Raw genomic sequence first — 56,478 nt, forward strand, 5'->3', positions numbered from 1 at the left:
GCCGGGTCGGTGACGTGCTGGTCCACCGCCCCGCCGACGGCGCGCCCCGGTTCTTCGTCGTGCTGCGCGGGGGGCTTCAGGAGGTGCCCGGCGTGGTGGCGGAACTGCTGCGCGTCGCGGCCGGGGAACGGGAGGCCGCGGCCGTCGGCGCCGACGTGGTCGGCTCGGCCACCTACGTCGACGACCTGCCGGTGGCGGGCTGGCCCACCGGGTCGCCACGGATGCGGGAGCCCACCGACGCACCGGTCGCGTGCTGGACGTGGACGCCCGGCGGCCCGCCGTCCGGCGGGGTCTGGCTCGGGTCGGCGTTGCCCCTGGCACCCGGGACCACACCCGTCGCCCTCGCCCGGGCCGACGGCGGTGGCGAGCGCCTCGACGCCGTGGCAGTCGGGCCGGGCGGCGCCGTCCGGGCGGCCGCCGCGGGCCGGGCGTCCGGCACCGGGCCGCTGTGGCTGCTGTCGGGCAGCGGCGTCGGCTACGGCGTGGCCGACGACGCCACGGCCGCCGCGCTCGGGATCACCGGCGCCGCCTCCGCGCCGGAGGCGGCCCTGCGGCTGCTGCCCACCGGCCCGGCGCTGGACCTGGCCCAGGCCGGGCGGGTGGTGGACGTTCTCCCCGAGGGGTGAGCCCGTCGCGGTCGAGGCGCTCGTGGTCGCCGTTCCGGAGCAGTTCGCCGACGTCGACCTGGCCCTGGCCGCGATGGCGCACGCCGAGGGCCTGCCGGCGGACGCGGGGAGGCGGCGTTCGCGCCGGCCCGCATCGTGGGCTGGGTCGTGCACGCCCTGGAGGAGTACCGGGAGCCCACGTTGCGGTTCCGGGGCGTCTACGCCGGGAAGCGGCCTTCCCGAGGGCCCCGGGCGGGCCGGCGGCGCAGCACCCACACCGTCGCCCCGCACGCGGTGAGCAGCGTGGTTGCCGCGAGCAGGTCGACGGGCCCGTCGTCCGGGGCCGCGACGGGCATCCCGACCGGTAGCTCGGCCGTGGGTGCCGGTGCCCCCGGCCGGTCGGGCGCCACGAGGACGGGCACAGCGGTGAGCGCGGCCACGGGGTCGACGACGCCGCGGCCCACCGCGTTGCCGCCCGGCGCCCGTCGGGCCGTGGCGAGGATGCGGTCCACCACCTGTGCGGCCGTCAGGTCCGGGTAGCGCTCGCGCACCAGTGCGGCCAGCCCGGCCACCCACGGCGCCGCGAAGCTCGTGCCCACGACACCCGTGCCCGTGGTGCCTCCCGCGACGGCGAGCGAGCGCAGACCCGTGCCCGGTGCGGCGAGGTCCACCCACGCGCCCGGGACCGTGAAGGAGGCCGGGGTGTCGTCGGGCCCGACGGCGCCGACGGCCAGGACGTCGTCGCCGTACCAGCCCGGCAACGAGACCTGGTCGGGCGGCTCGCGGCCCGGGACCGCGCACGAGCCCACCCCGGCGTTGCCGGCCGCCACGACGACCACGACGTCGGCCCGGGCGGCGTAGCGCAGGGCGGCCTGGATCGAGCGCCCCTGCCCGGCGGCCTGCGCGGCCGGCAGGCACACGGCCTCCGAGATGTTGATCACCCTGGCGCCCTCGCGGACCGCCAGCACGATCGCGTCGGCGAGCGTGGCGACATCGCCGGCGGGACGCAGGACGCCGTCCGGGCCGGGGACCTGGAACGACGGGCTGGACTGGCGGATCGCGACCAGCTGGGCGTCGGGCGCCATGCCGACGAACCCGGCGCGGCCACCCGGGGCCGCCGCGGCCGCGAGGATGCCGGCGACGGCGGTGCCGTGCCCGTCGCAGTCGTCGAGGCCGTCGCCGCCGGTGAGGTAGTCGCCGCCACCGCGCAGGCGGGTGCCGAACCGGGGGTCGGGATGGACCCCGGTGTCGATCACGGCGACGACCTGGCCGGACCCGGTGGCCAGGCGGTGCACGGCGGACAGCTGCATCCTCGCGGCACCGGTGTCGGCCGCGGCCGATCCGTCCGGGGGCGGTGGGGTGCAGGCCTGTGGCCGGCGCAGGCCCGGTGCGGCGGCGTCCGGGCGCAGGCCCGGCGGGGGAGCGGTGACCAGCGGGGGTGGCGCGGGCGGGGTGACGCCGGTGGCCGGGTGGTCGGTGGCCGGGTGGTCGGCGGCCGGGCTTGCCGCGACGGCTGCCTCAGCGGGGGTCGCGGTGGCCGGGTACGCGCCGGCGCCCAGGGCCAGCACGACGGCGAGGGCCAGCGCCGGAGCCGCGGTGCGGCACCCCCGGCCCGTCACAGCCCGCGGACCAGCCGGTAGAGGTCCATGGCGCCCAGGGCCAGCGGCACCGTGGCGGCGACGAGCAGCCCCTCGAGCAGGTCGACCGCGCGTCTCGAGACCGGCGACCCGAGCGGCTCGGTGCGGCCGAGGCCGGCGAGACCGACCCCGACGGCGAGCAGGAGCGCGCCCGCGGCGCCGAGCCGGGCGGCGTCGCCGTACCCGGCGGCCGACGCGGCCAGGACGACGCCCGCCCCGATCGCGGCGACCAGCGTGGTGCGCGCCGGCACGGCGTCGGCGTAACCGCGGGCCCGCAGCCCCAGCACCACGACGGTGACCGCCGCGAACGCCGGCCCCGCCCAGCCCCCGGCCGTGGTCGCGACCACCGCGCCGCCGGCCGCCGTCACGGCGCAGGCCCCGGCGAGCCCGGCGAGATGGCCGCGGGCGAGGTCGGCCCGCTCGGCGAGCTCCCCGGGCGACAGCCCGTCGGGGTCGGCGTCGGCGAGCTCGTCACCGTCGGCGGGGACGACCGGCCGGGGCAGCCCGGCCAGCCGGATCGCGACCCGGGGCAGCAACGGCCCGGCCACGACCGCCGCGGCCCCGACCGCCGCGGCGGCCGCCGTGCCCGTGAGCCCGAACCGCACACCGAGCAGCGCGACGGTCCCGAACACGGCGGTGACGACGGCGCCCACGAGCGCCGGGGTGACGACGCGCAGCAGCAGCTGGGCGACCGCGGCCACCGTGCCCGCCGCCGCCACCCCCACGAGCGCGGCCCCCGCGCCGCCCGGCACCGCCGCCCACCCCGCGGCGGCCGCGAGCGGAACGGCGGCCAGCGCCGCGACCCGGGGCAGGACCAGCCCGGAGTCGTCCGCGATCCCGTGCACCGCCCGGGAGACGACGACGAGCGCACCGATCGCACCCAGCCCGGCGAGCACGGCCGCGGCGGGCGCGCCCGGCCCGGCCCCGGCAAGCACCGTGGCCGCCCCGACGGCGGCGGTGAGCACCGCGCCGGCGCCGAGGAGCCGGTGGCCCGGGCTCACGGCTCCGGTGCCCGCCGCCAGCGCGTCGACCGGATCGTCGAAGACGGGAGCGGGGGGCGGCGGTGCGTCCCGGGCGATCCGCAGCAGCTCGCCGTCGAGCACCCCGAGCTGGTCCAGGGTGGCCGCGCCCGGCAGCGGGCCGCCGCCCACTCCGCTCAGCCGCCACGGTTCGGGCCGCCACTGGCTGTCCGGCTCTCCCACCAGCTCCAGCACCATCGGCACGAGCTCGGAGACCGGCACGTCCGCGGGCAGCGCGACGTCGACTCTGCGTCGTGGGGCCAGCACCGTGAGCCGGCAGTACGACTGGTGGTTCACGGTGCAACCTCCTGCGCAACCGACTGTGGACAACTGCTCGTGAGTTCTCCCGAATCGCCACGAACCGACCGGGGTGCTGCCTAGCATCGCAACGCCGGTGGGTCCGGCGGGGGCGTTTGGAGAAACCCGTCCCGGTGGCGGAAGGGGTACGGAGATGGCCACGGTCGGAGTGGTGCGGCAGCGGCGGATCCCGCCGCGCACGCCCGGCGGTGAGCTCGCGCTCGAGCCGCCGCCCGAGCCGGAACGCCTCGTACCACCCGGCGTCCTCGCCCGCCTGCTGCCCGGCGTGATGCTGCTGGGTTCGGTCGGCTTCATCGCCGTGCTCGGGCCGGAGAACCCCACGTCCTGGCTGTTCGGGGGCATGTTCGCGCTCTCCACGCTCGGCATGGTCATGACGAGCGGTGGCCGCGGCGGGGGCAGCCGGGCGGCCACCCTCGACGAGAACCGGCGCGACTACCTGCGCTATCTCGCCCAGCTGCGCCACCGCGTGCGGGGTGTCGCGGCCGAGCAGCGCGCGGCGGCCGAGTCGGCCCACCCCGATCCGGCCGCCTGGCCCACCGTGATCGCGCACGGTCGGCTGTGGGAGCGGCGGGCGGCGGATCCGGACTTCGCCCACGTCCGCATCGGCCGGGGCGCCCAGCGGCTGGCCGTGCGGCTCGTGGCGCCGCAGACCGGGCCGGTGGAGGGCATCGAACCGGTCACGGCGCTGGCCCTGCCCGGTTCCTGACCGGCCACGCGGTCGTCCCCGACCTCCCGGTCGCGCTGTCGCTGCGCGCGAGTTCCACGGTGTGGCTGGAACCGGACGGGACGGCCGGCGATCCGGGGCCGGTCCGGGCGCTCGCTCGGGCGCTCGTCGCGCAGTACGCGATGTGGCACAGCCCGGCCGACGCGCTGCTCGCGGTGGTCGCCGCACCGTCCACGGTGGCGGAGTGGGAGTGGGTGAAGTGGCTGCCGCACGCGGCGCACCCGCGCCGGCGGGACGCGGTCGGGCCCCTGCGCATGATCACCCACGACGCCGACGACGTGCGCCGCTGGTGGCTCGTGGAGCTGGCCGGGCGGCCGTCCGGCCCGGGGGTCGGTGAGCCGCACCTGCTCGTCGTGGTCGACGGGGTCGTGGACGGGCCGGGGCCCTGGGCGGGTGTCGCGGGCGTCACCGTGGTGCGGGTCGGGGCCCCACCAGGACGGCGGCCCGCCCCGTCGGTCGTGCGGCTGCAGGTGGGGCCCGACGGTCTGCACCGCAGCGGCGGTGAGGAGGCCCCGGCCCGGATCGGGCACCCCGACGTCCTCGGCCGGGCCGAGGCCACGGCACTCGCCCGGCGGCTCGCGCGTTACCGGCCCGGCGGTTCCGGTTTGGCCGACGAGGAGGGGCCGCGGGCCGCTCCGGGGCTGCCCGCGTTGCTCGCGCTGGGTCCCGGCCCGTCGGGCATCGCGGCCCTGCGGGCCCGGTGGGCGGCCGCCGAGAGCGACCGGTTGCGGGTGCCCATCGGCGTCGACGAGCGGGGCCACCCCGTCACGCTCGACCTCAAGGAGTCGGCGCTGGGCGGCAGCGGTCCGCACGGCCTGTGCATCGGTGCCACCGGTTCGGGCAAGAGCGAGCTGCTGCGCACGCTCGTGCTCGGGCTGGCCGCCGCGCACTCGCCGGAGGAGCTCAACGTCGTGCTCGTCGACTTCAAGGGCGGCGCCACGTTCCTCGGGCTCGCCACGCTGCCCCACGTGTCGGCGGTCATCACCAACCTGGTCGACGAGCTGAGCCTGGTGGACCGCATGGCCGACGCGCTGGCCGGCGAGATCACCCGCCGCCAGGAGATGCTGCGGGCCGCGGGCAACCTCGTCGGCGTCACCGACTACGCCGCGGCCCGCCGGGCGGGAGCGCCGCTGCCGCCCCTGCCGGCCCTGTTCGTCGTGGTCGACGAGTTCTCCGAGCTGCTCGCCCAGCGTCCCGAGCTCATCGACCTGCTGGTCACCATCGGCCGCCTCGGGCGCTCGCTCGGGCTGCACCTGCTGCTGGCCTCCCAGCGCCTCGACGAGGGCCGCCTGCGGGGCCTGGAGTCGCACCTGTCCTACCGCATCGCGCTGCGCACGTTCTCGTCGTCGGAGTCGCGGGCCGTGCTCGGGGTGCCCGACGCCCACCAGCTGCCGTCCGCCCCCGGCTCGGCGTTCCTCGCCACCGGCACCGACGAGCTGGTGCGGTTCCGGGCCGCCTACGTGTCGGGGCCCCAGGTCACCGACACCGGTCCACCCGTGCCGTCCCCGGTACGGCCGCGGGCGCACGCGTTCGGGATCCGGCCGGTGCCCGTCGCCGGTGAGCCGGAGGCGCCGCTCCCCGAGGCCGACGAGGGCGACGCACCCACCGTGCTGGAGACGGTGATCGCGGCGCTCGCCGGGCCGGGGCCGGTCGCCCACCGGGTCTGGCTGCCGCCGCTCGACGTCCCGCCCGCGCTCGACGAGGTGCTGGGGCCGGTCGTCCCGGTCGCCGGCCGTGGGCTGGTGGCCACCACCGGTGCCGCGGGCACCCTGCAGACGTCGATCGGGCTGGTGGACCGGCCCTACCAGCAGCGCCGCGACCCTCTGGTGATCGACCTGGCGGGGTCGTCCGGGCACCTGGCGGTGGTCGGCGGGCCGCGGGCGGGGAAGTCCACGGCCCTGGCCACGGTGGTGCTCGGTCTCGCGCTCACCCACACCCCCGAGCAGCTCGGCGTCCACGTGCTCGACTTCGGCGGCGGGACGCTCGCGGTGCTCGCCGGGCTGCCGCACGTGGGCTCCGTCGCCGACCGGCAGCAGGCCGATCTCGTGCGGCGCACGGTCGCGGAGCTGTCGGCGGTGCTGGCCCGCCGCGAGCGGCTGTTCCGCGAGGCCGGGCTGGCGTCGGTGGAGGCGTTCCGGGCCCGGCGGGCGGCGGGCGACTTCGAGCAGGAGCCCGCCACCGACCTCCTGCTCGTCGTCGACGGGTACCTGACGCTGCGGGGGGAGTTCGACGATCTCGAGGCGCGGCTGCTGCCGCTGGCCGCGCAGGGGCTGTCCTACGGGCTGCACCTGGCGATGTCGGCCACCCGCTGGAGCGAGCTGCGGCCGGCGGTGAAGGACCTGATGGGCGGGCGGATCGAGCTGCGGCTGGGCGAGCCGTCGGAGTCGGAGGTCGACCGGCGGCGCGCGGCCGAGGTGCCCACGCGCCCGGGCCACGGCCTGTCGCCCGACGGTGCGGCCACGGTGATCGCCGAGCCCCGGTTGGCCTCCGGCCCGTCCGACGCGGCGGCGCTCGTCGCGGCCGTCGCCGCGGCGGCACCGGGGCCGGGCATCCCACCCGTGCGGCTGCTGCCCGACCGTATCGAGCTCACCGCGCTTCCCCCGGCCGCACCGGGTGAGAACGGCATCCCGATCGGGGTGGACGAGGAGCGTCTCGCCCGGGTGTCGGTCGATCTGGCCGCGGAGCCCCACCTGGTGTGCTTCGCCGACGCGGAGAGCGGCAAGACCACCCTGCTGCGGCTGGTGGGCCGGGGCATCACCGACCGGTTCACCCCGGAGCAGGCCCGTGTCGTGGTCGTCGACCACCGCCGGGGGCTGCTCGGGTTCGTCCCGCCCTCGCACCTGCTCGTCCACTCCAGCACGCCGGAGACCACGGCCGCGGCGGCCCGCACGGTCGCCGACTCGCTGCGGCGCAGGCTGCCCGGCCCCGAGGTCACGCCGCGGGCGCTGCGCGAACGGAGCTGGTGGAGCGGGCCGGAGGTCTACGTGCTGGTCGACGACTACGACCTGGTGGCGCCCGGTGGCGGCGTCACCCACCCGTTGCTGCCGCTCGTCGAGTTCCTGCCGCAGGCCAAGGACGTGGGCCTGCACGTGGTGGTCACCCGGCGCAGCGGCGGGGCGGGCCGGGCCCTGTTCGACCCCCTGCTGGGCCGGCTGCGCGAGCTCGCGACGCCCGGGCTGGTCATGAACGGCACCGCCGACGAGGGGGCGCTGATCGAGAACGTGAAGCCGTCCACCCAGCCACCCGGCCGCGGCACGTTCGTCGACCGCAGGCGCGGCGCCCGGCGGCTGCAGCTGGCGTGGCTGCCGCCGGAGGACGAGCCGTGACGAGGCCGCGGTGACCGGGGCCAGGCGGGTCGCCGTCCAGGTCGGGGCGGGTGCACTGCGGGTGGCGGTGGCCGGGGACGGCCCGCCGACGGTCGTGGAGCTGCCGCCCGCTCGCGGCCCGCTCGACCTGCCGGAGCTGGTGGCGCGGGTCGCCGGGCCGGGGCCGGCCGAGATCGTGCTCGTGCATCCCGCGGGGTGGACGCCACAGCGGATCGCGGCCTGGGCGCGCCGGCCGGTGCGGCCGGTCCCGGCCCCGGTCGCGGTGGCCGGGCCGGGGCGGCGGCTCGTGCTGGACGTCGGGGCGTCCGGCTCGGAGGCCACGCTGGTCGAGCGCGGACGGATGGCGGCGCGGTGGCGGAGCGACGTCGGGGGCGCCCGGCTCGACGAGGCCGTGGCCGGGCTGACCGGCAGCACCGCGGTGCGGGCCCGGCGGGTACGGGAGGCGCTGTCGCTGCTGCCCGAGGCGGGTGGGATCGACGCCGAGCAGCTGCGCGTGGCCGCGTCGCCGCTGTTCGACGAGCTGGTCGCGATGGTTCGGGGCGTCGACGCGCCCGTCCTGCTGATCGGCGGTGTGGCCCGGTCCCCGCTCGTGGCCGAGGCGCTCGACGAGGCGGGCGTCGCCGACGTCGTCGTGGCACCGCGACCCGAGACGGCGGCCCTTCTCGGGGCGCTGGCGCTACCGCTGGACCGCACGGCCGTCTCCGAGCCCGCCGACCCGGCCGACACCGCCGTCCTGCTGCCGCCGCCTGCGGCGGGGGCTCGGCGTCCGCTGCGGCGGGTCCTCGCCGGTGTCGCGGCCGTCGCGGCCGTCGCGGGTCTGCTCGCGGCCGGCCGTGCGCTCGGGCCGCCGGTCGTCGTCACCGTCCCGGTGGGCACGCTCGTGCAGTACGGCTACCGGTTCGCGGTACCGGCGGGCTGGGTGCACACCGGAGGGCTGCCCGAGCGGCGGCGCAGCCTGCTCACCCCGGCCGCGGCGCCGGCGAGCAGCGACCTCATCGCCGTCGAGCGCACCCCGCTGGGCTACGACGCCGCGGCCGAACCGGAGCGCACCCGGGCCGAGCTGCGGGCCGTCTACGACGACGCCGTCGCCGCGGGCGACCCGCTGTCGGACTACGGCGCCCGCACCGTCTCCGGCCGCCCGGTCACCACCTACCGGCAGCAGGACGACGGTGTGGTCATCGAGTGGTTCGTCGTGCTCGACGGGGACGCGCAGCTCTCGGTCGGCTGCCGCCACACCCCGGCGGGGGAGGCCACCGTGCTGGCGGCGTGTGCGGTGGTCGTGGCCTCGGTGCGGCGCGACTGAGCACAGCGGGCCCGACCACTTCGTTCGCACCTGCGAACCGTTGCCGGGAAACGCCACGGGGGACCCACCCCCGCTGTCACCGTCACCGGGACGGGTTCGACACGGCAGAGCGACGAGGGGTGAGCCGGATGGCAGGAACGGCCGACGGGTTCGGCACGACGACGGAGGAGATGGAGCGGGCGGGCCGACACGTCCTGTCCGTGAACGGTGCGGTGCAGGGCGAGCTCGCCGCACTGCGGGGCAAGCTCGGTCCGCTCGCCGGGGCCTGGAAGGGCCAGGCGTCGGTGGAGTTCGCGAAGCTCATGGCGCGGTGGGACACCGACGCCAAGGCGCTCAACGAGGCGCTGCGTTCCATCGGCGAGTCCATCCAGGGCTCCCGCATCACCTACCAGCAGCAGGAGGACGCCCAGGCCGCGAGCATGTCGTCCATCACCGCGGCGCTGGGCTGAGGAGGCCACGATGAGCGCACCGGAAATCAAGGTCACGTTCAGCGCGCTGGCCGCCGCACAGGGCGACGTCGCCACCACCGCGTCCCGCATCACGGCCCAGCTCGACGACCTGAAGCGCTACCTGGCCCCCATGGTCGCCACCTGGCAGGGCCGGGCGGCCGAGGACTACCAGGTCAAGCAGCGTCAGTGGGACTCCGCGGCCACCGACATCGCCGCGGTGCTCGCCCAGATCGGGGTCGCGCTCGGCAGCGCCAACGACAGCTACCAGCAGGTCGAGAACGCCAACGCGGCCCGGTGGAGGTAGCCTCGAACGCAGGACGGACGGGGGTGCCCGTCGGTTGCAGGGGGTGTTGTCACCGTCCTCGGAACCGGCAGGTACCCTCGTTCTTCGATAGTGCGGAGGGTGGAGAACCCCCGGATGCTGTGATTCTTGGACCGCAGCAAAGCTCGGAGTCCGGGCCCGGCGCCCACCGCACCCGCCGCACCAGAGAAACGCCTCGCGGGCGCTCGACAACGCCCGGCGAGCACACGACATTGACGAGGTAGGTCCGTGCCCACGTACAGCCCGAAGCCCGGCGACATCAACCGCGCCTGGCACGTGATCGACGCTACGGACGTGGTGCTCGGCCGCCTCGCCACCCACGCCGCCACGCTGCTGCGCGGCAAGCACAAGCCGACGTACGCCCCCCACATGGACACCGGCGACTTCGTGGTGATCATCAACGCGGAGAAGATCGCGGTGTCGGGCAACAAGCGCACCGACAAGTTCGTCTACCGCCACTCCGGCTACCCGGGCGGTCTGCGCCAGCGCTCCGTCGGCGAGATGATCGAGAAGCACCCGGACCGCCTCGTCGAGAAGGCGATCACCGGCATGCTGCCGAAGAACAAGCTGGGTCGCGCCATGAGCAAGAAGCTCAAGGTCTACGCCGGCCCGAACCACCCGCACGCCGCGCAGCAGCCGGCCGCGTTCGAGATCACCCAGGTTGCTCAGTGAGTGAGTCGACCGGCACCGAGTCTGTGGAAGAAGGACAGCCCGTGAGCACCCCCGAGCAGCCCGAGGTCGAGGCCGTCGAGGAGGCCCCCGTCGAGGCCACGGCGGACGAGACCACCGAGATCGCCGCGGAGGACACCTCCGAGGTCACCGACGAGGCGTCGGCCGACGACGTCGCGGCCGACGACGACTTCTCCGACGTCGAGGTCGACTTCGACGCCGCGCCCGCCGTTCCCGCGGTCTTCTCCGACCGGCCCATCCAGACGGTCGGCCGCCGCAAGGAGGCCGTCGTCCGCGTCCGCCTCATGCCGGGCACCGGGCAGTTCACGCTCAACGGCAAGTCGCTCGAGGTCTACTTCCCCAACAAGCTCCACCAGCAGCTCATCCGTGAGCCCCTGGTGCTGCTGGAGAAGACCGAGCGCTTCGACATCTTCGCCAACCTGCACGGCGGCGGCATCTCGGGCCAGGCCGGCGCGCTGCGCCTCGCCATCGCCCGTGCGCTGATCGAGGTCGACTCCGAGGACCGCCCGCCGCTCAAGAAGGCCGGCTTCCTCACGCGTGACCCGCGCGTCATCGAGCGCAAGAAGTACGGCCTCAAGAAGGCCCGCAAGGCGCCCCAGTACAGCAAGCGCTGATCTTGGGCGAGCGACGTCTTTTCGGCACCGACGGCGTTCGCGGACTGGCCAACGGCGAGCTCCTCACCCCGGAGCTCGCCGTTGCCTTGTCCGCGTCCGCCGCGCGGGTGCTGGCCGAGAGCGACCGGTCCCATCGACCGGTCGCCGTCGTCGGCCGTGACCCGCGGGCGAGCGGCGAGATGCTCGAGGCCGCCGTCGTCGCGGGCCTGACCTCCGCCGGTGCCGACGCGGTGCGGGTCGGGGTCCTCCCGACACCGGCGGTCGCGTACCTCGTCGGGGCGCTCGGCGCCGATCTCGGCATCATGATCTCGGCGTCGCACAACCCGATGCCCGACAACGGCATCAAGCTGTTCGCCGCGGGCGGCCACAAGCTCCCCGACGCGCTCGAGATCGCCGTCGAGAACGGCATCGACGCGGCCGCCGCGCGTCCCACCGGTGCGGGCATCGGCCGCGTCCGCGACCTGCCCGACGCCGCCGAGCGCTACGTCGGACACCTGCTCGCCGTCACCCCGGCTCCGCTCACCGGGCTCCGGGTCGTCGTCGACTGCGCCCACGGCGCCGCGTCCGTGGTCGCCCCGGAGACCTACCGCAAGGCGGGCGCGGAGGTCATCGCGCTCAACGCGTCGCCGGACGGGCTCAACATCAACGACGGGGTCGGGTCCACGCACCTGGGCCCGCTGCAGGCCGCCGTGCGCGAGCACCACGCCGACCTGGGCATCGCCCACGACGGCGACGCCGACCGCTGCCTCGCCGTCGACGCGTCGGGCGCGGTGATCGACGGCGACCAGATCATGGCCGTGCTCGCCGTCGCGATGCACGCTGCGGGCGAGCTGGTCGAGAACACGCTCGTCGCCACCGTGATGAGCAACCTCGGCCTGCACATCGCGATGCGCGAGGCCGGCATCACGCTGCGCACCACCGCCGTCGGCGACCGCTACGTGCTGGAGGAGCTGCGCTCGGGTGGCTTCAACCTGGGCGGCGAGCAGTCCGGCCACGTCGTGCTGCCCCGCCTGTCCACCACCGGCGACGGCCTGCTCACCGCGCTGCGGCTGATGGCCCGGATGGCCGCCACCGGCTCGTCGCTGGCGCAGCTCGCGTCGATCGTCACGCCGCTGCCACAGGTGCTGCTGAACGTCGTGGTGGTCGACAAGGCCGCCGTCGCCGGGTCCGCCGCCGTCGGCGAGGCCGTCGCCGCCGCGCAGGCCGAGCTCGGCGACACCGGCCGGGTCCTGCTGCGCCCGTCGGGCACCGAGCAGCTCGTCCGGGTCATGGTCGAGGCCCCCACCACGGAGCTGGCACAGGCCACCGCCGCCCGCCTCGCCGAGGTGGTCGCGGCGGCCCGGTAGGTCCACGTTGCCCACCGCCCCCGAGCCTCATGGTCACGTGTGGTGGTCCGGGAGCCGTGTTCGACCACCACACGCGACCATGAGGCGGGTCGGGTGGGCCAGCACGGAGAGGCGGTGAGTGGGAGGTTGTGCCGTTCGGGCCCGCGACCATGGCCGAGTCGGGCACCATCGGTGCATGCCATACGCCGTGCACCTGCGTCCCGATCGCCTGCGCGCCCACGCGGGCGAGGCCGATGCACTGGCGGCCGGGCTGCGGTCGGCGCTGGGTGATCGTCCGGTGGACGGCTCGCCCGACACCGACCGGCTCGTGACCACGCTCCGGCGCGCGCTGCAGGAGCTGGGCGAGCTCGGCGCGGCGCTCCTGGCCGCGGCCGAGGCGGCCGAGCGGGCCGACGCCGAGGTGGCGGGGTCGCTGCGCCGGACCGGCCGGTCGTGATCCCACCCGGTGACGACGACCCGGACGCGCGCTGGTGGGGCGGGGTGTCCGCCGCACTGGCCGGAGCGGCGGACGGGGCGGGCAGGCTGGCGCTCGCCGTCGCCGAGGACTGGCGGGACGGGCACGGGCAGGAGTGGGCCGAGCGGGTCGCGCTCCTGCACCGCGAGCTCGGCCGGGTCGCCGCGGAGTCGTCGGAGATCGTGGCCGCGATCGCGCGACGGGCGCCGGAGCCTCCGTCACCACCCGTCGCCGGCCCCCCGACCGCCGGGCCCCGGGCGTCCCTGGTGCCGCCCTCCGGGCCGCCGCTCTCCTGGCAGGAGGCGCTGGCCCCGCTGCGCGCAGCCGTGCTCGGCGCAGCCGCCGCGACACGCGATCGCGGACCTCGGCTGGGCACTGCGGCCGGCGAGCGCGTCGACGACGACCTCGGCATGCGGATCGCTGAGCTGTCCGAGCCCGACCGCGACGAGCCCGACCGCGCCGGCTCCGATCCCGGGACCGACTGAACCGGATCGGGAGCTCAGCCGCGGTGCTCCAGCGTGGTGCCGGGCACCTTGCCGTCGACGAGGGCCTCGACGCGGTCCTCGTCGCACAGTTTGTTGAGCAGGAACGCGGTGACGAGTGCCCGTGTCAGGCGACGGGTCTTCGCGTCGGGGCTGCCGGCGAGCACGAGGTCGCTCCAGTGCCGGCCCTCGAGGAACGCTGTGTGGGACGCCTTCGGCAGCGTGCGCAGCCACACCGGCCCGCCCGCGGCCGCGGCGATGGGCTCGGCGTGGCCGGCGATCGGCGCCACCATGTCCTTGCCCGCGGCGATGTGCAGCGTGGGCACCGTGATCCCGCGGGCCGCGTCGAGCGCGGACGGGCGGGTCTGCGCGGGGGCGATCGTGACGACGGCCGCGACGCGGGGGTGCCCGACGGCGGCGACGAGCGCGGCCCCGCCGCCGATGCCGTGGCCCATGATCGCGGTCTGCCGGGAGTCGACGCTGATCCGTCCGTCGCCGAGCCGGACGCCGGCGCAGACGTCCACGGTGGTGCGCAGGTCGGCCGCGAAGCCGGCGTGGCTCGGCAGGGCACCGCGGTGGTTGGACGGTGCGGCCGCGACGATGCCCCAGGACGCCAGGTGGCGCAGCAGATCGGCGTAGCGCGTGGCGGGCTGCAGCCAGTCGTGCCCGAACGCGACGGCAGGCAGGCCCAGACCCTCCTCGGGTGCGAACACGACGCCGGGGATGCCGACCATGCCGAGGTCGCCCCGCAGCACCGGGTGCGGCCCGGGCCTCGACAGCACGTCGAGGCCCTCCTTCGCGTTGCGCAGCGCAGGTGGCCGGGGGGTCGGGCTGGTCCTGGTCACGCGGTGACCGTAGTACCGCGGATGTGGTCGCGACCATTCGAGCCCGTGATCGTCACGATCGGGCGAACGCGGACCTCCGCCGTTAACGGTGCCGGGGGACACACCGATCTCGTCATCAATCGGGCCATTCCGGCCCTCCGGACACGAGGATGATCGATGACCACATTCCGCTCGCTGGGCCGCCCGGCCGCCATCGTCGCTGCCGCCGTCGCGCTGGTGCTCGGCCTCGCCGGCTGCACCTCGACGGTCACCAAGGACGACGTCGCCGCGTCGATCAAGGCGAAGCTCGACGAGCAGAAGGTCGGTGCCGGCGCCGTCACCTGCCCGGCCGATCTCACGGCGGAGGTGGGTCAGTCGGTGCGCTGTGAGTTCCAGGTCGACGGCCAGCCGGTCGACGCCGTCGCCACCGTGAAGTCCATCGACGGCAACACCGCCAACTACGACATCACCACCGAGGCGCGGCCCGTGGCCAGGGCGGTGCTGGAGAAGAAGGTGGGCGACCAGATCGGGCAGAAGGCCGGCGTCACCGTCGACTCCACGGTGTGCACCGGTGACCTCCCGCCGACGGTCGGCCAGTCCGTCACCTGCAGCCTGACGGCGGGCGCGGAGAAGGTCGACGTCAAGGTCGCGGTCACGAGCGTCGACGGCGGCCTGATCAACTACTCGATCGACACGGCCTGATCACGGCCGGCGCACTATCGTCGCGCTGTGTGAGAGGCGTCTGGACGGCCCAGCAGATCCGTGACACCGAGCAAGTGTTGCTGGACCGCACCCCGGAGGGCGCGCTGATGCGGCGCGCGGCGTTCGGGCTGGCCGTGCACGCGCGCCGCATGCTGGGCCGGGTGGCAGGCGGCCGGGTCGTGCTGCTCGTGGGGGCCGGCGACAACGGCGGCGACGCGCTGTGGGCCGGCGTCGAGCTGCGACGCCGCGGGGCCGGCGTCACGGCCGTGCTGATGACGCCCGACCGGGCGCACCCCGCCGGGCTCGCCGCGCTGCGCCGGGCCGGTGGCCGGACCGTCGACGTCGACGCGGCGCCTGCGGTGCTGGCGGAGGCCGACCTCGTCCTCGACGGCATCGTCGGCATCTCCGGACGCGGTGGGCTCCGGCCCGACGCCGCCGCGCTGGTCGATGCGGCCTCCGGAGTGCCGGTGCTCGCCGTGGACCTGCCCAGCGGCGTCGACACCGACACCGGCGCGGTCGACGGCGACGCCGTCACCGCGACGGAGACCTGCACGTTCGGTGCGCGCAAGCCCGTCCACGTCCTGGCTGCGCCGCGCTGCGGGCCGGTGCACGTCGTCGACATCGGGTTGGGGCCGCTGCTCCCGCCCCCGTACGCGCACGTCCTCACCGCGTCCGACGTGGCCGCCCGCTGGCCGCTGCCCGGGCCGGCCGACGACAAGTACACACAGGGGGTGGTCGGGATCGCGGCAGGCTCGGCCGTCTACCCGGGGGCCGCGGTGCTGGCCACCGGTGCCGCCGTCCTCGCCACGAGCGGCATGGTGCGGTTCGCCGGCAGCGCCGCGGCGGGCGTCCGCGACCACTGGTGGGAGGTGATCGCCACCGACTCCATCGACGACGCCGGCCGCACCCAGGCCTGGACCGTCGGGCCCGGCATCGGCACCGACGACGCCGGTTACACGGTGCTGGCCACGGCCATCGGGAAGGACGTGCCACTGTGCGTCGACGCCGACGCGATCACGCTGCTGAGCAGGCACGCCGACCTCCGCGAGGCGGTTCGGGGGAAGCCGGTGGTGCTCACGCCGCACGCCGGGGAGTTCGCGCGGATCGCGGGCGAGGTCGGCCCGGACCGGATCGCGGCCGCCCGCCGCGCGGCCGCCGAGCTGGGCGTGACGGTGCTGCTCAAGGGCAACGCCACCGTCGTCGCCGACCCGGACGGGCGGACGCTCGTGCATCCGGCCACGAGTTCGTGGGCGGCGACGGCCGGCTCGGGGGACGTGCTGTCGGGGATCATCGGCGCGCTGCTCGCGGCCGGGCTGGAGCCGTGGTGGGCGGCGGGGTGCGGGGCGTTCCTGCACGCCCGGGCGGCGGAGATCGCGGCCGACGGCGCCCCGGCCCCGGCCTCGGCGCTGCAGGCGGCGATTCCCGAGGCCATCCGCTCGTTGCGAGCCGACTAGGTCCTGGACTCGGGCGGCCCGCTCGGTGCATGGCCGAGTTCGGGGTTGCGCCAGGCGCAGGTGGAGGGCATCCCGATCGTCACGGCCGACAGCTCGTTCGCGCGCCACGACGTCGAGGTCATTGCCGCACGGTGACGCTCGGCGCTCCGATCTCCTTGATCGGTACCGCCGGATGCGATGATGGAGGGCGTGGACCATCCTGCCGGGCTCCCGCGCGCAGAGGCTGTGGTGGATCTCGCGGCGGTCGCCCACAACGTCGGCGTGCTGCGCGCCTCCGCCCCCGACGCGGCCCTGATGGCGGTGGTCAAGGCCGACGGCTACGGCCACGGGGCCGTCACTGTGGGCCGTGCGGCGCTGGCCGCCGGGGCGTCCTGGCTCGGCGTCTGCACGCTGCAGGAGGCCCTCGACCTGCGGGAGGCCGGTATCACGGCACCGCTGCTGTCGTGGCTGCACCTGCCCGGAGAGGACTTCGCGCCCGCCGTCGCAGCCGGCGTCGACCTGTCGGTGGCGTCACGGGCGCACCTCGCGTCCGTCGTGGACGGCGCCCGACGCGCCGGGCGGCCCGCGCGTCTGCACCTGAAGGTCGACACGGGCCTGTCGCGTGGCGGGGCCCAGCCCGCCGAATGGCCCGACCTGCTCGACGACGCGGCCATGGCCGTCGCCGACGGGGTGGCCGAGGTCGCCGCGGTCTGGTCGCACCTCGCCCACGCCGACACCCCCGACCACCCGATGCTCGACCGGCAGGCCGCCCGCCTCACCGACGCCTGGCTCGCCGCCCGCGCCCATGGCTTCGACCCGATCCGCCATCTCGCCAACTCGGCGGCCACCCTCACCCGGCCCGACCTGCAGCTGGATCTCGTCCGGGCCGGCGTCGCCGTCTACGGGCTGGATCCGCTGGACCGTCCCGTGCCGGAGAGCCCGCTGCGCCCGGCGATGACGCTGCGGGCGCGCGTCGCGCTGGTGAAACGCGTCCCCGCCGGTGAGGGCGTCGCGTACGGGCACGAATGGGTCACACCGCGGGAGACGACGCTTGCGCTGGTCCCGCTGGGGTACGCCGACGGTGTGACACGGGCGCTCAACCGCCGTGGCCGCATGACGGTGCTGCTCGGGGGCGAGCGCAGGCCCGTCGTCGGGCGGGTGTCGATGGACCAGATCGTGGTGGACTGCGGCGACAGCCGCGTCCGGGAAGGGGATCACGCGGTGCTGTTCGGGCCGGGGGACCACGGGGAGCCGTCCGCCCAGGACTGGGCGGACGAGCTGGGCACCATCCACTACGAGGTGGTGACCGGGATCCACGGACGCCGGGTCACCCGCACCACCGTCGGAGGTCCGTCGTGGTGAGGCCACAGGTGTGGGGCGCGGTCGCCGGCGCGGCGGGCGCGGTCGCGGCCACCGGGGTGGCCGTCGGGGTGGCGGCCCGCAAGCGCAGCCAGATCGCCACGGACCGCAGGCGCCTGGCCAAGGAGCTCTCCGACGGCGACGAGGCGCCCGGCCTGTTCCCGCCCGGCGAGCCCTCGTCCGTCACGGCCGACGACGGCATCCGGCTGTCGTGCGAGGAGATCGAGCCCGCGTCCGGCCAGGCGACGATGACCGTGGTGCTCGTGCACGGATTCGCGCTGGACCGGCGCACCTGGCACTTCCAGCGCCGCATGCTCGCCGAGCTGACCGAGCCCGCCGTGCGCGTGGTGCTCTACGACCAGCGCAGCCACGGCCGCTCCGAGCGGGCCCCGCGGGAGAGCTGCACGATCGAGCAGCTGGCCCGTGACCTCGACGCCGTGATCCGCGCGCTCGCGCCCGAGGGGCCGCTCGTGCTCGTCGGGCACTCCATGGGCGGCATGACGCTCATGGCGCTGGCCGAGCAGCGTCCCGAGCTGTTCGCCGAGCGGGTGGTGGGCGTGGCGCTCGTGTCCACGTCGGCGGGGGAGATGGCCGGGGCCGGCCTGCCCGGGGCGCTCCTCTCCCGTGACAACCCGCTGCTGCGGGGCGTGGGTCTGATCGCCCGCCTGCAGCCGAAGCTCGAGAAGGGCGTCCGGCGGGTGGCGGGCGACCTCATCTGGTCGATCACGCGCAGCTACGCCTACGGCGACCGCGGCGTCTCGCCGTGGCTGGTGGACCTCGTCGACACCATGATCAGCACCAACGCGGTGGACGCGCTCATCGACTTCGTCGACACCGTGGGCAGCCACAACCGCCTCGCCGCGCTCCCGGCGTTCGCCACGTGCGAGGTGCTGGTGGCGGCGGGCGAGGCCGACCGCGTGATCCCGTTCGAGCACGCCGAGCGCATCGCCGCCGAGCTGCCGGACGCCACGCTCGTGCGGTTCCCCGGGGTGGGTCACCTCCCGATGCTGGAGCAGCCCGCGACGATGGACGAGGCGCTGCTGGATCTGCTGGGTCGTTGCGCCGCCCGTCGCCGGGGTGGGCTGCGCCGGTTGAGGAGGCGGGCATGACGATCGACCCCATGACGATCGATACCGAGCTCGAGCTCCCCGACGCCGCCGACACCGAGGCGCTGGGCGAGCGGATCGCCGCCGACCTCGGCGCCGGGGACCTGGTCGTGCTGGCCGGCCCGCTGGGGGCGGGCAAGACCGTGTTCGTACGCGGCCTCGCCCGCGGACTGGGTGTGCAGGGCCCGATCACCTCCCCGACGTTCGTGATCGCCCGCGAGCACCGGTCGTTGCCCGGCGGCGCCGGGGTGTCGCTGGTGCACGTGGACGCCTACCGGCTCGGCGGCGTCGCCGAGCTCGACGACCTGGATCTCGACACCGACCTCGCGGAGGCCGTGGTGGCCGTGGAGTGGGGCGAGGGCGTGGCGGAGCGCCTCGCCGAGCGGCACCTCCTCGTGCGGTTGGACCGGCGGCCGGACGACGTCCGGGTGGCCACCGTGAGCTGGGTCGAGCGAGCGCCTGACCGGCCCGGCATGATCGACCCGACATGATCGACCCGGCATGATCGACCCGACATGATCGACCCGGCATGATCGACCCGACATGATCGACCCGGCATGATCGACACCGTCATCTTCGACTGGGGCGGCACGCTCGTGCCCTGGATGTCGCTGCACGCCGGCGAGGGCTGGCGCGCCTACGCCGAGGCCGCCCACGCCGACGACCCGGACCGGGCCGCGGAGGCGGCCGCCGCGTTGCTCTCGGCCGACGACGCCCGCTGGGCCCGCGTCCGCGACGCGCACGACGCGTTCACGGTGGCCCACGTGCTGGCCGACGCCGCCGCCGAGGAGCACCCCGAGGCGATGCGGGCCTACCGCGCGTTCTGGGAGCAGGCGACGATCACCGATCCCGAGGCGGCGCCGATGCTGGCCGAGCTGCGGGAGCGACGGCTGCGCCTCGGCGTGCTCTCCTCCACCTCCTGGCCCGGCTCCTGGCACGAGGACTGGCTGCGCCGCGACGGCGTGCTCGATCTCTTCGACGCCTGCGTGTGGAGCAGCGACCTGCCCTTCACCAAGCCGCACCCCACCGCGTTCCGGGCCGCGATGGACGCCGTGGGCGCCACCGACCCGGCCCGCTGCGTGTACGTGGGCGACCGCCCCTACGACGACATCAGCGGCGCCCAGGGCGCCGGCATGCGGGCGGTGCTCGTGCCCCACTCCGACATCCCCGCGGTGCAGCAGGTGCCGGTGGACGTGCACCCCGACGGCGTGATCCAGCGTCTCGCCGAGCTCCCGGAGCTGCTCGCGGGCTGGTGATCACTCGTACGCCCCGGGATCGGGATCGATCAGCCCCACCGAGCCGTACCCGTCGAGCTCGCCGAAGAGGTCGGCTCCGTCGTCGCCGGAGGGTCGCCGACGGGGGGCCGGATCCCGGCCGGCGGCGCGGCGCAGCACGTCGAGCGGATCCTCGCCGGACCACTCGCAGCCCCGCACGATCTCGCCCAGCAGCTCCACCGTCTCGCGGTAGGGCAGGAAGCACTCGCACTCGATCTGGCGCTCGGCGCCGGACGGCATCCGACGCCCGTCCTGGTCGAGCCAGCCGTAGCAGGCCAGCGGTTTGCGCAGTTCGGCCACCGGATCGCTGCCCGGATCCATCCGGCCGGTGGCGTGCAGGAAATCCAGCCACTCCCACATGTCCTCGCACAGCGTCTCCGGCCAGAGCGTGTGCCGCATCGAACACCAGTTGGGGATGCCGCAGCGCACCGTGCCGTGGACCCCTTCCCTGGTCCAGCGGGTGGGGGTGACGGTCGCGTAGCGGAAGCGGTCCTCGGCCGCCGCGCAGATGAGGGCGAAGTGGTCGGGATCGGTGCGCCGCTCGCGCCCGGCCTGCCAGGCGACGGCGGCGTCGATCAGGTCGCGGTGGCGCTCCCGGATCGGGGCGACGGCGTCGGAGAGCTCGGTGAGCGGGTACTTCCTCTGTTCTGTCATCGCCCCACGATCGGGACCGGTACCGACAGGAAACGGTGCCGCGACCGGAGTTGTCCACAGGCGGATAGGCTTCTGAGCATGCTCGTGCTGGCCCTGGACACCGCGACGCCGGCGGTCACCGCCGGCGTCGTCGAGCTGACCGACACCGGGATCGTCCAGAGGTCGGTCCACGTCACCCACGACGCCCGCAAGCACGCCGAGCTGCTCATGCCCGGCGTGCTCACCGCGTGCGCCGACGCCGGGGTCGCCCTGCGCGACCTCCACGCCGTCGTCACCGGCACCGGGCCGGGCCCGTTCACGGGGTTGCGGGTCGGGATGGTCACCGCCGCCGCGCTCGGTGACGCGCTCGGCATCGGCGTCCACGGCGTCTGCACCCACGACGCCATCGCCGCCGACGCCCGCGGGGAAGCGCTGCTCGTCGTCACCGACGCCCGCCGCCGCGAGGTGTACTGGGCCGCCTACGACGCCGACGGCCGGCGCGTCGACGGTCCGCACGTCACGGCCCCCGCCGACGTCGTCGGGCATGCCGCGGTGCGCGCCGCCGGGGGTTCGGCGGCCGTCTCGGGCCTGCCCGTCGTCGGCCCGGAGTCGCCGTCGCCCGCCGGGCTCGTCACGGTCGCGGCGGATGCGCTGCGCGCGGGCGTCGTCCCCGGCCCGCTGGAGCCGCTCTACCTGCGCCGACCCGACGCGGTGGAGCCCGGGGCCCGCAAGCGGGTGACAGGTTCTTCCGCGCCGGCCGGCACCACGGCTCCCGCCCCGACCGCGTCACCGGTCGGGGAGCGCTCGGCATGACCGCGACCGTCTCCATCGAGCCGCTCACCGTCGCCGACGCCGCGCGCTGCGCCGAGCTGGAACGGACGCTGTTCCCCGGCGACGACCCGTGGAGCGCGCAGGCCTTCCGCGACGAGATCCGCGTCGGCCACCACTACCTCGCCGCCCGCGTGGACGAGCAGCTCGTCGGCTACGCGGGGCTGGCGTTCGTCGCGTCCCCGCCGCACGCGGAGGCCGAGGTGCACACGATCGGCGTCGATCCGGCCCACCAGCACCGCGGCATCGGACGATCCCTGCTGCACGGCCTGCTCGCCGCGGCCGACGCGGTGTCGGCCACCGTGTACCTGGAGGTCCGCACCGACAACGACGCAGCCAAGGCGCTGTACGAGTCGGAGGGTTTCACGGTGGTCGGGCTGCGGCGCCGCTACTACCGCCCCAGTGGCGCCGACGCCCACACCATGCGGAGGGACGCTCGATGATCGTTCTGGGTATCGAGACCTCCTGCGACGAGACGGGCGTCGGCGTCGTCCGCTCCGAGGACGGGGCCGTCACCCTGCTCGCCGACGAGATCGCCTCCAGCGTCGAGCAGCACGCCCGCTTCGGCGGGGTGGTGCCCGAGGTGGCGTCGCGGGCGCACCTGCAGGCCATGGTCCCGGCGGTGCACCGGGCGCTGGCCACGGCCGGGGTCACCGCGCGCGACATCGACGCCGTCGCGGTCACCGCGGGGCCCGGTCTCACCGGGGCGCTCCTGGTCGGCGTGGCCGCGGCCAAGGCTTACGCCACCGCCTGGGAGGTGCCGCTGTTCGGCGTCAACCACCTGGCGTCGCACGTCGCCGTCGACACGCTGGAGCACGGCCCGCTGCCCCCGTGCCTGGCGCTGCTGGTCTCCGGCGGCCACTCCAGCCTGCTCGACGTGCCCGACCTCGCCGGCCCCGTCACGCCGCTGGGCGCCACCATCGACGACGCCGCCGGCGAGGCGTTCGACAAGGTCGCGCGCCTGCTCGGGCTGCCGTTCCCCGGCGGGCCGCACATCGACCGGATGGCGGCCGAGGGTGATCCCCGTGCCGTCGCGTTCCCGCGCGGGCTCACCGGCCCCCGCGACGCGCCGTTCGACTTCTCCTTCTCCGGGCTCAAGACCTCCGTCGCCCGCCACGTCGAGGCGCTGGAGCGGGCCGGCACCCCGGTGCCGGTGGCGGACGTGGCCGCGAGCTTCCAGGAGGCCGTGGTCGACGTGCTGACCGCCAAGGCGATCAGGGCGACCCGCGAGCGCGGGATGGAGACCCTGGTGCTCGGCGGCGGCGTGGCCGCGAACTCCCGGCTCCGCGCGCTGGCCCAGGAACGCTGCGACGCGGCGGGCATCGCCCTGCGCGTGCCCCGGCGGGGCCTGTGCACCGACAACGGCGCGATGGTGGCGGCGCTCGGTGCTCACCTGCTGACCGGTGGCGCCACCCCGTCCCCGCTGGACCTGCCCGCGGACTCCTCCATGCCGGTCACCGAGGTGCTCGTCGGCTCGTGACCGGGTCAGGTCGTGGGGTCGATGGTCTGCCCCTTCTCGGACACCACTGCCTTCACGGTCGGAAGGCACGAAGTCCTACGGCACCGGTTAACCTTCGCCGGCGGCAGTCAGCGCAGCCAGCTCGTCGGCCGTCAGTTCCAGGTCGAGCACCGGCAGGAGTGCGTCGAGCTGCTCGGCGGTGCGGGCCGAGGCGATCGGCGCGGCCACGGTGGGCTGCTCGGCGAGCCAGGCCAGCGCGACGGCGCCCAGCGGGGCGCCGCGGTCGGCCGAGATCCGGTCGAGCACCGCCAGCACCTGCTCGCCGCGCTCGTCGAGGTAGGCGCGGGCGCCCTCGGCCCGCACGCTCTCGACCGCGTCGCCGCCCGGGCGGTACTTGCCGGTGAGGAAGCCCTTGGCCAGCCCGTAGTACGGCACGCAGGCGATGCCCCGCTCGGCCAGCAGCGGCGCGAGCGTCGACTCGAACTCCGCGCGCTCCATGAGGTTGTAGTGCGGCTGCAGCGCCACGTACGGGGTGGTCGCCAGGGCCGACGTGAGCCGTGCGGCCGAGAAGTTCGACGCGCCGAGCTCCCGCACCTTGCCCGCCGCCACGAACTCCGCGAACGCCGCCGCCGTCTCCTCCTGAGCCGTGTCCGGGTCGTCCTTGTGGGCCCAGTAGAGGTCGATCCGGTCGGTGCGCAGCCGACGCAGCGAGTCGTCGCACGCCGCGGCGATGTTCGCGGCCGAGAGCCCGGGGCGGGTGGGCAGCGAGCCGACCTTCGTGGCCACGACGAGGTCGTCGCGGTTGCCGCGGGACTCCATCCACTCACCGATGATCGTCTCGGACTCGCCGCCCGAGTTGCCCGGTGCGCGCCACATGTAGGAGTCGGCGGTGTCGAGGAAGTTCCCGCCCGCGGCGACGTAGCCGTCGAGGATCGCGAACGAGGTGTCGCGGTCCGCGGTCCAGCCGAACACGTTGGCGCCCAGGCACAGACGCGAGACGTCCAGGTTTCCGATCTTTGCCATGGCTACGAAGCTACGCCGGGCGCAGCAGGTTCACGATCGCGACGATGCCGACGATGACGATGACCGCGCGCAGCACCGGCTGCGGCAGCTTGCGCCCGATCTTCGATCCGATCAGCCCACCGACGGTCGACCCCACGGCGATCAGCCCCACCACCCGCCAGTCCACCTGGCTCGGCGCCACCACCAGGAACGTCACGGCGGCGACGGTGTTCACCGTCGTGACGAGCCCGTTCTTCAGGGCGTTGAGCCGTTGCAGCGTCTCGGTCATCAGCGTGCCGAGCACGCCGACCAGCAGGATGCCCTGCGCGCCACCGAAGTAGCCGCCGTAGACGCCGACCAGCGCCGTCGCCGTCATCGACCCCGGACCGATGTCGGCGCGCCCGGCCTGCCGCTGCGCCAGCTTCCGCGCGATCCACGGCTGGACGGCGACGAGCACGACGGCCACCCCGATCAGCACCGGCACCACCGACCGGAACGCCGACGCGGGCAGCACCAGCAGCAGCACCGCGCCGACGATCCCGCCCAGCACCGACATCGATCCGAGCACGAGCAGCCGCCGGCGCTGGTCGGCGAGCTCCCGGCGGTAGCCCCACACGCTGGCCAGGCCGCCGGGCACCAGCCCGATGTTGTTGGACACGTTCGCCGTCACCGGCGGGATCCCGAACGCCAGCAGCGTCGGGAACGTGATGAGCGACCCGGAGCCGACCGCGGCGTTGATCGTCCCCGCCGCGGTGCCGGCCACCAGGATCAGCGCAACCTCGAGCAGATCCATCCCCGCACCCTGCCCCGCAGTGGGGCGGAGCGGTCTGTGCGATGCGCCACTCGGCCCCCGGTCTCACATTGAGCCTCGCGCGGGTGCCGGGCCACCGTTGAGGAGTTGGCACTCTCATGGGTAGAGTGCCAATCGCACGGCCGACAGACCGGACGCCCGGCACCCGCGACGACGGTGCGCCCGCGAGGCCGTACGACCCCAAGAACACGGAAGACCCAAGAACACCCCAGGAAGGGGAGGTCATCAAGTGGCGAACATCAAGCCGCTCGAGGACAAGATCGTCGTCCAGGCGAGCGAGGCGGAGACCACCACCGCGTCGGGCATCGTCATCCCGGACACCGCCAAGGAGAAGCCCCAGGAGGGCAAGGTCCTGGCCGTGGGCCCGGGTCGCATCGACGACAAGGGCAACCGCGTCCCGGTCGACGTGGCCGTCGGCGACGTCGTCATCTACTCGAAGTACGGCGGCACCGAGGTGAAGTACAACGGCGAGGAGTACCTCATCCTCTCCGCCCGCGACGTGCTCGCGGTTGTCAACTGACGCGTTCCGCGTTGCTGTAAAACCGCCGCCCCGGTGGTCCCTCGACCGAGCGGGCCACCGGGGCGCGGTTGTTCCTGCATGAACCCCCTAGAGAGGCACAGATGCCGAAGCAGATCAGCTTCGACGAGGAGACTCGTCGCGCACTGGAGCGCGGGGTGAACCAGCTGGCCGACGCGGTCAAGGTGACCCTCGGCCCGCGCGGCCGCCACGTCGTGCTGGACAAGAAGTTCGGTGGACCGACCGTCACCAACGACGGCGTCACCATCGCGCGTGAGATCGACCTCGAGGACCCCTTCGAGAACCTCGGCGCGCAGCTCGCCAAGACCGTCGCCACGAAGACCAACGACGTCGCGGGCGACGGCACCACCACCGCTACCGTGCTGGCCCAGGCCATGGTCGCCGCAGGCCTGCGCAACGTCGCGGCGGGTGCCAACCCGATGGCGCTGGGCATCGGTATCTCCAAGGCCGCCGACAAGGTGGCGGAGGTGCTCAAGGAGAAGTCGATCCCGGTCGACGACAAGGAGCACATCGCCCAGGTCGGCACGATCGCCTCCCGCGAGGAGGAGATCGGCCAGCTGATCAGCGAGGCCCTCAAGGCCGTCGGCAAGGACGGCGTGATCACGATCGAGGAGGGCTCCACGCTCTCCACCGACCTGGAGATCACCGAGGGCCTGCAGTTCGACAAGGGCTACCTCTCGCCGTACTTCGTCACCGACTCCGAGTCGATGGAGGCGGTGCTCGAGAACGCCTACGTCCTGCTGCACCGCGACAAGATCGGCGCCATCGCCGACCTGCTGCCGCTGCTGGAGAAGGTGCTCGCCGACGGCAAGCCGCTCCTGATCATCGCCGAGGACCTCGAGGGCGAGGCCCTGTCCACGCTGGTGGTCAACTCGATCCGCAAGACCGTGAAGGTCGCCGCGGTCAAGTCGCCGTTCTTCGGTGACCGCCGCAAGAACTTCATGGACGACCTCGCCATCGCCACCGGCGGCACGGTCATCAACCCGGAGGTCGGGCTCAAGCTGTCCGAGGCCGGGCTGGACCTGCTGGGCACCGTCCGCCGCGCGGTGATCACCAAGGACGCCACCACCCTCGTCGAGGGCGGCGGCTCCAAGGAGGCCACCGACGCGCGCGTCGTGCAGCTGCGCGCCGAGATCGCGGCCGCCGACTCCGACTGGGACAAGGAGAAGCTCGGCGAGCGTCTGGCCAAGCTCTCCGGCGGCGTCGCGGTCATCAAGGTCGGTGCCGCCACCGAGACCGCGCTCAAGGAGCGCAAGCACCGCATCGAGGACGCGGTGTCGGCCACCCGGGCCGCGGTCGAGGAGGGCATCGTCCCCGGCGGCGGTTCGGCGCTCGTGCAGGCGGCGAAGGCGCTGGAGGACGGCCTCGGCCTCTCCGGCGACGAGGCCACCGGCGTGGCCGTCGTCCGCAAGGCGCTGTCCGCGCCGCTGTTCTGGATCGCCGCGAACGGCGGCCTCGAGGGCGCGGTCGTGGTCGGCAAGGTCGCCGAGATGGAGTGGGGCAGTGGCTTCAACGCCGCCACCCTCACCTACGGCGACCTCGTGGCCGACGGCGTCATCGACCCCGTCAAGGTCACCCGGTCCGCGGTGGTCAACGCCGCGTCGATCGCGCGCATGGTGCTCACCACCGAGAGCGCGGTCGTCGACAAGCCCGCCGACGCACCGCCCGCCCCCGCGGGTGGTCACGGCCACGGGCACGGCCACTGAGGTAGTAGTTCACGAACGGCGAAGGCGGGCCGGCCCATGTGGGGCCGGCCCGCCTTCGGTGTTCACGGGCCCTGGCCGGTGTGCTCCGCCCCGGGCCCGGTGCTTCACATCCGCGAGACGGCCTGGCTCTGGCCGTGCACCCGCAAGGTGCGGTCGCGGTCGCGGATGATGTCGTCGCGCTCGGACTCCGAGAGCCCGCCCCAGACGCCGTAGGGCTCGTGGACGGTCAGGGCGTGCCGGCGGCACTGCTCCAGGACGGGGCAGCCCCTGCACACCTGCTTGGCCCGCGTCTCGCGGCTGGCGCGGGCCGGGCCGCGCTCACCCTCCGGGTGGAAGAAGAACGCGCTGTCCATGCCTCGGCAGGCGCCCTGCATCTGCCAGTCGTAGATCTCTGTGACCGGGACCGGGAGCCTTCGCGTATCCGCCACGTTCATCACCCACCTTGTTCTCCGCTGCGTACCAGCGACGAGTTACCCCACCATAGAACCGCTTCAAACCTTGTTCAAGTAGAGAGTCGTAAAACACTTCGCCGTGGGCGTGGCAGGTTGCCGGTGACGCTCCGGGCACGCACGATGGTCCGATGCAGTCCGAACCGGTCGCGGAGCCGTCCGATCCGCATCCGACCGGGACGCCGGAGTCGACGGTGCAGCTCAGCGTGGCCGCGGCCGCGCGCCGGCTCGGCATCGCGCCGGCCACGCTGCGCACCTGGGACCGTCGCTACGGCATCGGCCCGTCCGACCACGCCCCCGGCCGGCACCGCCGCTACTCCCCCGACGACGTCGCCCGGCTGGAGCTGATGCAGCACGCGCTCGTGCGCGGGGCCGGTCCGGCCGAGGCGGCGGCGTACGCGCTCGCCGCCCGGTTGCCCCGGCCCGACACCGACCGGCCCTTCCCCGTTCCACCGGCGTCGGAGCCGGAGCCGGAACAGGGGACCGACGAGCTGGGTGACCCGGTCCTGGCCGACACGGGCGGCACCGGGGAGGTCGCCGCCCGCGTGCGGGTGGGCGGCCAGGTCCTGCGCCTGCCGGGAGTCGGGAAGCGCGCCCGCGGGCTGGGGCGTGCCGCGCTCGCGCTGGACGCGGCGGCCGCGCGTGCGGTGCTGACGGAGTCGATCGCCGCCACGGGCGTCGAGGCCACCTGGAACGACGTGGCCGTGCCGGTGCTGACCGCCGTGGGCGAGCGCTGGGCGGCCACCGGCGCCGGGGTCGAGATCGAGCACCTGCTCAGCGAGTGCGTCGTCGGTGCGTTCGGGGCGGCCACGGGCAGACCGTCGAACGCCGGCGCGCGACCGGTGCTGCTGGCGGGGATGCCGGGCGAGCAGCACACGCTGCCGATGGCGGTGCTCGCGGCCACGTTGACCGAGCGGGGGGTGCTCTGCCGTTCCCTGGGCTCGGACCTGCCCGTCGACGCGCTGGTGGCCGCGATCCGGCGGACCGCACCGGCCGCCGTCGTCCTCTGGTCGCAGCTGCGTTCCACCGCCGATGCCGAGGTGGTGCGGTCCCTTCCCCGCACCCGCCCCGCGGCCCGGACGTTCGTCGGGGGCCCGGGCTGGGCGGAGGTCGAGCTGCCGCCCCGGGTGGTCCGGCTGGGCTCGCTCGCCGAGGCCACCCGCGTGATCTGCGACGCCGCGGCGGTGTGAGCGCTCTCCGCGAGGCGGCGTTCGGCCGCCGCCCGGACCTCGGCGTACGGGTCGAACCGGGAACGGGGGCCGTCGACCGCTGGTTGGTGGCCGTGACGCTCGGCGGCCAGGGGCGCTACGCGGCGGCGGCCACCGAGCTGGGGCGCCTGCTGGCCGATCCCGCCGTCCCGCCCGCTGTGGCCGCGCACGCCGCCGTCACGCGGGCGGCCCACCGTCGCCAGCAGGGCGGGCACGCCGCGGCCCGGCCCGACGACGCCCTGGGCCTGCGGCTGGCCACGGCGGGCCCGGCCGGTGATCCCGATGCCGACGGAACGGACGCGTGGGCGGCGCGCATCGACGCGCTCGTGGGCCTGGCGGCCGACGCCGTCGGGCTCGGCGACCCGACCACCGCCGCCCGGCTGCTCGACGTCGCGGAGCGGGCGGCGGAGGGTCACCCCTCGTGGCGGCCCCGGGTGCGCCTGGGCTGGGTGCGCGCCGAGCACGCCCTGCTGACGGGGCGGGCCGCCGACGCGGTGTCGCGGGCCGGCTCGGCCGTGGCCCTCGCGGTGGCCGGTGGCTCGGTACGGCACGTTCTCAAGTCACGGATCATCCACGTGGTGGCCCGAGGCGTCGCGGGCGACGTCGGTCCGGCGGACGCGATCGCTGCGCTCGACGCGATCGGTGAGGATTGTGACGTTCTGGGGCTCTTGCCCCTCCGGTGGCCGTGCGCGCTCGCGGCGGCGGACCTCGTCACACGACTGGTGGACGATCATGAGTCGCTCGCAAACGATTCTGTCGCCCGATCGGCGCAACGATCGCCGGACGACCGGTCGGGCGGCGCGACGCGCCGACGACACGCCGCGGCGTCGGCGATGAGCGTCATCGGAAGGAGGACCGACCCCCGTGGCAAGCGCCTTTTGGGGGTGTCGGTGTGACCCCAGAGGCAGATACCGCTAGTGTAATTACTCCATTCGGAACAACGTCACCCACATGACGAGTGCCACTCGGCGCAACGGTCCCGAATGGAGGCCACAAGTTCGCCCTGATCGTGTCAAGGTGGGCCTGTCACCCGCCGATGCGGGGGGTGACACATCACCCGGCTGCAGGAAGCTGCAGGAAGGAGCCGTCGTGACGACGGTACTCATCTGCGACGATCGTCGTAGCGTCCGCGAAGGTCTCACCCGCGTGATGTCCGCGGTGCCGGGGGTACACCGGATCGATTGCGTCGCCCATGGGGACGAACTGCTGGCGCGGTTCTCACGCCAGCCGGTCGACGTCGTCCTGGTCGGCACCCAGCGCGCGGTGCCCACCGGGGTCGAGGCGACGCGTCGCCTCGTCGCCGCCCACCCCCAGGCCAACGTCATCGTCTTCGGGGCACCCGACGACGCGGGCAGCATCGCCGCGGCCATCGCGGGCGGCGCCCGCGGCTACCTCCGCTGGGACGCCTCGCGTCCCGAGTTGGTGGCCGCGCTCGCCCACACCCTGGCCAGCACCGCGGTGCCCACGCCACGGGCACCCACCGACCCCGGCGTCCAGCTCACGGAGCGCGAGCTCCAGGTGCTGCGGGGGATGAGCCAGGGCAAGAGCAACGGCCAGATCGGCCGCGAGCTCTACCTGTCCGAGGACACGGTCAAGACCCACGCCCGGCGGCTGTTCCGCAAGCTCGGCGTGCGCGACCGCGCCCAGGCCGTGGCCCACGGCTTCCGTCGCGGCCTGGTCTCCTGACCTGCCCGTAGGTACCTGACGTCAGACCCGGGCCGCGCCTTCGTGCGTGCGGCCCGGTGGATCACGCGGCGACGTGGCCCGCCCTTCCCGGCCGGCCACGCGCCCGCCGCCACGGTGTCCGCGCCCGTGGCCGTCGCTCTCCCCGCCGGTGGCGCCGCTGCGCCCGATCGGGTGGGCTCTCTCCCGGTCCGCACCGCGGGGCCCCTTCCGGACGTCATCATCTGCGGACGAGGAGTCCCTCCCGGATCGTCCGGCCGGTTCGCTACGGTGGGCGCATTGAGGACACGGCTGAACACTCTCCGTGGGCGCCCTCACGAACGGATGATGACGAACATGTTGGGTAACACCCGGACGACAGCGTGCGATGAGTGAGACGACAGACGTTCCCGACGAGCTGGTGGCCCTTGCGATGGCAGGGGACCGCGGAGCGGTAGGGCACGTGCTCGCCATCATCCGGCCCATGGTCGTGCGGTACTGCCGTGCGCGCCTCGGTCGGTTGGACCGTGCGTCGGTCTCCGCCGACGACGTCGCGCAGGAGGTGTGTTTGGCCGTACTCACGGCCTTGCCCGGCTATCGCGTCCAGGGCCGCCCGTTCCTGGCGTTCGTCTACGGCATCGCGTCGCACAAGGTGATCGACGCGCACCGTGCGGCCACCCGCAACCGGTCGGAACCGGTCGCGGAAGTGCCCGACTCCGTGGAGACCGGAGACGGACCGGAACAGCGCGCCCTGCGCGTCGAACTGTCCGGCGAGATGGCAACCCTGCTCGAGACGCTCCCCGACAAGCAACGAGAGATCCTGGTGTTACGCGTGGTCGTCGGACTCTCCGCCGAGGAAACGGCGGAGGCGGTCGGATCCACACCCGGCGCTGTCCGGGTGGCCCAGCACCGCGCCCTGGCGCGGTTGCGCAAGTCGATGCCCGAAGAGGAGGTGGTCTGAGTGCGTAGCGGTGACGGTGACAACACCACCCCGCGGGGCTCGGAATACCCCTTCGGGGGTGGACGCCACAGAACCAACGGCACGAACGGCGTACACCCCGAGGGGATGAACACCCGCCCGATCCCGATGGACGAGCCCATCGATCTCGTCGCGGTGCAGGCCGACGACGAGCTCATCAACGCCCTGCGCAGCGGCATGTCCGTGTCCGCGCCCGGCGTGCACGGTTACGACGCCGACGACCATGTGGCCGCCATCCTGGCCGCGTGGAAGGCCGAGGTCGACGCCGATCCGATCCCCGAGCTCGTCGACATCGACACCGCGATGGCCGCCATCCAGGCCGGGCGGCCGTCCACTGCCCGCCGGGTGGGTCGGCACCTCGCGCCGGTGGCCGCGGCCGCCGCGTTCGTCGTCCTCGCGATCGGTGGCGTGTCCATCGGATCGGCCAGCTCCGAGCCCGGTGACGCGCTGTGGGGCGTGTCGAAGGTGCTCTACAGCGAGCGGGCGCAGTCGGTCGAGGCCGCCGTGAGCGCGGAGGACCACATCACCTCGGCCAAGCAGGCGCTGGTCGACGGGCAGCCCGAGGTCGCGGCGCAGCAGCTCCAGGCGGCGAACGCCGATCTCGCCGCGGTCCGTCCGCAGGAGGGCAAGGCCGAGCTGGCCGACGTCCAGAACTTCCTGGTGGCGAAGGCGGCGGAGACACCTCCCGGGCAGCCCACCGACCCCGGTGCGCCGCTGAAGAAGGATCGGACGCGGAAGGTGCCGAAGGGAGCCGAGCTCAGCCAGTCCCCGCGGCCGACGGACCCGGATCCGGTGACCACGACGAACGCTCCCGCACCGGACCCGTCGTCCGGTGGGGTCCTCACCTCGCAGAACCCGGCGGTCACCGGCCCGAGCGCCCCGACCTCGGCGCCGAGCAACACCGACGGTCGTGTCGATCCGACGACCGGGGCCACGTCCACCCCGGTCACGGAAGGTGGGCCCGCCACCACCACGCCCAAGCCCCAGGGCATGGGCGGCGCCGAGGGCGCGCCGTCGTCCAGTACCACGGCGTCCGGAACCGGCACCACCGTGCCGGCCCCGGGCACCAGCTGACCCCACCCTCTACGACGACGGCCCCGATCCACAGGATCGGGGCCGTCGTCGTAGAGGGTGGGGTCAGGAGTCTGAGAGCACCGCGTCGGCGTACCCGCGGCAGTACTCCCACGTGACGTAGCTCGCGGGGTCGGGATCGAAGGCGGGCTCGTGCGGCCGCATCTGCCCCTCCTCGAGCAGCTGCTGCAGGCTCGCGCGCAGCAGGCTCCACTCGTGGTAGTGCTGCTCGCCGCAGTCGCCGCAGTCGACCACGATGCCGCGCACCCCGCGCCCCTCGAGAAGGGCCTGGTAGACGGCCAGATCGGCGAGGTCGGCGACGACCTCGTCACGCTCCTCGTCGCTCAACGCGTCCTGCTCCTCGTCCTCCTCGCCGTCCAACGACAGCGCGGGATCGTGCGGATCTCCGGCAAACGGGTCCGGTGGGAGGGCATCTGGCGACACGCCGTCAACGATACTCCGCCGCGGGCGTCACACCGCGACCCGCGCGCCACGCGACCGACGCGCGGATACGATGGTTCCTCTAGGGGGTCCACGCGGTCGGACGATGGGATGTTCACAGAGATGACGAGCGAGACCGCAGGACTGCCGGCGAAGTTCGCGATGCTGGGCCTGACCTTCGACGACGTGCTGCTGCTGCCGGCCGAGTCCGATGTGGTGCCCAGCGCCGTCGACACGGGCACGCAGGTCACCCGCCGGGTCCGGCTGAAGGTGCCGATCGTGTCCTCGCCGATGGACACCGTCACCGAGGCCCGGATGGCCATCGCCATGGCCCGGGCCGGTGGGCTGGGCACGCTGCACCGCAACCTGTCGCCCGAGCAGCAGGCCGCCCAGGTGGAGGTGGTGAAGCGCTCCGAGGCGGGCATGGTCACCGACCCGGTCACCTGCTCGCCCGAGGACACGCTGGCCGACGTCGACGCGCTGTGCGCCAAGTTCCGCATCTCCGGCGTGCCCGTCACCGACGCCGGCGGCAAGCTCGTCGGCATCATCACCAACCGCGACATGCGGTTCGAGATGGACCACGCCCGTCCCGTGATCGAGGTGATGACCCACGCGCCGCTGATCACCGCGCGCGTCGGTGTCTCGGCCGAGGCCGCGCTGGGGCTGTTGCGCCGCCACAAGCTGGAGAAGCTGCCGATCATCGACGGTGACGGCATTCTGCGCGGCCTGATCACGATCAAGGACTTCAACAAGACCGAGAAGTACCCGCTCGCCACGAAGGACCCCGACGGGCGGCTCGTCGTCGCCGCGGCGGTCGGCGTGGGCGAGGAGGGCTACGCGCGGGCCATGCTGCTCGTCGAGGCCGGCGTCGACGTCCTGATGGTCGACACCGCGCACGGCCACTCCCGCCGCGTGCTGGAGACCGTCGCGAAGCTGCGCGCCGAGGTGGGCCACTCCGTCGACGTCGTCGGCGGCAACGTCGCCACCCGCGCGGGCGCCGCCGCCCTCGTCGAGGCCGGGGCCGACGCGGTCAAGGTCGGCGTCGGGCCGGGCTCCATCTGCACCACACGCGTCGTCGCAGGGGTGGGGGCGCCGCAGATCACGGCGATCTACGAGGCCGCGCAGGCGTGCGCGGTGGCCGGCGTGCCCGTCATCGGCGACGGCGGCATCCAGTACTCCGGCGACATCTCCAAGGCCATCGCGGCCGGCGCCTCCACGGTGATGCTGGGCAGCCTGCTGGCCGGCACGGCCGAGTCGCCGGGCCAGATCGTGCTGGTGGGCGGCAAGCAGTTCAAGACCTACCGGGGCATGGGCTCGCTCGGGGCGATGCAGTCGCGCGGGGACGCGAAGTCCTACTCCAAGGACCGCTACGCCCAGGACGACGTGCTCAGCGAGGACAAGCTCGTGCCCGAGGGCATCGAGGGTCGTATCCCGTTCCGGGGCCCGCTGTCGCAGGTGGTGCACCAGCTCATCGGCGGTCTGCGCTCGGGCATGGGCTACGCGGGGGCGCAGACCATCCCGCAGCTGCAGGACGCGCAGCTCGTCCGGATCACCGCGGCGGGGCTGAAGGAGAGCCACCCGCACGACATCACGATGACGGTCGAGGCGCCCAACTACGCGACCCGGTAGCCGCCGCTCTACCCTGACCTCTCGTGCGTGACCTCGTGGAGATCGGGATGGGCCGAGAGGCCCGTCGGAGCTACGACCTGAACCAGGTCGAGATCGTGCCGTCGCGGCGGACGCGGAGCTCGAAGGAGGTATCCACCGCCTGGAAGCTCGACGCCTACGGCTTCGAGATCCCGCTGGTGACCCACCCGACCGACGCGGTGGTCTCGCCGGCGAGCGCCGTGCGGATCGGGCAGCTCGGCGGCCTGGCCGTGTTGAACGCCGAGGGCCTCTGGGCCCGGCACGCCGAGGCCGACGGCGCACTCACCCAGGTCCTGGAGGCCGCGGCGTCCGACGACCCCACCGCCGCCGTCCGGATGCTGCAGGAGCTGCATGCCGCGCCGATCGACCCGGCGCTGCTCAAGGAGGCGCTCAAGACCGTCCGGGACGCCGGGGTCACCGTCGCCGCGCGGGTGAGCCCGCAGCGCGCCCGGGAGCTCACCCCCGACCTGCTGGCCGCCGGCGTCGAGATCCTCGTCGTGCAGGGCACGATCATCTCCGCCGAGCACGTCTCGGACGGCGAGCCGCTCAACCTCAAGGACTTCATCGCCTCCCTCGACGTGCCCGTCGTCGCCGGTGGCGTCGGTGACTACCGCACCGCGATGCACCTCATGCGCACCGGCGCGGCCGGCGTCATCGTCGGGTACGGGGAGTCGTCGGCCACCACCACCGACGACGTGCTGGGCATCGGCGTCCCGATGGCCACCGCGATCGTGGACGCCGCCGCGGCCCGCCGCGACTACCTCGACGAGACCGGCGGCCGCTACGTCCACGTGATCGCCGACGGCGGCATGGGCGCGTCCGGTGACATCGCTAAGGCCATCGCCTGCGGCGCCGACGCGGTGATGCTCGGCGAGCAGCTCTCGGAGGCCACCGAGGCCCCCGGGCAGGGCCTGTACTGGACGAGCTCGGTGGCCCACCCCAGCCTGCCGCGCTCGGAGGTGACGGGCTTCGCCCCCGGCGAGCGTGACCTCGAGCAGGTGCTCTTCGGCCCCTCCAGCAGCCCCTACGGCACGGTCAACCTCTTCGGTGCCCTGCGGCGGGCGATGGCGAAGACCGGCTACAGCGACCTGAAGGAGTTCCAGCGCGTGGGCCTGACGGTCCGCGGCTGAGTCGATGGCTTGACCGGCGATTGGGCTGATCAGCGCCGGATTTCAGTGAGTCGTCGGTACTACTTCGCAGTTCCGATCGTCGTGATCTTCGTGATGCTCAGCTGTGGTGCCGTCATGGTGCCGCCGAGGGTCGTTTCGTAGGAGACGGAGCCGGACACCACGACCTCAGCCCTGAACAGGTCACCCTCAACCAGGTCGCTGAGGTCTGCGGAGGCGCTGGCGAGCACCGTGTTCGTCTCGTAGTCGGCGTAGCCGTAGCTGACTGGATGTTTGACGCCGTCGACGTTCGCCCGGAAGCCATCCGTCCCAGTCGCAGCATCGAACTGCTTGACCTGCCCGTAGACGACGATGCTCTCGCCGACGTGGGCGTCGGGGCTCTTCGCGATCTTCGCCCAGTCCCTCGCCGTGATCGCCTTGGCTGGTGCAGGTTTCGCAGGCGCGGCGGGGACGGAAGGTGCAACCGTCGGTGCGACTGCGGCCGGCGTCGGGGCCGCGTAGGTCGTGGTCGTACTTCCCGCAGTCGACGGCGGAGTCGACGAACGGGACGACTTGGCGGCAGAGGCCACGCTTGCGACGATGACGATCAAGACGGCTGCACCGATGATCATTCCGATTCGGGCGAGGAGCCCGAACCGCGGCTTCCTGGGCGGCTGGGGCGGTGCCGGAGGGAGTCCTCGCTGGGTGGGGACCGAACCCGCCAGAGGGAACTGTCCGCTCGGCTGGTACCCCGGCACGTAGCCCGACTGCGGGTAGTACGGCTGCTGCGGTCCCTGAGGGTACGGCTGCTGGTATCCGTCGACCCACGGCTGCGGCTGCTGGGGGTACTGCTGGTACGGCGGTTGCGGCATCGTCATCGGTGGCAACTCGGTTCTATCGCAGGGGCGTGGTGCCCTGCCTGTCGTCCGGCCCCGGTCGGGCGTTTCCTCCCGTCTGACCGCATCATCAAATTCGGCTACGGGGTGATCCGCGGAGCCAGCGCGCTGATCGTGATCTGGCCACCGAACGTAACGGTGCGCGTCCGCCGGGCGACATCCTGTCGCCACACCCGACCACCTTCCTGGAGATGCGATGCGTCGCCCTGCTCTCGTCCTGACGGGTCTCGTCGCCGCAGCCCTTTCGACTGGTGGCTGCGGCAGCCCGGCGTCCTCCACCGCGTCGCCGTCGGCCACCCAGGCCACGCTCGCGCCGCTGCCGGCACAGACGGTGCCTGCCCAGACTGCGCCGGGGCAGCCTGCGCCGGTGGCGACGAGCTGGGTGATGCCGGACCTCGTCGGGTCCGGGCTGCAGGATGCCCAGGACGCGATCCAGAAGTTGACCTCCTACGGGATCGCGATCACGAAGTCTCACGACGCCACAGGTGCCGGGCGGCGGCAGATCCTCGATCGCGACTGGAAGGTGTGCGACCAGAGTGTCAAGGCCGGCACCACGATCACGTCGGACACGACGATCGACTTCGGGGCGGCCAAGCTCGGCGAGGCGTGCTGACAGACGGCGGCGTCACGGGACGACGTCGGCGATCACCAGGTCGATCTGGGCGCGGATGTCGGGCAGCTTCGCCGCCAGCAGCCGTTCCACCTGGACCAGCAGATCGGCGGGGGCACGGTCGGCCCCGGCCCGGTCCCAGGCGTACGCGCGGTAGCCGGGGCCCTCGACCCAGGCGCTGCCGGCCGGGACGCCCGGGGCGTCCGGGGGGCTGAGGCCGTGGAGCTCGATCCAGGCCGGTTGGCCGGCCACCGTCGAGACCAGCGCGGCCAGGTCGAGCTGTGACGGCCACCGCGAGAGCCGGGCGACCCGCTCGAGGTCGCGGCACCGGTCCGCCGTCAGCACCGGTCGCTGGTTGGGGCCCGCGGCTCCCGGCGGGCAGGCGGTGCCGAAGCGGTCGATCATGTGCGGGTGCAGGGCCGGCTCGAGGGCCAGGCAGCGCCACGGCCGCGACGCCGTGCCCGGTGCACAGGAGGTGGTGGCCGCACAGCGAACCCAGCGCCTGCCGGGCCAGCTCGACGTGCCGCCGCTCCGACCGCAGCGGCGGTGGCGTCCCGTACAGGTGCTGCCAGAGCGCCATCTCGTTGCCGGCCGCCACCGCGATGCCGAAGTGCTCCGACACCGCCTCGACGCACTCCAGCAGCTCGGCCATGCGGTCGCTCTCGAGCCCGCGCGCCGCGGCGTCCAGCTCGCGCAGTCCGCGTTCGGCGTGGTCGATGCTCCAGCTCCGGGCGGTCCCGAACGAGTGCTCCCAGCGCCGGTCGCGCAGCACCTGGCGGGTCGTGGCCTCGTCGACCGGCGCGGTGAGACGTACCGTCCAGGCTGCATCGGGCTGCGGGTTCACCTCTCGCCCGTCGCGCTGCGCAATCGGATCGTCACGTAACGAGGTTATGGACGAAGCGCAGCTTCTTCAGCACCGTCTCCGACAGGTAGAAGGGGTAGAGGTCGTCCTTGCCCATCGAGCGGTTGACGGCGTTGAGGGCGTAGGTCAGCGGGAGCCACGTGCGCTCGATCTCCGAGAAGCCCGACGGGTCCTCGGTCGGGGTGGCCTCCAGCGGGGCGTCGGGGGTGGTGACGGCGTCGGGACCGCCGACGACCAGCCCGTAGGACGCGGCCGTCTGCAGGGTGTCGCGGATGTGCAGGTAGTGGGCGAAGGACTCGGCCCAGTCCTCCCACGGGTGGGCGGTGGCGTAGGTGCTGACGTACGACTCCTCCCAGCCTGGCGCAGGGGTGCCCGCGTAGTGCTTCTGCAGCGCCTCGGCGTAGTCGGCGCGCTCGTCGCCGAACAGCGCGCGGAAGGCGTCCGGGTCGGGCTCGACCAGCACTGTCCAGTAGTAGTGGCCGGTCTCGTGGCGGAAGTGGCCGAGCAGCGTGCGGTAGGGCTCGGCGAGCTGGACGCGCAGGGCCTCGCGGTGCCCGTCGTCGCCCTCGGCCATGTCGATGGTGACGACGCCGTCCTCGTGGCCGGTGATCACGGGCCCGTTCGTCGACGACAGCAGGTCGAACAGCACGCCCGCTGTGGACAGCCCCAGGCCGTCGAGCTGGTAGACGAGTCGGCGCTTGGCCGCCTCGGCCCGGACGAACGACATCATGCCGGCGGCGTCGTCGTCGGCGGGGCGGGTGCGGGTGAGCACGCAGCTGCCGCACAGGCCCTCGCCCGGGGCGACCACCCAGTTGCAGTCGGCCACCTGCGTGTTCGCGCACCGCACCAGCGCACCGACGGCCACCATGTCCCGGTCGACCCGGGCGAAACCGAGCTCCGTGCCGCAGTTGAGGCAGCTGAAGTTCTCGAAGAACACCAGGTGGGAGCACGTGGGGCAGGCGAAGGACCGCATCGGCTCCTCTACCCGTCCTCGACGGGGATCATGTCGACGCCCACCTGCATCACACTCTCGGCCGAGTCGCTGTAGATCACACCCTTGAGCGGCGGCACGTCGGAGTAGTCGCGGCCGTGGGCGAGCTCCACGAACGAGTCGTCGACGAGCCGGTCGTTGGTGGGGTCGAGGTCGAGCCAGCCGCTGCCGGTGAACACCGACATCCACGCGTGCGACGCGTCGGCACCCAGCACGCGCTCGCGGCCGGGGGGCGGGGTGGTACGCAGGTAGCCGCTCACGTAGCGGGCCGGGAGGCCCACCGAGCGCAGCGCGCTGACGCCGAGGTGGGCGAAGTCCTGGCAGACGCCCTCGCCGCGCTCCAGCAGCTCGGGGACGGTGCTGCCCACGCCGGAGCTCCCCGAGCGGTACCGGAAGTCGCGGTGGATACGCGTGGAGAGGTCGATCGCCGCCTCGACGAGCGGCCGCCCCGGTGTGAACGACGGCTGCGCGTACGCGGTCACGGCGGCGTGCGGGGGCAGCCGGGGGGAGGGCAGGACGTAGCCGCGGGCGTCGAGCAGCTCCGGGGCCGGCGTCGTGTACAGCCCGTCGCGCACCACCTCCCAGGGCGTGGGGGACGTGGGCGGGGGCACCTCCGCCACCTCGACCAGGCTCTCGGCCAGCACCACCAGCTCGCGGTGGGCGGTGGTCACGCAGAAGTAGGTGGAGGTGTTGCCGAACGCGTCGGTGTGGTCGCGCAGCTCGGCGGGCTCGGGGTCGACGGTGACCCGGGCCTCGCGGATGGTCTGGCGCGGGCCCTCGCGGGGCAGCAGGTGGGCGCGCCCGAAGCTGGTGCCGACGTCGCCGTCGTAGCGGTAGGTGGTGCGGTGGGTGACGCGAAAAGTGGTCGTCATCCCATCGCCTGCAACGGTCCGAGGGGGCGCGGCGGCAGGCCAGGGGCGAACCGGCCGCGTTCGAGTACCTCGGCGAACCCCCACAGGTCCTCGCTCAGCCCGGTGAGCTGGGCCCGCAGGGCCGCGCGGGTGCCGTCGGGGCCGCGGCGGGCCAGCTCCGCGGGGTCGATCGTGGCGAGCCGCCGCTCGACGGTCTCCAGCGCGGCGTCCACCCCGCCGTCGGGGCCGGGGACGGCGGCGGTGTCGGCGCGCAGCCGGTCGAGCTGGTGGCCGACGGCGCGCGGGTTGGCCGGGTCGGTGAGCAGCAGCTCGAGCACGGAGTCGACGCCGGTGCGCTGGCGGCGGCGGTGGGTGATGATGCTCTCGGCGGTGATCAGGACGGACTCCAGGACCAGGTCGTCGGCGGCCGGGACGGGGACGTCGCAGAGGGTGGCGGCCAGCAGCGCGGTGACGTGCTGGGCGCGTTCGACGCGGCGGCCGGCGTCGAGCAGGTACCAGCCGGTGTCGCGGACGAGGCTCTCGGCGGCGATCCCGGAGAGCGCGAGCAGCCCCTCCAGCACGCGGGTCAGGGCGCCCGAGAGGTCGGCGGCCTCCGGCGCGGACGACGCGAGCCCGCCCAGCACCTCCTCCAGGCGGCCCAGCACGAACCAGGTGTCGTTCGACAGCTGCTCCCGCACGGCCTGCGCGGCGCCGACCAGCCGGTGCACGGCGTGGGCCAGCGTGCCGGGCCGGTCCCGGTCGGTCAGCAGGGCCAGCAGCTCGGGCCCGGGATCGGGGCCGCCGAACCCGGGGCCGGTGGCCGTCACGGCCGACGTGGCCCGCAGCAGCACCTCCAGCGCGCGCCCGCCCGCGTCCTCGGGGCTGGTCCGGAAGTCGGCCCAGCGGTCGGCGACGGCGCGGAGCAGCCGTGCGGTGTCCTCGGCGCGCTCGGCGTAGCGGCCGAGCCAGAACAGGTCCGCGGCGACGCGGGGGCTGAGCGTGTCCGCGGGCTCGCGGACGATCTCCAGCACCGGTGCCGTCGACACGGCCACCGGCCCGAGCACCCAGACGTCCTTCGCGACGGTGCCCGCGCCCATCCGGATCAGCCGCCGGGCCGGCTCGTCCGCGGCCTGGGCCAGCCCGCCCGACATCACCCGGAACCGGCCGCCCTCGGCCACCGCGAACGTGCGCAGGGACATCGGCCGGGCGTCGACCGAGCCGTCCGAGCCGATCACCGGCACGGTGCTGGGCACCACGTGCTCCTGCCCGGCCCACGCGTGCGGCTCGGCCGTGATCCGGGCCGCCAGGTCGGCGCGTTCGGCGGCGCTGAGCTCCGCCCCGACCACGGTGGACCGCCCCTCGGAGCGGGCGATCGGCTTGATCAGCATCTCGGCCAGGTGGGCGAGCACGTGGGAGCGGCCCGCCGGATCGCCGCACCACCAGGTCGGGGCGGCCGGCAGTGCGAGCGGCTCGTCGAGCAGGGCCTCGGCCAGCGCGGGCAGGAACGGCACCAGCCCGGGGTTCTCGGCCACGCCGCTGCCGATCCCGTTGACGACGGTGACCGTACCCAGCCGGGCGGCCTCCAGCAGCCCGGGCACGCCGAGGTGTGAGCCGGCCTGCAGGTCGAGCGGGTCGCACCAGGCGGCGTCGACGCGGCGCAGGATGACGTCCACCGGTTCCTTGCGCCCCAGCGTCCGACGCCAGACGCGGCCGTCGCGCACGGCCAGCTCCGAGCCCTGGACCAGCGGGAACCCGAGCGTCGACGCCAGCAGCGCCTGCTCGAACGCGGTCTCGCTCTGCGGGCCGGGGGTGAGCAGCACGATGCGGGCGGAGTCGGGGGCGAGCTCCTCCAGGCCGCTGCGCACCGCGTCGAAGAAGGGGCCGAGGCGGTGGATGCGGGAGCGCCGGTGCACGGGCGCGAGCACGCGGGCGGCCACACGCCGGTTGGCCAGCGCGTACCCGGCGCCGGACGGCGACTGCACGCGGTCGCCCACGACGTGCCAGCCGTGCGGGGTGCGGGCGAGGTCGGCGCCGGCGAGGAACAGCTCGCGCCGCGGCGGGGTGCCCGCGCCGCGCATCCAGCCCCGGACGTAGCCCTCGTGGCCGAGCACGAGCTCGACGGGCAGCACGCCGGTGCGCAGCGTCAGGCGCGGCCCGTAGAGGTCCGAGAGCAGCCGGTCCAGGAGCTCGGCCCGCTGGGCGACCCCGCGTTCCAGGACGGCCCACTCCGCGGCGTCGAGCATGAGCGGCAACGGGTCGAGCGCCCACGGCTGCTCGGTGTCGCTGCCGGGCGGGTGGTAGCCGATGCCGCCCTCGGTGATCAGCCGGCGGGTGTCGGCGGCCAGCCGCCCGGTGCGGCCGCTCTCCAGCAGCGCGGCGATGTCGGTCCAGGCGCCGCGCACGCCCCCTTCGGCGTCGAGCATCTCGTCGTGACCGCCGGGGGCGGTATAGCGGCGACCGGCGGTCGCGGGGGTGGTCACGTGGTGACCCGCCGACGTGCTCACTCCCGCGGAGGCGGCATCGACACCGCTACCCGTCTCAGATCCAGCGTGCGCGGGTACTCGCTGTCGACGATCGGCGCGGGCAGCTGCACGGGACCGGGGCTGTGGCCGTACGGCGTGAAGCGGGCGCCGCGCCGGGCCTCGGCCTCCTTCGCGTTGACCGGGAAGGTGTCGTAGCTGCGGCCGCCCGGATGCACCACGTGGTAGGTGCAGCCGCCGATCGAGCGGCCGTTCCAGCGGTCGACGAGATCGAACGTCAGCGGTGAATGCACGCCGATGGTCGGGTGCAGGGCCGACGGCGGCGCCCAGGCACGGAACCGGACGCCGGCCACCAGCCCGTCGCCGGAGCCGGCCGGGTGCAGCGGCACGGGCACGCCGTTGCAGGTGATGGCGTAGCGGTCCTCCAGCGCCCCGGTGACGCGGATCTGGACGCGCTCCACCGACGAGTCGACGTACCGCGCGACCCCGCCGCTGGCCATCTCCTCGCCCAGCACGTGCCAGGGCTCGATGGCCCCGCGCAGCTCGAGCGTGATCCCGTTGACCTCGACGGTGCCCAGGCGCGGGAACCGGAACTCCAGGAACGGGTCCAGCCAGGCCGTGTCGAAGCCGATGCCGTGCCCGCGCAGGTCGGCGGCCACCTCGGCGATGTCGGCGGCCAGATGAGCGGGCAGCAGGAACGCGTCGTGCAGACGGGTGCCCCAGCGCACGAGCTTCCCGGTGTAGGGCGCCGCCCAGAACCGCGCGACGAGCGCGCGCACCAGCAGTGCCTGCACCAGCGACATGTCCGGGTGCGGAGGCTGTTCGAACCCGCGCAGCTCCAGCAGGCCCAGCCGGCCGCGCTCGGAATCGGGGCTGAACAGCTTGTCGATGCAGAACTCCGACCGGTGGGTGTTGCCGGTGATGTCGGTGAGCAGGTGGCGCAGGGCCCGGTCGACGTGCCAGGATCCGGCTCCTTCGCACTCACCCAGCTTCGCCAGCTCGGCGAACGCGATCTCCAGCTCGTAGAGCGTCTCGTGGCGGCCCTCGTCGACGCGCGGGGCCTGGCTGGTGGGGCCGATGAAACGGCCGCTGAACAGGTACGACAGCGACGGGTGGTGCTGCCAGAACGTCAGCATCGACACCAGCAGGTCGGGCCGACGCAGCAGCGGCGAGTCCTTCGGCGTGATGCCGCCCAGGGTGATGTGGTTGCCGCCGCCGGTGCCGGTGTGCGTGCCGTCGAGGGTGAACGTCTCGGCGGCCAGCCCCACCTCGTGCGCGCAGCGGTGCAGCGTCCCGGTGATCTCCACCAGCTCGTCCCAGGACGTGGCGGGGTGCACGTTGACCTCGATGACGCCCGGGTCCGGCGTGACCGTCAACGTGCGGGTGCGCGGGTCGCCGGGCGGCGCGTAGCCCTCCAGCACCACGGGAACCCCGACGCCCGCGGCGGCGCGCTCCACCACGCCGAGCAGCTCCACGGCGTCCGCGGACTCCTCCAGCGGCGGCAGGAACACGTACAGGTGCCCGGCGCGCTCCTGGACGCACAGCGCGGTGGTGGGCGCCTTCTCGACGGGCGTGACGGCGGCGGGCGGCGGGTCGACCAGCGGCAGTCCCTCGGGGCCGAGTGCGGTCGGTGCGGGCAGCGGGGCGAGCTCGCGGAACCGTGAGGCCTCCGGCGTGCCGGGCGGCGGCGTCCACGAGATCGACGACAGGGGCAGCCGCAGCCCGGCCGGCGACGTGCCGTCCACCAGCACGATCCGGCCGCGGCGGGTGGTCCACTCGGCGGTGGCCCAGCCCGCGCCGTCCTCGGTCCGGTGCACGGGCAGGATCCAGGCGACCGGGTCGCCGTGCTCGGCGTCGAGCTGGTCCACGACCTCGGCCCGGGCGTCGCGGTCGGCGAGAGGTCCCTCGACGTCGGTTGCGGGCGGGTCCCCGTCGGGCAGCCGGGCCTCGGTCGCGAGACGGGTGAGCGGGTCCTCGAACACGGGCCTGGCGTAGGCGGCGTCGATGCCCAGGCCCTCGGCGACGGCCCGCATCACGTGCTCGACGTCCTCGCGGGCGGCGGCCGACCCGGGCGTCACCACCGGCGGCCCGGACGGCACGTCGAGCAGGGAGGCGTCTCGCCAGAGCGCCGCGCCGTCGGTGCGCCAGATCAGCGCGGTCTGCCAGCGCGGCAGCGGCTCACCCGGGTACCACTTGCCCTGGCCGCGGTGCACGACGCCGCCGGGGGCGAAGTGGTCGAACAGCTTCGCGGCCAGCCGGTCGGCACGTTCACGCTTCTCGGGGCCGTCGGCGGCGATCGTCCACTGGGGCGAGGACATGTCGTCCTTCGCGACGAACGTGGGCTCGCCGCCCATCGTCAGCCGGACGTCGCCCGCGGTGAGCAGGTCGTCGACGGCGTGGCCGACGGCGTGGATCTTCTCGCGCTGCTCGTTGGAGTAGGGGCGGGTGACGCGGGGGTCCTCGTGGACGCGCCGGACGACGTTGGAGAACTCGAACGTCGTCTCGCACGGGTCCACCATGCCGCTGATCGGGGCCGCGCGGCCCGGGCTCGGCGTCGCGGCGAGCGGGATGTGGCCCTCGCCCGCGAGCAGCCCGGACGTGGCGTCGAGGCCGACCCACCCGGCCCCGGGGACGTAGACCTCCGCCCAGGCGTGCAGGTCGGTGAAGTCGCTGTCGAACGCGGGCGGCGTGACCCCGGGGACGGCGTCGGGCGCGAGCTGGACCAGGTAGCCGGAGACGAAACGCGCGGCCAACCCCAGCTCGCGCATCGCCGCCACGAGCATCCACGCGCTGTCGCGGCACGAGCCGACGGCGCGCTGCAGCGTGGTGTCGGGCGTCTGGACGCCGGGCTCCATCCGCACCGAGTAGGCGACGTCGCCGGCGATCTGGCGGTTGAGCCCGATGAGGAAGCCGACGATCGCCTGGCCGGGCGCGGTCAGGTCGCGGTGGTCGGCGAGCCACGCCGTCAGCAGCGGGTTGTCCCCGACCGGCCGCAGGTAGGGCTCGAGGTCCTGGGCCAGCTCGGGCGGGTAGGCGAACCCGGACCGCTCGGCGTAGGACTCCACGAAGAAGTCGAACGGGTTGATCACCGTCATCTCCGCGAGCAGGCTCACGGTGATCGTGAGGTCGGTGGCGGGTTCGGGGAACACCAGCCGGGCGACGTGGTTGCCGTGCGCGTCCTGCTGCCAGTTGACGAAGTGGTTGGCCGGCTCCACCCGCAGCGAGTAGCCGGTGATCGGCGTGCGGCAGTGCGGGGCGGGGCGCAGGCGCACGGTGTGTGCACCGATGCCCACCGGGCGGTCGAAGTGGTAGGCGGTGCGGTGCTCCACGGAGACCCTCGTGGTCATGACAACCCCTCCTCGCTGGTCGGCTCCATCGTCAGGGGCGACCGACAGGGGTGTGTTTCCACCAGGTGAAGGATGGCCGGGGCCGTGGTCGGGGGCAAGGTGACCCCGGGCTCAGTGTCCGCACGCGGCGCTACGGCCAGGTGGCGAGCAGGACGTCGACACGCCGATCGCGGTCGGGGATGAGGTGGGTGATCATTCCACCGGCCCCGAAGGGGGTTGCGGACCGCGGCGTCGGGGTCGCGTTCGGGGTTGCCCGACCGGCCGCTCCACGGGGTCGGCTCCACCATGGCTGGTGCCTCGGCGAGCGGGATCAGCGCCCGAGGCGGTCGTGAGGAGATCGTGTCCTGCGCGGCCGGGTCGATGTCGATGGAGTAGCTCACGTCGCTGCGCTTCGTGCCGGGCCGTCTACTCCGGCAGTCCGAGCTCCGCTCTCAGCTGGGCCCAGGGCACGGCTCCCGCCGCGCGTTCCCCGGTGCGCAGCCGGGTCCGGGCCGAGGCCAGGGTGGCCCTCCGGACGGCCTCGACGCGCCGGAGGCCACGACACAACGTGTGGGGGGAGCCGGCAGGTCCGGCGCGCAAACGCCGCGGGTGCGTGGGAGTCCGCACGGAAGTGGTGGTCGGAGCGGTTCGCTGGCCCGACTACCCTGGGACCGTGCAGCCGCCCACCGTCCTCGTCGTCGACTACGGCGCCCAGTACGCCCAGCTCATCGCGCGTCGCGTCCGCGAGGCGCAGGTCTACTCGGAGATCGTGCCCGGCGACACCTCCGTCGCGGACATCGTCGCCCGCAAGCCCGCCGCCGTGATCCTCTCCGGCGGCCCGGCCAGCGTCTACGCCGACGGGGCCCCGGCCGTCGACCCCGCGCTGTTCGAGGCCGGCATCCCGGTGCTCGGCCTCTGCTACGGCTTCCAGGCCATGGCCCGCGCGCTCGGCGGGGAGGTGGCCCCCGACGGCACCCGCGAGTACGGCCGCACCGAGCTGACGGTCACCGACCACCCCGGGACACTGCACGAAGGCCTGCCCGGCAAGCACCCGGTGTGGATGAGCCACGGCGACTCCGTGGTCAGCGCACCCCCCGGCTTCACGGTCACCGCGTCGTCGGAGCGCGCGGCCGTCGCGGCGTTCGAGGACACCGACCGGCGGCTGGCCGGCGTGCAGTACCACCCCGAGGTGGGCCACTCCCCGCACGGCCAGGAGGTGCTGCGCCGCTTCCTGCACGAGGTCGCGGAGATCGGCACCGGCTGGAACACCTCGTCGATCATCGACGACACGGTCGCCGCCGTCCGCGAGCAGGTGGGTGAGGGCCGGGCCATCTGCGGTCTGTCGGGCGGCGTGGACTCCGCCGTCGCGGCCGCGCTTGTCCAGCGGGCCATCGGCGACCGGCTGACCTGCGTCTTCGTCGACCACGGCCTGCTGCGCGCCGGAGAGCGCGAGCAGGTGGAACGCGACTTCGTGGCCGCCACCGGCGCAAAGCTGCACACCGTCGACGTGGCCGACCGGTTCCTCGCGGCACTGGCAGGCGTCACCGACCCGGAGACCAAGCGCAAGATCATCGGACGCGAGTTCATCCGGGTCTTCGAGGCGGCCACCGCCGAGGTGGCCCAGGACGAGCACGTCGGGTTCCTCGTGCAGGGCACCCTCTACCCGGACGTCGTCGAGTCCGGTGGGGGATCGGGCACCGCCACCATCAAGAGCCACCACAACGTCGGCGGGCTGCCCGACGACATCGAGTTCGCGCTGGTCGAGCCGTTGCGGGCGCTGTTCAAGGACGAGGTCCGCCGGGTCGGCGCCGAGCTGGGGCTGCCCGAGACCATCGTCGGCCGTCAGCCGTTCCCCGGGCCCGGCCTGGGCATCCGGATCATCGGCGAGGTCACGTTCGACCGGCTGGAGACCCTGCGGGCGGCCGACGCGATCGCCCGCGAGGAGCTCACCGCCGCCGGGCTCGACACGACCATCTGGCAGTGCCCGGTGGTGCTGCTGGCCGACGTCCGCAGCGTCGGCGTCCAGGGCGACGGGCGCACCTACGGCCACCCGATCGTGCTGCGCCCGGTCAGCTCCGAGGACGCGATGACGGCCGACTGGACCCGGCTGCCCTACGAGGTGCTCGAACGCATCTCCACGCGCATCACCAACGAGGTCGCCGAGGTGAACCGGGTCGTTCTCGACGTCACCTCGAAGCCGCCCGGCACCATCGAGTGGGAGTGAAACGGCTGTGAGCGGATATCAGGGTCCCGACCCTGATATCCGCTCACGAGCGGCGGAGCCGCTCCTCCCCCCGGCGGGCCGCTGCGCTCCCCAGCTCGCGGCCCGCACGTCTCAGGTCGTGTGCCGCCCCCGGAGGCTCCCGACCAGCAACAGCAGTCCGATCACGGCGGCGCCGCCCGCGAGCAGCCAGCGGGGGTCGAACCCCGCGAGGCTGGGCACCTGGCCGACGAATGCCGACACCGACATCCCCAGGGCCAGCAGCCCCACCAGCAGCATCACCACGTCCGGGCCGCGTCGGCGGGAGACCGTCCCCTCGTCGTACTCAGCCACGACGCACCTCCACATCTCCCGCACCCGTCGACAGGGTGAGGACGAGCTCCTGACCGGACCGGGCGTTGTCGGCACCCAGGTCCTCGACGTCGAGCTTCGCGCCCGGCCCCGACACCTTCTGCCCGCCGAGCGACACGTCGCCGAGCCCGGCCGAGCCGTTCAGCTTCACGTCGGTGTCCGCGGGGACCAGCACCGTGAGGTCCCCGGCGCCCAGCGTCGCCGTGGTGGGCACCTGGCCGGTACCGCTCAGGGGGAGCTGCCGCAGATCCAGGGTGATGTCCCCCGCGGAGCGCTGGTAGACGGGCTGCAGCTGGGCGAGCGTGGTGGGGGTGGCGTTCAGATCGCCGAACCCACCGGCCTCCCACCGGTCCAGAGGAGCCGCGACGGCGGCCCAGGTGAGCGCGCTGAGCAGCAGCGCGATCGGGATCAGGCCCCGTCCGCTGCGGAGGAACGCGCCCACCACGAGCCCGGCGCCGATCACCCCGAGCCCGACCCCGAGCACCAGCGGCACGTTCGACGCGACGAGCGCGCCCATGAGCAGGAGCAGCACGGCGGTGGCCGAGCCGGCCAGCAGCGCGAGCCCGAGGGTCACCGCGGTGACGGGGAACCGGCGCGGTCGCTCCGGGCGGGCCGGCGGCTGGGCCGGGCCGGGCTCGGGCAGGTCCCACGCGAACGGCGCGGCCCCCAGCGGATCCCAGGCCGGTGGTGTGGGTGCCGGGACGTCCTCCTTCACCAGCGACGGTCCGGGCGTGGCCGCCGTCGGCGCATCGGCGACCGGGCCGACCGGGCGGGGCACCCGGTCACCGCGGCTGCGGTGCAGCAGGAACAGCAGGGCCAGTACCGCCAGCGCCGGGACCACCACCCCGCCGCGGTCGCCGAACAGGAACCCGATGCTCACCGCCGCGGCGACGGCCAACCCGACCACGAGGACCGGCCGGGGCCGGTGGGCCGGTGCGGCCGGGTCCTCGGGGGTCTCGGGCAGGGCGATCCAGCCCGCGATGTAGAGCGCCGCGCCGATACCGGTGAACGCCGCGGCCACGAACCCGATCCGGACGAGCACCGGATCGAGGTCGTAGCGGCGGGCGATCGCCGATGCCACACCGGCCACCTGACGGTCGTCGCGCGGCCGTGCGGGCCGCGTCTCCCACATCTCACGGAGCGTGCCGTGCACGTCGGTCCTGTTCATGGGAACGACTGTGCCGGGCACGCCACCCCCGGACCATCAGGGATGGCCCCGAGACGCCCCCGACCTTTCCCCGATGCCAGGGGCTTCCCGCCCGTGTGACCATGGACGGCGTGACCAGCTCCGCACCCGCCGCGCCCGTCCGGGCCCGGCCACCGCTCGCCCGGCGGCGCAACGGCCGCTTCCTCGCGGGCGTCGCCGGCGGCGTGGCCGACCACCTCGGCGTCGACGTCCTCTGGGTGCGCGTCGGGTTCGTCGTGCTCACCGTGTTCGTCAGCGGGTCGGGGGCCATCGCCTACGGCCTGCTCTGGGTGTTCGTGAAGCAGGAACAGGCCGACGTCGCCCGCACCGCCGGCCGGGCCGAGCGCCAGCAGGCGTTCGGGCTCGCCGCGCTGGGCGTCGGGGCCGGGCTGGCCGCCAACGCCCTGGGCAACTCCGTGGTCGGCTGGGTCGTCGGGCCGCTGGGCGTGGCCGCCGCCGGTGCCGCGCTGGTCTGGCGCGAGGCCGACGAGTCGCAGCGCCGCCGCTGGACCGCGGGCGCGCGTTCGGGCATCACCGGGATGTCGGGCAGCGGCCGCACCGCGCTGCTGCGGGTCGTCGCGGGCGCGGTGTTCGTGGCCGCGGGCATCGGGGTGTTCCTGCTGGGACAGCTGCAGCTCGGGCAGGTGCAGTTCGCGCTGCTCGCCGTGGTGGCCACGCTCGTCGGCGTCGGCGTGATCACGGTGCCGTGGTGGCTCAAGCTGGTGCGCGACCTCGGGGAGGAGCGTCGCGAGCGCATCGTCGAGGCCGAGCGGGCCGAGATCGCCGCTCACCTGCACGACTCGGTGCTGCAGACGCTCGCGCTGATCCAGCGCCAGTCCGACCAGCCCCGGGAGGTGCTGCGGCTGGCGCGCGGCCAGGAACGCGAGCTGCGCCACTGGCTGTACGGGGCATCGGGGTATGGGCGAGTCGGGCGGGCCGGGGAGCCGGGCCTGGACACCGGCCTGTCCGCCGCGATCACCACCGCCGCGGCCGAGGTGGAGGACACCTACGCCATCGACGTCCGGCCCGTCGTGGTCGGCGACCGCCCCCTCGACGACGACCTGCGCGCCCTCGTACTGGCCGCCCGCGAGGCGATGGTCAACGCGGCCAAGCACGCGAAGGTCACCGAGGTGAGCGTGTACGTGGAGGTCGAACCCGGGGAGGTGCACGTGTTCGTCCGGGACCGGGGCGTCGGCTTCGACGCCGACGACGTGCCCGGTGACCGGCACGGCCTCGCCGATTCCGTGCACGGCAGGATGGAGAGGCACGGCGGCACCGTGCGGCTGCGCAGCACGCCGGGTGAGGGCACCGAGGTGCAGTTGAGGATGCCGGTGGCGGAAGCAGAGCAGGAGAGTGGACAGTGACCGATCCGATCCGGGTCTTCCTCGTCGACGACCACGCACTGTTCCGCTCGGGGGTGCGCGCCGAGCTCGACCGCAGCGTCCCCGACCTCACGGTGGTGGGCGAGGCCGGCTCCGTCGACGAGGCGGTAGCGGGGATCCGGCACATCAAGCCCGACGTGGTGCTGCTCGACGTCCACATGCCCGACGGCGGCGGCGCGGAGGTCCTCCGCCAGCTGCGCCCCGAGCTGCCCGACGTGGTGTTCCTGGCCCTGAGCGTGTCGGACGCGGCCGAGGACGTCATCGCGGTCATCCGGGCGGGGGCCCGCGGCTACGTCACGAAGACGATCTCCGGGCGCGAGCTGGCCGACGCCGTGCACCGCGTGAAGTCCGGCGACGCGGTGTTCTCGCCACGCCTGGCCGGGTTCGTGCTCGACGTGTTCTCCGACCGGCCGGGGGCGGCCCCGCCCGGCGACCCCGAGCTCGACCTGCTGACCCGCCGCGAGCGCGACGTCCTGCGGCTGCTCGCGCGCGGTTACGCCTACAAGGAGATCGCGGGCGAGCTGTTCATCTCCGTGAAGACGGTGGAGACGCACGTGTCGAGCGTGCTGCGCAAGACCCAGCTGTCGAACCGCTACGAGCTGTCGCGGTGGGCCTCGGACCGGCGCCTGGTCTGACGCTGGTCTGACCTGGGGTCCGTGTGGACGACGCGCGCACGAATGGGGTGTCAGCGGGTGCGGGCCAGCCGCCCGTCACCCGAGCAGGCCGCTGACCAGCCCACCCACGAGGGACGTGACGGGCTGGGTGACCGGCTGCAGCGCCGAGGTGACGGGCTGGGTGACCGTGTCGACCGTCGGGCCGAGCGCCTTGCCGGCACCGGAGACGGTGGTGCCGAGGCCCGAGACGGCGCCGCCGACCGGGCCGGGCATGGCGCCGCCGACGTTGTCCACCGCGCCACCGGCCGCCCCGGTGAGGGAGGTGACGGTGCCGTCCACGCCGCTGCTGCTCGGGGTGCCGCCCGTCGTGCCGCCGCTGCCGCCGGAGTTGCCGCCGCCGGTGGTGCCGCCCGTGCCGGAGCCGCCACCGGTGGAGCCGGTCGGGCTCCCGGTGCCGCTGCTCTTCGCCGGGGTGCCGGTGGAGGGGGCCTTCGCGGTGGTCCCGGGCTTCGCCGCGCCGTCGGAGCTGCCGGCGAGCGCGCTCGGGAACGCCACGGGCACCCAGGACGACGGTGCCCCGGCGCCGGCGTCGAGGCCGCCGGTGTTGGCGGCCGGGGAGATCGCGACGGTGGGTGTGCTGCCGGCGTCGGCCGTGCCGTCGAGGATGCCATGGCCGGCGTAGGGGCCCGTGGCGGAGTCCTGGTCGGCCGGGGTGTCGGTGAGCACCGTGGCTCCGAAGACGGACCCTGCGGCCAGCAGCGAGCCTGCGGCGATGGTCCCACCCTTCACGGTCCGGCGGGTGACCGGCGCGGTGCGGGGCACCAGGGTGGTCTCGTCCTCCGCCTGCGAGGCGCGCGGCTTCAGCGGGCGGTCCAGCGCGTGCGTGGCCCGGCCCTCACGGCGCAGCAGGCTCCCCACCGACAGGGGTGCGCTGTCCAGGCTGTCGTGGGCCTTGACCGGCACCGGAGCGTTGCGGCGCAGGATGTCGGCGACCGTGAGTACGGTCGCGGACGACCGGGACCCACCGGCGGACGCGAACTGAGCCACTGCGTGGGTCCCCCTTTGGAGTGAACGAACTGTCGAATGTCTACCGGATGCGCACGCTCTGCGCCAAGTTCCATTCGTCCGTTCACCGCCGTTCACTCGAACGGTGCATCTCCGCTCGTCGAACGTGGTCGACCGCTCAGCCGATGGAGACGATCTGGAACGCCTCGGCGAGCGTGCCCTCGGGCAGGTCGAACCGGCGGGCGACGAGGCCGGCCATGCCGCGCAGGCGCCCCTCCAGGTCGTCCATGTGGGCCGTCTGGGAGGTGTGCGCGAGCAGCGCGGCGATCTTCCGGTCCATCGTGGCGGTGACGTCGACGACGTGGTCGGTGCGCTCCTCGGGGGCCGCCATGATCCACATCTCGGGAACGGTCCAGGCCTCGAGGCCCTCGTCGGCGAGCAGTTCGGGGTGGGCGAAGGGGTTGCGCGCGTCGGGGTAGACGGCGGCGAGGGCGGCCTCGCCCGCGGCGCGGTGGTCGGGGTGCGAGGCGCCGACCCGCTTCCAGTAGATCTCCGGCGACTGCGTGAGCACCCGCTGGGGCCGCACGCGGCGGATCTCCCGGCTGATGTCGCGCCGCAGCTCGACGCTCGGCGTCAGCCGGCCGTCGGGGTAGTGCAGGAACGTGACGTCCTGGACGCCCACCTCCTTGGCCGCGGCGAGCTGCTCGGCCTCACGCAGCGGGGCCATGTCCGCACGCGGGGTGTCGTCGAAGCCACCGGCGTCGCCGGAGGTGCAGATGCAGTAGGAGACCTCGATGCCGGCCTGCGTCCAGGACGCGACGGTGGCGGCCGCGCCGAAGTCGACGTCGTCGGGGTGGGCGGTGACGACGAGGACGCGCTCGACGTCGGTCAGGGGTGTGGGCACGGAGGAACAGTACGGGTCAGAGTTCGCCCCGGAACTGCTTGCGGGTGGTGCCGAGGGACTGCTGGGCGGCGATGCCCGCGCCGCCACCGAGGATCAGGCCGATGATGTCCGGGCCGATGCCTCCGTTGGTGAACAGCAGCCCGATCAGCGCGACGCCCGCGGTGCCGCCCGCCACCTTCCAGCGGCCGGAGACGTAGTCGGCCGTGGCGCCGCCGGAGACGCCGCGCTTGCGCGCCGCGTTGTTCAGCATCGCCAGGTAGCCGACGTGCCCCAGCGCCGCGAGCAGCCCGACGAGGGCCACCACGAACGCGACGATCCCGATCAGAGTTCCCATGGACTCCACTGTGCCACTTCACTGTGCCACTCCGCGGCCGCGCGGCGGCGGCGTCAGCGGCCGCCGAGCCGCCCCCGGCCCAGCCGCAGCAGGATCATGCCGAGCTCCCGGCCGTCCGTGCCCAGCTCGCCGAACTTGTTGAGCACCGTCATCTCGCGGTTGTAGACGATCCGGGGGCCACCGGCGGCCATCCGCGCGCGGCCGACGCGCTGCGAGACCTCGCTGCGGCGTTTGATCAGCCGCAGGATCTCCGCGTCGAGCTCGTTGATCTCGTCGCGGTAGGACAGGATCTGCTGCTCGGTGAGCGTGTCGTCGGCGGGGACACCGGTCGTGTCGGGCATCGCTTCCTCCTGGTGTCGGGTCCTGGCCCCGCGCCCATGGAAGAGCCCCGGGTCCATGTGGACTCCGGGGCGTCGTGGGGGCTGGTCAGCAGGCCACGGGAACCGGAACCCGGTACCCGTAGAAAAACTGCCCGTTGATCAGTAGCACGACGTCAGTGTGCCACAGCGCAGGACTGTCGGGGAGGCTCGGTACTCTTTCGAACACGATGAGTGCGCTGTTCGAACTACCCGGCCAGACCTCCGCCGAGCCCGCCACCGCCCGTGGCGCGGCCCTGCTGGAGGGGCTCAACCCACGCCAGCGCGAGGCGGTGGTGCACGCGGGCTCGCCGCTGCTCATCGTCGCGGGTGCGGGGTCGGGCAAGACGCGTGTGCTCACCCACCGCATCGCCTGGCTGCTCGCCGAGCGGCACGTCCATCCCGGCGAGGTCATGTCCATCACCTTCACCAACAAGGCCGCGGCCGAGATGAAGGAGCGCGTCGACGCGCTGGTGGGCCGGCGGGCCAACGCGATGTGGGTGTCCACGTTCCACTCGATGTGCGTGCGCATCCTGCGCCGTGAGGCCCAGCACCTGGGCGTGCGCAGCGCGTTCTCCGTCTACGACGCCGACGACACGCGCCGGCTCATCGCGCTGGTCTCCCGCGATCTGGAGCTCGACGCGAAGAAGTACGCCCCGCGGGCCGTCGCCGCGCAGATCTCGAACCTCAAGAACGAGCTCCTGGGCCCCGACGACGCCGTCGAGCGCGCCACCAACGCCTACGAGCGCACGGTCGCGCAGGTCTACGGCGTCTACCAGGCCCGGCTGCGCACGGCCAACGCCTTCGACTTCGACGACCTGATCATGGAGACGGTCTCGCTGCTGCAGCGGCTGCCCGCCGTGGCCGAGTACTACCGGCGGCGCTTCCGCCACGTGATGGTCGACGAGTACCAGGACACCAACCACGCGCAGTACGTGCTGGTCCGCGAGCTGGTGGCCCCCGCGGTCCCCGGCGCGGCGCCGGGGGAGCTGTGCGTCGTCGGCGACTCCGATCAGTCGATCTACGCGTTCCGCGGTGCCAACATCCGCAACATCATCGAGTTCGAGAAGGACTTCCCCGACTCGCGCACCATCCTGCTGGAGCAGAACTACCGCTCCACCCAGCGCATCCTCTCGGCGGCCAACGCGGTCATCGCCCGCAACCCCGACCGCCGCGACAAGCGGCTGTGGTCCGAGCAGGGCGACGGGGAGAAGGTGGTCGGCTACGTCGCCGACAACGAGCACGACGAGGCCGCGTTCGTCGCGCAGGAGATCGACCGGCTGGTCGATTCCGGTGACTACCGCAACTCCGACGTCGCGATCTTCTACCGCACCAACTCGCAGTCCCGGGTCTTCGAGGACGTGTTCGTGCGGGTCGGGCTGCCCTACAAGGTGGTCGGCGGCACGCGGTTCTACGAGCGCAAGGAGATCCGCGACGCGCTCGCGTACCTGCGGGTGCTGTCCAACCCCGAGGACACGGTCAGCCTGCGCCGCATCCTCAACGTGCCCAAGCGCGGCATCGGTGACCGCGCCGAGGAGCTCGTGGCGTCCTACGCCGACCGGGAGCGCATCTCGTTCGCCGCGGCGCTGCGCATCGCGGCCGAGCAGCCGCCGACCGGAGCGAACGCGGAGGGCGCATCGGCACAGCGGATCCCGTCGCTAACCACCCGGTCGCAGCGCTGCATCGCCGGCTTCGTCCGCATCCTCGACGAGCTGGGTGAGCTGCTGGAGCGCGGCGAGGCCACGGCCGAGCTGCTGGAGGCGATCTACGCCAAGACCGGCTACACCGACGAGCTGGAGGCCAGCGAGGACGCGCAGGACGGGTCGCGGCGCGACAACCTCGCCGAGCTGGTCACGGTGGCGCGGGAGTTCGCCGGCGACGCGGCCGTGGCCGACGCGGCCGTCGCCCCGGAGTTCGCTCAGCAGGATTTCGATGGCGGCGAGCCGGAGCCCGGCGTCCCCGAGCCGGGTTCGCTCGCGGCCTTCCTCGAGCGGGTGGCCCTGGTCGCCGACGCCGACTCCATCCCCGACAACGACGAGGGCATGGTCACGCTGATGACCCTGCACACCGCCAAGGGCCTGGAGTTCCCGGTCGTGTTCGTCACCGGCTGGGAGGACGGCGTGTTCCCGCACATGCGGGCCATGGGCGATCCGGCCGAGCTGGCCGAGGAGCGGCGGCTGGCCTACGTCGGCATCACCCGCGCGCGGGAGCGCCTCTACATCTCCCGCGCCATGATCCGGTCGTCGTTCGGGCAGCCCAACGCCAACCCGGCGTCGCGGTTCCTGGGCGAGGTGCCGGGCGACCTGGTCGACTGGCGGCGCTCGGAGCCCGAACGCTCGGCCCCCGTCGGCCGGTTCGGCTTCGGTAAGCGGCCGAACGCCACCGACCGCGGCAGCTGGAACGTGCCGAAGGCGTCCATGGCCCCGTCGCTGAGCCTGGACGTGGGCGATCGCGTCAACCACGACAAGTACGGCCTGGGCACGGTCGTGGCGTCCGACGGCACCGGCGTGCGCGCCACCGTCACCATCGACTTCGGCAGCGCGGGCACCGTGCGGCTGATGTTGATCGGCGGCGTGCCGATG

55 protein-coding genes (2 of these 55 only partly in view) are annotated in these 56,478 nt (G+C 74.2%); 35 read left to right on the forward strand and 20 right to left on the reverse strand.

Features of this window, described 5'->3' with window-relative positions:
• Window positions 1-626: the end of a type VII secretion protein EccB gene (gene eccB / locus BGP03_RS03660; protein ID WP_299735424.1), read on the forward strand. It extends 784 nt beyond the left edge of the window; only the last 626 of its 1,410 coding nucleotides appear in the window; its start codon lies off the left edge, out of view; it ends in the stop codon at window positions 624-626.
• Between the two features lie 197 nt (window positions 627-823).
• On the opposite strand, the gene mycP is transcribed toward eccB, so the two are convergent.
• Together mycP and eccD are read right to left on the reverse strand one after the other, a co-directional pair.
• Window positions 824-2,224: a type VII secretion-associated serine protease mycosin gene (gene mycP / locus BGP03_RS03665; protein ID WP_298800038.1), complete on the reverse strand. Its 1,401-nt coding sequence runs from the start codon at window positions 2,222-2,224 to the stop codon at window positions 824-826.
• The gene (gene eccD / locus BGP03_RS03670; RefSeq protein WP_298800039.1) at window positions 2,221-3,558 is read right to left on the reverse strand and encodes a type VII secretion integral membrane protein EccD; all 1,338 of its coding nucleotides are present in this window, start codon (window positions 3,556-3,558) and stop codon (window positions 2,221-2,223) included. The genes mycP and eccD overlap by 4 nt, the downstream gene beginning before the upstream one ends.
• A 154-nt stretch (window positions 3,559-3,712) precedes the next feature.
• Between eccD and BGP03_RS35750 the strand changes: the two genes are divergently transcribed.
• The 10 genes from BGP03_RS35750 (at window position 3,713) to BGP03_RS03715 (ending at window position 13,292) form a co-directional block, all read left to right on the forward strand.
• Entirely contained in the window at window positions 3,713-4,285 is a 573-nt protein-coding gene (locus BGP03_RS35750; protein WP_363093134.1) for a hypothetical protein, read from the forward strand.
• A 41-nt stretch (window positions 4,286-4,326) separates the two neighbouring features.
• Complete coding sequence (gene eccCb, locus BGP03_RS03675; protein ID WP_363093135.1) at window positions 4,327-7,629, forward strand: type VII secretion protein EccCb; 3,303 nt, start codon at window positions 4,327-4,329, stop codon at window positions 7,627-7,629.
• Window positions 7,630-7,639: 10 nt separating this feature from the next.
• The gene (locus BGP03_RS03680) at window positions 7,640-8,932 is read left to right on the forward strand and encodes a type VII secretion-associated protein (RefSeq protein WP_298800041.1); all 1,293 of its coding nucleotides are present in this window, start codon (window positions 7,640-7,642) and stop codon (window positions 8,930-8,932) included.
• A gap of 128 nt (window positions 8,933-9,060) precedes the next feature.
• The gene (locus tag BGP03_RS03685) at window positions 9,061-9,381 is read left to right on the forward strand and encodes a WXG100 family type VII secretion target (RefSeq protein ID WP_296369651.1); all 321 of its coding nucleotides are present in this window, start codon (window positions 9,061-9,063) and stop codon (window positions 9,379-9,381) included.
• Between the two features lie 10 nt (window positions 9,382-9,391).
• Window positions 9,392-9,685 (forward strand): WXG100 family type VII secretion target, encoded by a 294-nt coding sequence (locus BGP03_RS03690; protein ID WP_296369652.1) that lies wholly within the window; start codon window positions 9,392-9,394, stop codon window positions 9,683-9,685.
• 246 nt (window positions 9,686-9,931) lie between these two features.
• On the forward strand, window positions 9,932-10,375 hold the full coding sequence (gene rplM, locus BGP03_RS03695) for a 50S ribosomal protein L13 (protein ID WP_296369654.1): 444 nt from the start codon (window positions 9,932-9,934) through the stop codon (window positions 10,373-10,375).
• A gap of 41 nt (window positions 10,376-10,416) precedes the next feature.
• The gene (gene rpsI / locus BGP03_RS03700; RefSeq protein WP_296369656.1) at window positions 10,417-11,007 is read left to right on the forward strand and encodes a 30S ribosomal protein S9; all 591 of its coding nucleotides are present in this window, start codon (window positions 10,417-10,419) and stop codon (window positions 11,005-11,007) included.
• A 2-nt stretch (window positions 11,008-11,009) separates the two neighbouring features.
• Window positions 11,010-12,353 (forward strand): phosphoglucosamine mutase, encoded by a 1,344-nt coding sequence (gene glmM, locus BGP03_RS03705; protein ID WP_296369658.1) that lies wholly within the window; start codon window positions 11,010-11,012, stop codon window positions 12,351-12,353.
• Window positions 12,354-12,528: 175 nt separating this feature from the next.
• On the forward strand, window positions 12,529-12,789 hold the full coding sequence (locus BGP03_RS03710) for a hypothetical protein (protein ID WP_296369660.1): 261 nt from the start codon (window positions 12,529-12,531) through the stop codon (window positions 12,787-12,789).
• Window positions 12,786-13,292 carry a hypothetical protein gene (locus BGP03_RS03715; protein ID WP_298800044.1) on the forward strand — a complete coding sequence of 169 codons (507 nt, stop codon included), beginning with the start codon at window positions 12,786-12,788 and terminating at the stop codon, window positions 13,290-13,292. The genes BGP03_RS03710 and BGP03_RS03715 overlap by 4 nt, the downstream gene beginning before the upstream one ends.
• A gap of 14 nt (window positions 13,293-13,306) precedes the next feature.
• On the opposite strand, the gene BGP03_RS03720 is transcribed toward BGP03_RS03715, so the two are convergent.
• Window positions 13,307-14,134, reverse strand: a complete 828-nt coding sequence (locus BGP03_RS03720; protein ID WP_296369664.1) for a dienelactone hydrolase family protein — start codon at window positions 14,132-14,134, stop codon at window positions 13,307-13,309.
• A gap of 156 nt (window positions 14,135-14,290) precedes the next feature.
• On the opposite strand from BGP03_RS03720, the gene BGP03_RS03725 reads away from it, so the two are divergent.
• The 6 genes from BGP03_RS03725 to BGP03_RS03750 all read left to right on the forward strand — a co-directional run bounded on the left by BGP03_RS03725 (window position 14,291) and on the right by BGP03_RS03750 (window position 19,969).
• Complete coding sequence (locus BGP03_RS03725; protein ID WP_296369667.1) at window positions 14,291-14,815, forward strand: DUF4333 domain-containing protein; 525 nt, start codon at window positions 14,291-14,293, stop codon at window positions 14,813-14,815.
• 29 nt (window positions 14,816-14,844) lie between these two features.
• A complete protein-coding gene (locus tag BGP03_RS03730; RefSeq protein WP_298800046.1) occupies window positions 14,845-16,269 on the forward strand; it encodes an NAD(P)H-hydrate dehydratase in 1,425 nt (474 codons plus the stop codon).
• A gap of 180 nt (window positions 16,270-16,449) precedes the next feature.
• Complete coding sequence (alr, locus tag BGP03_RS03735) at window positions 16,450-17,610, forward strand: alanine racemase (protein ID WP_296369810.1); 1,161 nt, start codon at window positions 16,450-16,452, stop codon at window positions 17,608-17,610.
• Window positions 17,604-18,716 (forward strand): alpha/beta hydrolase, encoded by a 1,113-nt coding sequence (locus BGP03_RS03740; protein WP_296369670.1) that lies wholly within the window; start codon window positions 17,604-17,606, stop codon window positions 18,714-18,716. The genes alr and BGP03_RS03740 overlap by 7 nt, the downstream gene beginning before the upstream one ends.
• Window positions 18,713-19,204: a tRNA (adenosine(37)-N6)-threonylcarbamoyltransferase complex ATPase subunit type 1 TsaE gene (gene tsaE, locus BGP03_RS03745; protein WP_296369672.1), complete on the forward strand. Its 492-nt coding sequence runs from the start codon at window positions 18,713-18,715 to the stop codon at window positions 19,202-19,204. The genes BGP03_RS03740 and tsaE overlap by 4 nt, the downstream gene beginning before the upstream one ends.
• Window positions 19,205-19,270: 66 nt before the next feature.
• Entirely contained in the window at window positions 19,271-19,969 is a 699-nt protein-coding gene (locus tag BGP03_RS03750; protein ID WP_298800049.1) for an HAD family hydrolase, read from the forward strand.
• On the opposite strand, the gene BGP03_RS03755 is transcribed toward BGP03_RS03750, so the two are convergent.
• Window positions 19,970-20,641: a hypothetical protein gene (locus BGP03_RS03755; RefSeq protein ID WP_296369676.1), complete on the reverse strand. Its 672-nt coding sequence runs from the start codon at window positions 20,639-20,641 to the stop codon at window positions 19,970-19,972. It abuts the gene before it with no gap.
• 78 nt (window positions 20,642-20,719) lie between these two features.
• On the opposite strand from BGP03_RS03755, the gene tsaB reads away from it, so the two are divergent.
• The 3 genes from tsaB to tsaD are packed head-to-tail and all read left to right on the forward strand — an operon-like array spanning window position 20,720 to window position 22,928.
• Window positions 20,720-21,433 carry a tRNA (adenosine(37)-N6)-threonylcarbamoyltransferase complex dimerization subunit type 1 TsaB gene (tsaB, locus tag BGP03_RS03760; RefSeq protein ID WP_296369678.1) on the forward strand — a complete coding sequence of 238 codons (714 nt, stop codon included), beginning with the start codon at window positions 20,720-20,722 and terminating at the stop codon, window positions 21,431-21,433.
• The gene (rimI, locus tag BGP03_RS03765; RefSeq protein ID WP_298800051.1) at window positions 21,430-21,891 is read left to right on the forward strand and encodes a ribosomal protein S18-alanine N-acetyltransferase; all 462 of its coding nucleotides are present in this window, start codon (window positions 21,430-21,432) and stop codon (window positions 21,889-21,891) included. The genes tsaB and rimI overlap by 4 nt, the downstream gene beginning before the upstream one ends.
• Window positions 21,888-22,928, forward strand: a complete 1,041-nt coding sequence (gene tsaD, locus BGP03_RS03770) for a tRNA (adenosine(37)-N6)-threonylcarbamoyltransferase complex transferase subunit TsaD (protein ID WP_296369681.1) — start codon at window positions 21,888-21,890, stop codon at window positions 22,926-22,928. Before rimI ends, tsaD begins: the two co-directional genes overlap by 4 nt.
• Before the next feature lie 87 nt (window positions 22,929-23,015).
• Here the strand turns inward: tsaD and BGP03_RS03775 are convergent, their stop codons facing one another.
• On the reverse strand, window positions 23,016-23,930 hold the full coding sequence (locus tag BGP03_RS03775) for an aldo/keto reductase (RefSeq protein ID WP_298800053.1): 915 nt from the start codon (window positions 23,928-23,930) through the stop codon (window positions 23,016-23,018).
• A gap of 10 nt (window positions 23,931-23,940) precedes the next feature.
• Entirely contained in the window at window positions 23,941-24,702 is a 762-nt protein-coding gene (locus BGP03_RS03780; RefSeq protein ID WP_298800055.1) for a sulfite exporter TauE/SafE family protein, read from the reverse strand.
• A gap of 247 nt (window positions 24,703-24,949) precedes the next feature.
• On the opposite strand from BGP03_RS03780, the gene groES reads away from it, so the two are divergent.
• Entirely contained in the window at window positions 24,950-25,240 is a 291-nt protein-coding gene (groES, locus tag BGP03_RS03785; protein ID WP_296369687.1) for a co-chaperone GroES, read from the forward strand.
• Window positions 25,241-25,341: 101 nt separating this feature from the next.
• Window positions 25,342-26,964: a chaperonin GroEL gene (gene groL, locus BGP03_RS03790; protein ID WP_296369689.1), complete on the forward strand. Its 1,623-nt coding sequence runs from the start codon at window positions 25,342-25,344 to the stop codon at window positions 26,962-26,964.
• A gap of 104 nt (window positions 26,965-27,068) precedes the next feature.
• Here groL and BGP03_RS03795 read toward each other — a convergent pair whose 3' ends face one another.
• The gene (locus BGP03_RS03795; protein ID WP_296369811.1) at window positions 27,069-27,392 is read right to left on the reverse strand and encodes a WhiB family transcriptional regulator; all 324 of its coding nucleotides are present in this window, start codon (window positions 27,390-27,392) and stop codon (window positions 27,069-27,071) included.
• A 152-nt stretch (window positions 27,393-27,544) separates the two neighbouring features.
• Here BGP03_RS03795 and BGP03_RS03800 point away from each other — a divergent pair, with 152 nt between their 5' ends.
• The 5 genes from BGP03_RS03800 to BGP03_RS03820 all read left to right on the forward strand — a co-directional run bounded on the left by BGP03_RS03800 (window position 27,545) and on the right by BGP03_RS03820 (window position 32,336).
• Entirely contained in the window at window positions 27,545-28,603 is a 1,059-nt protein-coding gene (locus BGP03_RS03800; RefSeq protein WP_298800058.1) for a MerR family transcriptional regulator, read from the forward strand.
• Window positions 28,600-29,517, forward strand: coding sequence for a hypothetical protein (locus BGP03_RS03805; protein ID WP_296369693.1), 918 nt, complete (start codon window positions 28,600-28,602; stop codon window positions 29,515-29,517). Before BGP03_RS03800 ends, BGP03_RS03805 begins: the two co-directional genes overlap by 4 nt.
• 193 nt (window positions 29,518-29,710) lie before the next feature.
• The gene (locus tag BGP03_RS03810) at window positions 29,711-30,307 is read left to right on the forward strand and encodes a response regulator transcription factor (protein ID WP_075942692.1); all 597 of its coding nucleotides are present in this window, start codon (window positions 29,711-29,713) and stop codon (window positions 30,305-30,307) included.
• A gap of 364 nt (window positions 30,308-30,671) precedes the next feature.
• Window positions 30,672-31,244, forward strand: a complete 573-nt coding sequence (locus BGP03_RS03815) for a sigma-70 family RNA polymerase sigma factor (protein ID WP_296369697.1) — start codon at window positions 30,672-30,674, stop codon at window positions 31,242-31,244.
• A 105-nt stretch (window positions 31,245-31,349) separates the two neighbouring features.
• Window positions 31,350-32,336 carry an anti-sigma-D factor RsdA gene (locus tag BGP03_RS03820; RefSeq protein ID WP_298800061.1) on the forward strand — a complete coding sequence of 329 codons (987 nt, stop codon included), beginning with the start codon at window positions 31,350-31,352 and terminating at the stop codon, window positions 32,334-32,336.
• Window positions 32,337-32,399: 63 nt separating this feature from the next.
• Here the strand turns inward: BGP03_RS03820 and BGP03_RS03825 are convergent, their stop codons facing one another.
• Window positions 32,400-32,777, reverse strand: a complete 378-nt coding sequence (locus BGP03_RS03825) for a DUF5319 domain-containing protein (protein WP_296369701.1) — start codon at window positions 32,775-32,777, stop codon at window positions 32,400-32,402.
• Between the two features lie 120 nt (window positions 32,778-32,897).
• Here BGP03_RS03825 and guaB point away from each other — a divergent pair, with 120 nt between their 5' ends.
• A complete protein-coding gene (gene guaB, locus BGP03_RS03830) occupies window positions 32,898-34,403 on the forward strand; it encodes an IMP dehydrogenase (RefSeq protein ID WP_296369705.1) in 1,506 nt (501 codons plus the stop codon).
• Window positions 34,404-34,426: 23 nt separating this feature from the next.
• A complete protein-coding gene (locus tag BGP03_RS03835; RefSeq protein ID WP_298800063.1) occupies window positions 34,427-35,551 on the forward strand; it encodes a GuaB3 family IMP dehydrogenase-related protein in 1,125 nt (374 codons plus the stop codon).
• A 59-nt stretch (window positions 35,552-35,610) separates the two neighbouring features.
• Here the strand turns inward: BGP03_RS03835 and BGP03_RS03840 are convergent, their stop codons facing one another.
• The gene (locus BGP03_RS03840; RefSeq protein WP_299735441.1) at window positions 35,611-36,159 is read right to left on the reverse strand and encodes a hypothetical protein; all 549 of its coding nucleotides are present in this window, start codon (window positions 36,157-36,159) and stop codon (window positions 35,611-35,613) included.
• A 631-nt stretch (window positions 36,160-36,790) separates the two neighbouring features.
• On the opposite strand from BGP03_RS03840, the gene BGP03_RS03845 reads away from it, so the two are divergent.
• Window positions 36,791-37,036 carry a PASTA domain-containing protein gene (locus BGP03_RS03845; protein ID WP_296369710.1) on the forward strand — a complete coding sequence of 82 codons (246 nt, stop codon included), beginning with the start codon at window positions 36,791-36,793 and terminating at the stop codon, window positions 37,034-37,036.
• Window positions 37,037-37,048: 12 nt separating this feature from the next.
• Here BGP03_RS03845 and BGP03_RS03850 read toward each other — a convergent pair whose 3' ends face one another.
• On the reverse strand, window positions 37,049-37,438 hold the full coding sequence (locus BGP03_RS03850) for a hypothetical protein (protein ID WP_298800067.1): 390 nt from the start codon (window positions 37,436-37,438) through the stop codon (window positions 37,049-37,051).
• 73 nt (window positions 37,439-37,511) lie between these two features.
• Between BGP03_RS03850 and BGP03_RS03855 the strand changes: the two genes are divergently transcribed.
• A complete protein-coding gene (locus tag BGP03_RS03855; RefSeq protein ID WP_299735445.1) occupies window positions 37,512-37,916 on the forward strand; it encodes a hypothetical protein in 405 nt (134 codons plus the stop codon).
• Here BGP03_RS03855 and BGP03_RS03860 read toward each other — a convergent pair.
• Genes BGP03_RS03860 through BGP03_RS03875 form a run of 4 tightly spaced genes read right to left on the reverse strand, consistent with a single transcriptional unit; the run spans window position 37,909 to window position 45,564 of the window.
• Window positions 37,909-38,868, reverse strand: coding sequence for a putative zinc-binding metallopeptidase (locus tag BGP03_RS03860; RefSeq protein WP_298800072.1), 960 nt, complete (start codon window positions 38,866-38,868; stop codon window positions 37,909-37,911). The two genes, BGP03_RS03855 and BGP03_RS03860, sit on opposite strands and share 8 nt — an antisense overlap.
• Window positions 38,869-38,876: 8 nt before the next feature.
• Window positions 38,877-39,758 (reverse strand): transglutaminase family protein, encoded by an 882-nt coding sequence (locus BGP03_RS03865; RefSeq protein WP_296369716.1) that lies wholly within the window; start codon window positions 39,756-39,758, stop codon window positions 38,877-38,879.
• Window positions 39,755-42,217, reverse strand: coding sequence for a circularly permuted type 2 ATP-grasp protein (locus tag BGP03_RS03870; protein ID WP_298800074.1), 2,463 nt, complete (start codon window positions 42,215-42,217; stop codon window positions 39,755-39,757). Before BGP03_RS03870 ends, BGP03_RS03865 begins: the two co-directional genes overlap by 4 nt.
• Before the next feature lie 20 nt (window positions 42,218-42,237).
• On the reverse strand, window positions 42,238-45,564 hold the full coding sequence (locus tag BGP03_RS03875) for a transglutaminase family protein (protein ID WP_298800076.1): 3,327 nt from the start codon (window positions 45,562-45,564) through the stop codon (window positions 42,238-42,240).
• Between the two features lie 652 nt (window positions 45,565-46,216).
• Between BGP03_RS03875 and guaA the strand changes: the two genes are divergently transcribed.
• The gene (guaA, locus tag BGP03_RS03880) at window positions 46,217-47,767 is read left to right on the forward strand and encodes a glutamine-hydrolyzing GMP synthase (protein ID WP_298800078.1); all 1,551 of its coding nucleotides are present in this window, start codon (window positions 46,217-46,219) and stop codon (window positions 47,765-47,767) included.
• Window positions 47,768-47,878: 111 nt separating this feature from the next.
• Here the strand turns inward: guaA and BGP03_RS03885 are convergent, their stop codons facing one another.
• Together BGP03_RS03885 and BGP03_RS03890 are read right to left on the reverse strand one after the other, a co-directional pair.
• Window positions 47,879-48,097, reverse strand: a complete 219-nt coding sequence (locus tag BGP03_RS03885; RefSeq protein ID WP_296369722.1) for a hypothetical protein — start codon at window positions 48,095-48,097, stop codon at window positions 47,879-47,881.
• On the reverse strand, window positions 48,090-49,283 hold the full coding sequence (locus BGP03_RS03890; RefSeq protein WP_298800080.1) for a PspC domain-containing protein: 1,194 nt from the start codon (window positions 49,281-49,283) through the stop codon (window positions 48,090-48,092). Before BGP03_RS03890 ends, BGP03_RS03885 begins: the two co-directional genes overlap by 8 nt.
• Before the next feature lie 110 nt (window positions 49,284-49,393).
• Here BGP03_RS03890 and BGP03_RS03895 point away from each other — a divergent pair, with 110 nt between their 5' ends.
• Both BGP03_RS03895 and BGP03_RS03900 read left to right on the forward strand, forming a co-directional pair.
• Entirely contained in the window at window positions 49,394-50,665 is a 1,272-nt protein-coding gene (locus tag BGP03_RS03895; protein WP_296369726.1) for an ATP-binding protein, read from the forward strand.
• Window positions 50,662-51,318, forward strand: a complete 657-nt coding sequence (locus tag BGP03_RS03900; RefSeq protein WP_296369728.1) for a response regulator transcription factor — start codon at window positions 50,662-50,664, stop codon at window positions 51,316-51,318. Before BGP03_RS03895 ends, BGP03_RS03900 begins: the two co-directional genes overlap by 4 nt.
• Window positions 51,319-51,393: 75 nt before the next feature.
• Here the strand turns inward: BGP03_RS03900 and BGP03_RS03905 are convergent, their stop codons facing one another.
• The 4 genes from BGP03_RS03905 to BGP03_RS03920 form a co-directional block, all read right to left on the reverse strand.
• Window positions 51,394-52,344: a hypothetical protein gene (locus BGP03_RS03905; RefSeq protein WP_298800083.1), complete on the reverse strand. Its 951-nt coding sequence runs from the start codon at window positions 52,342-52,344 to the stop codon at window positions 51,394-51,396.
• Window positions 52,345-52,480: 136 nt separating this feature from the next.
• Window positions 52,481-53,206 carry a PIG-L deacetylase family protein gene (locus tag BGP03_RS03910; RefSeq protein ID WP_296369734.1) on the reverse strand — a complete coding sequence of 242 codons (726 nt, stop codon included), beginning with the start codon at window positions 53,204-53,206 and terminating at the stop codon, window positions 52,481-52,483.
• 16 nt (window positions 53,207-53,222) lie between these two features.
• Window positions 53,223-53,540, reverse strand: coding sequence for a hypothetical protein (locus BGP03_RS03915; protein ID WP_296369736.1), 318 nt, complete (start codon window positions 53,538-53,540; stop codon window positions 53,223-53,225).
• A 53-nt stretch (window positions 53,541-53,593) separates the two neighbouring features.
• Window positions 53,594-53,938: a chorismate mutase gene (locus tag BGP03_RS03920; RefSeq protein WP_298800085.1), complete on the reverse strand. Its 345-nt coding sequence runs from the start codon at window positions 53,936-53,938 to the stop codon at window positions 53,594-53,596.
• Between the two features lie 149 nt (window positions 53,939-54,087).
• On the opposite strand from BGP03_RS03920, the gene pcrA reads away from it, so the two are divergent.
• Window positions 54,088-56,478, forward strand: the 5' portion of a protein-coding gene (gene pcrA, locus BGP03_RS03925) for a DNA helicase PcrA (protein ID WP_296369738.1). It continues 12 nt past the right edge of the window; only the first 2,391 of its 2,403 coding nucleotides appear in the window; it begins with the start codon at window positions 54,088-54,090; its stop codon lies beyond the right edge, outside the window.

The organism is Pseudonocardia sp. 73-21 (genome assembly GCF_001899645.1).
GTDB lineage: Bacteria > Actinomycetota > Actinomycetes > Mycobacteriales > Pseudonocardiaceae > Pseudonocardia.

Coding starts and splice junctions, on each gene's coding strand:
- BGP03_RS03750 (WP_298800049.1), top strand. CDS start 19,271: ATGATCGACACCGTCATCTTCGACTGGGGCGGCACGCTCGTGCCCTGG.
- BGP03_RS03685 (WP_296369651.1), top strand. CDS start 9,061: ATGGCAGGAACGGCCGACGGGTTCGGCACGACGACGGAGGAGATGGAG.
- tsaD (WP_296369681.1), top strand. CDS start 21,888: ATGATCGTTCTGGGTATCGAGACCTCCTGCGACGAGACGGGCGTCGGC.
- BGP03_RS03755 (WP_296369676.1), bottom strand. CDS start 20,641: ATGACAGAACAGAGGAAGTACCCGCTCACCGAGCTCTCCGACGCCGTC.
- BGP03_RS03890 (WP_298800080.1), bottom strand. CDS start 49,283: ATGAACAGGACCGACGTGCACGGCACGCTCCGTGAGATGTGGGAGACG.
- guaB (WP_296369705.1), top strand. CDS start 32,898: ATGACGAGCGAGACCGCAGGACTGCCGGCGAAGTTCGCGATGCTGGGC.
- BGP03_RS03860 (WP_298800072.1), bottom strand. CDS start 38,868: ATGCGGTCCTTCGCCTGCCCCACGTGCTCCCACCTGGTGTTCTTCGAG.
- BGP03_RS03865 (WP_296369716.1), bottom strand. CDS start 39,758: ATGACGACCACTTTTCGCGTCACCCACCGCACCACCTACCGCTACGAC.
- BGP03_RS03820 (WP_298800061.1), top strand. CDS start 31,350: ATGAACACCCGCCCGATCCCGATGGACGAGCCCATCGATCTCGTCGCG.
- BGP03_RS03850 (WP_298800067.1), bottom strand. CDS start 37,438: ATGATCGACCGCTTCGGCACCGCCTGCCCGCCGGGAGCCGCGGGCCCC.
- BGP03_RS03780 (WP_298800055.1), bottom strand. CDS start 24,702: ATGGATCTGCTCGAGGTTGCGCTGATCCTGGTGGCCGGCACCGCGGCG.
- BGP03_RS03690 (WP_296369652.1), top strand. CDS start 9,392: ATGAGCGCACCGGAAATCAAGGTCACGTTCAGCGCGCTGGCCGCCGCA.
- BGP03_RS03915 (WP_296369736.1), bottom strand. CDS start 53,540: ATGGGAACTCTGATCGGGATCGTCGCGTTCGTGGTGGCCCTCGTCGGG.
- tsaB (WP_296369678.1), top strand. CDS start 20,720: ATGCTCGTGCTGGCCCTGGACACCGCGACGCCGGCGGTCACCGCCGGC.
- tsaE (WP_296369672.1), top strand. CDS start 18,713: ATGACGATCGACCCCATGACGATCGATACCGAGCTCGAGCTCCCCGAC.
- BGP03_RS35750 (WP_363093134.1), top strand. CDS start 3,713: ATGGCCACGGTCGGAGTGGTGCGGCAGCGGCGGATCCCGCCGCGCACG.
- BGP03_RS03815 (WP_296369697.1), top strand. CDS start 30,672: ATGAGTGAGACGACAGACGTTCCCGACGAGCTGGTGGCCCTTGCGATG.
- BGP03_RS03875 (WP_298800076.1), bottom strand. CDS start 45,564: ATGACCACGAGGGTCTCCGTGGAGCACCGCACCGCCTACCACTTCGAC.
- BGP03_RS03800 (WP_298800058.1), top strand. CDS start 27,545: ATGCAGTCCGAACCGGTCGCGGAGCCGTCCGATCCGCATCCGACCGGG.
- BGP03_RS03840 (WP_299735441.1), bottom strand. CDS start 36,159: ATGATCATCGGTGCAGCCGTCTTGATCGTCATCGTCGCAAGCGTGGCC.
- alr (WP_296369810.1), top strand. CDS start 16,450: ATGGAGGGCGTGGACCATCCTGCCGGGCTCCCGCGCGCAGAGGCTGTG.
- groL (WP_296369689.1), top strand. CDS start 25,342: ATGCCGAAGCAGATCAGCTTCGACGAGGAGACTCGTCGCGCACTGGAG.
- BGP03_RS03920 (WP_298800085.1), bottom strand. CDS start 53,938: ATGGACCCGGGGCTCTTCCATGGGCGCGGGGCCAGGACCCGACACCAG.
- BGP03_RS03725 (WP_296369667.1), top strand. CDS start 14,291: ATGACCACATTCCGCTCGCTGGGCCGCCCGGCCGCCATCGTCGCTGCC.
- rimI (WP_298800051.1), top strand. CDS start 21,430: ATGACCGCGACCGTCTCCATCGAGCCGCTCACCGTCGCCGACGCCGCG.
- BGP03_RS03775 (WP_298800053.1), bottom strand. CDS start 23,930: ATGGCAAAGATCGGAAACCTGGACGTCTCGCGTCTGTGCCTGGGCGCC.
- BGP03_RS03710 (WP_296369660.1), top strand. CDS start 12,529: ATGCCATACGCCGTGCACCTGCGTCCCGATCGCCTGCGCGCCCACGCG.